The sequence below is a fragment of the Fulvivirga sedimenti genome (genome assembly GCF_020328055.1).
In genome coordinates, this window is record NZ_JAIXNE010000005.1 from 345,869 (window position 1) to 403,539 (window position 57,671).

At 44.4% G+C, this 57,671-nt stretch carries 41 protein-coding genes and 1 pseudogene (2 of these 42 running past the window's edge); 19 read left to right on the top strand and 23 right to left on the bottom strand.

Annotated features, from left to right (window positions below; translation table 11 throughout):
* Positions 1-121 carry the end of a mandelate racemase/muconate lactonizing enzyme family protein gene (locus tag LDX50_RS25295; RefSeq protein WP_225699065.1) on the top strand. It extends 965 nt beyond the left edge of the window, so the window shows 121 of its 1,086 coding nt (coding positions 966-1,086); its start codon lies beyond the left edge, outside the window; its stop codon occupies positions 119-121.
* A gap of 22 nt (positions 122-143) precedes the next feature.
* Here the strand turns inward: LDX50_RS25295 and LDX50_RS25300 are convergent, their stop codons facing one another.
* From LDX50_RS25300 to rplU, 8 genes and pseudogenes are all read right to left on the bottom strand, one after another.
* Positions 144-1,736: a hypothetical protein gene (locus tag LDX50_RS25300; protein ID WP_225699066.1), complete on the bottom strand. Its 1,593-nt coding sequence runs from the start codon at positions 1,734-1,736 to the stop codon at positions 144-146.
* Position 1,737: 1 nt separating this feature from the next.
* The gene (locus LDX50_RS25305) at positions 1,738-2,856 is read right to left on the bottom strand and encodes a DUF4249 domain-containing protein (protein WP_225699067.1); all 1,119 of its coding nucleotides are present in this window, start codon (positions 2,854-2,856) and stop codon (positions 1,738-1,740) included.
* Entirely contained in the window at positions 2,849-4,000 is a 1,152-nt protein-coding gene (locus tag LDX50_RS25310; RefSeq protein WP_225699068.1) for a DUF4249 domain-containing protein, read from the bottom strand. Before LDX50_RS25310 ends, LDX50_RS25305 begins: the two co-directional genes overlap by 8 nt.
* Positions 3,997-6,687 carry a TonB-dependent receptor gene (locus LDX50_RS25315; RefSeq protein WP_225699069.1) on the bottom strand — a complete coding sequence of 897 codons (2,691 nt, stop codon included), beginning with the start codon at positions 6,685-6,687 and terminating at the stop codon, positions 3,997-3,999. Before LDX50_RS25315 ends, LDX50_RS25310 begins: the two co-directional genes overlap by 4 nt.
* Positions 6,688-6,751: 64 nt before the next feature.
* Entirely contained in the window at positions 6,752-8,224 is a 1,473-nt protein-coding gene (locus LDX50_RS25320) for a SusD/RagB family nutrient-binding outer membrane lipoprotein (RefSeq protein WP_225699070.1), read from the bottom strand.
* 12 nt (positions 8,225-8,236) lie between these two features.
* Positions 8,237-11,404, bottom strand: coding sequence for a SusC/RagA family TonB-linked outer membrane protein (locus LDX50_RS25325; RefSeq protein WP_225699071.1), 3,168 nt, complete (start codon positions 11,402-11,404; stop codon positions 8,237-8,239).
* Between the two features lie 287 nt (positions 11,405-11,691).
* Positions 11,692-11,952 (bottom strand): 50S ribosomal protein L27, encoded by a 261-nt coding sequence (gene rpmA, locus LDX50_RS25330; RefSeq protein ID WP_225699072.1) that lies wholly within the window; start codon positions 11,950-11,952, stop codon positions 11,692-11,694.
* 280 nt (positions 11,953-12,232) lie between these two features.
* Positions 12,233-12,538: pseudogene (gene rplU / locus LDX50_RS25335) on the bottom strand (50S ribosomal protein L21); the annotation flags it as partial.
* Positions 12,539-13,028: 490 nt separating this feature from the next.
* Here rplU and LDX50_RS25340 point away from each other — a divergent pair.
* The 6 genes from LDX50_RS25340 (at position 13,029) to thrC (ending at position 22,235) form a co-directional block, all read left to right on the top strand.
* Positions 13,029-13,529 (top strand): hypothetical protein, encoded by a 501-nt coding sequence (locus LDX50_RS25340; RefSeq protein WP_225699073.1) that lies wholly within the window; start codon positions 13,029-13,031, stop codon positions 13,527-13,529.
* Between the two features lie 384 nt (positions 13,530-13,913).
* Positions 13,914-14,909 (top strand): ribonucleotide-diphosphate reductase subunit beta, encoded by a 996-nt coding sequence (locus LDX50_RS25345; RefSeq protein ID WP_225699074.1) that lies wholly within the window; start codon positions 13,914-13,916, stop codon positions 14,907-14,909.
* A 32-nt stretch (positions 14,910-14,941) separates the two neighbouring features.
* The gene (locus LDX50_RS25350) at positions 14,942-17,317 is read left to right on the top strand and encodes a ribonucleoside-diphosphate reductase subunit alpha (protein ID WP_225699075.1); all 2,376 of its coding nucleotides are present in this window, start codon (positions 14,942-14,944) and stop codon (positions 17,315-17,317) included.
* Positions 17,318-17,569: 252 nt separating this feature from the next.
* Positions 17,570-20,023: a bifunctional aspartate kinase/homoserine dehydrogenase I gene (gene thrA / locus LDX50_RS25355; protein WP_225699076.1), complete on the top strand. Its 2,454-nt coding sequence runs from the start codon at positions 17,570-17,572 to the stop codon at positions 20,021-20,023.
* On the top strand, positions 20,020-20,949 hold the full coding sequence (locus tag LDX50_RS25360) for a homoserine kinase (RefSeq protein WP_225699077.1): 930 nt from the start codon (positions 20,020-20,022) through the stop codon (positions 20,947-20,949). Before thrA ends, LDX50_RS25360 begins: the two co-directional genes overlap by 4 nt.
* A complete protein-coding gene (gene thrC, locus LDX50_RS25365; RefSeq protein ID WP_225699078.1) occupies positions 20,946-22,235 on the top strand; it encodes a threonine synthase in 1,290 nt (429 codons plus the stop codon). The genes LDX50_RS25360 and thrC overlap by 4 nt, the downstream gene beginning before the upstream one ends.
* 2 nt (positions 22,236-22,237) lie before the next feature.
* Here the strand turns inward: thrC and LDX50_RS25370 are convergent, their stop codons facing one another.
* The 11 genes from LDX50_RS25370 to LDX50_RS25420 form a co-directional block, all read right to left on the bottom strand.
* Positions 22,238-22,375: a hypothetical protein gene (locus LDX50_RS25370; RefSeq protein WP_225699079.1), complete on the bottom strand. Its 138-nt coding sequence runs from the start codon at positions 22,373-22,375 to the stop codon at positions 22,238-22,240.
* Positions 22,376-22,526: 151 nt separating this feature from the next.
* Positions 22,527-24,488 (bottom strand): DUF3857 domain-containing protein, encoded by a 1,962-nt coding sequence (locus LDX50_RS25375; protein WP_225699080.1) that lies wholly within the window; start codon positions 24,486-24,488, stop codon positions 22,527-22,529.
* 87 nt (positions 24,489-24,575) lie between these two features.
* Positions 24,576-26,471 (bottom strand): acetate--CoA ligase, encoded by a 1,896-nt coding sequence (gene acs / locus LDX50_RS25380; protein ID WP_225699081.1) that lies wholly within the window; start codon positions 26,469-26,471, stop codon positions 24,576-24,578.
* 53 nt (positions 26,472-26,524) lie between these two features.
* On the bottom strand, positions 26,525-28,300 hold the full coding sequence (locus LDX50_RS25385) for a sodium:solute symporter family protein (protein WP_225699082.1): 1,776 nt from the start codon (positions 28,298-28,300) through the stop codon (positions 26,525-26,527).
* Positions 28,300-28,560 (bottom strand): DUF4212 domain-containing protein, encoded by a 261-nt coding sequence (locus LDX50_RS25390; RefSeq protein ID WP_225699083.1) that lies wholly within the window; start codon positions 28,558-28,560, stop codon positions 28,300-28,302. Before LDX50_RS25390 ends, LDX50_RS25385 begins: the two co-directional genes overlap by 1 nt.
* Positions 28,560-31,193 (bottom strand): PQQ-dependent sugar dehydrogenase, encoded by a 2,634-nt coding sequence (locus LDX50_RS25395; protein ID WP_225699084.1) that lies wholly within the window; start codon positions 31,191-31,193, stop codon positions 28,560-28,562. The genes LDX50_RS25390 and LDX50_RS25395 overlap by 1 nt, the downstream gene beginning before the upstream one ends.
* Positions 31,194-31,250: 57 nt before the next feature.
* On the bottom strand, positions 31,251-38,000 hold the full coding sequence (locus LDX50_RS25400; RefSeq protein WP_225699085.1) for a M64 family metallopeptidase: 6,750 nt from the start codon (positions 37,998-38,000) through the stop codon (positions 31,251-31,253).
* The gene (locus LDX50_RS25405; RefSeq protein WP_225699086.1) at positions 37,997-38,530 is read right to left on the bottom strand and encodes a hypothetical protein; all 534 of its coding nucleotides are present in this window, start codon (positions 38,528-38,530) and stop codon (positions 37,997-37,999) included. The genes LDX50_RS25400 and LDX50_RS25405 overlap by 4 nt, the downstream gene beginning before the upstream one ends.
* A gap of 264 nt (positions 38,531-38,794) precedes the next feature.
* Positions 38,795-39,532 (bottom strand): ZIP family metal transporter, encoded by a 738-nt coding sequence (locus LDX50_RS25410; RefSeq protein ID WP_225699087.1) that lies wholly within the window; start codon positions 39,530-39,532, stop codon positions 38,795-38,797.
* 47 nt (positions 39,533-39,579) lie between these two features.
* The gene (locus LDX50_RS25415) at positions 39,580-40,311 is read right to left on the bottom strand and encodes an SAM-dependent methyltransferase (protein ID WP_225699088.1); all 732 of its coding nucleotides are present in this window, start codon (positions 40,309-40,311) and stop codon (positions 39,580-39,582) included.
* Between the two features lie 2 nt (positions 40,312-40,313).
* The gene (locus LDX50_RS25420) at positions 40,314-41,342 is read right to left on the bottom strand and encodes an FAD:protein FMN transferase (RefSeq protein ID WP_225699089.1); all 1,029 of its coding nucleotides are present in this window, start codon (positions 41,340-41,342) and stop codon (positions 40,314-40,316) included.
* An 84-nt stretch (positions 41,343-41,426) separates the two neighbouring features.
* Between LDX50_RS25420 and ruvB the strand changes: the two genes are divergently transcribed.
* Together ruvB and queG are read left to right on the top strand one after the other, a co-directional pair.
* Positions 41,427-42,458: a Holliday junction branch migration DNA helicase RuvB gene (gene ruvB, locus LDX50_RS25425; RefSeq protein ID WP_225699090.1), complete on the top strand. Its 1,032-nt coding sequence runs from the start codon at positions 41,427-41,429 to the stop codon at positions 42,456-42,458.
* A 2-nt stretch (positions 42,459-42,460) separates the two neighbouring features.
* On the top strand, positions 42,461-43,393 hold the full coding sequence (gene queG, locus LDX50_RS25430) for a tRNA epoxyqueuosine(34) reductase QueG (RefSeq protein WP_225699091.1): 933 nt from the start codon (positions 42,461-42,463) through the stop codon (positions 43,391-43,393).
* Positions 43,394-43,996: 603 nt separating this feature from the next.
* Here the strand turns inward: queG and LDX50_RS25435 are convergent.
* On the bottom strand, positions 43,997-44,185 hold the full coding sequence (locus LDX50_RS25435) for a hypothetical protein (RefSeq protein ID WP_225699092.1): 189 nt from the start codon (positions 44,183-44,185) through the stop codon (positions 43,997-43,999).
* Positions 44,186-44,319: 134 nt separating this feature from the next.
* On the opposite strand from LDX50_RS25435, the gene LDX50_RS25440 reads away from it, so the two are divergent.
* The 5 genes from LDX50_RS25440 (at position 44,320) to LDX50_RS25460 (ending at position 51,603) form a co-directional block, all read left to right on the top strand.
* Complete coding sequence (locus tag LDX50_RS25440; RefSeq protein ID WP_225699093.1) at positions 44,320-45,783, top strand: BatD family protein; 1,464 nt, start codon at positions 44,320-44,322, stop codon at positions 45,781-45,783.
* A gap of 6 nt (positions 45,784-45,789) precedes the next feature.
* Positions 45,790-46,863, top strand: a complete 1,074-nt coding sequence (gene aroC, locus LDX50_RS25445) for a chorismate synthase (RefSeq protein ID WP_225699094.1) — start codon at positions 45,790-45,792, stop codon at positions 46,861-46,863.
* A 5-nt stretch (positions 46,864-46,868) separates the two neighbouring features.
* Entirely contained in the window at positions 46,869-48,299 is a 1,431-nt protein-coding gene (locus LDX50_RS25450) for a dicarboxylate/amino acid:cation symporter (protein WP_225699095.1), read from the top strand.
* Between the two features lie 51 nt (positions 48,300-48,350).
* Positions 48,351-48,932 (top strand): NifU family protein, encoded by a 582-nt coding sequence (locus tag LDX50_RS25455; RefSeq protein WP_225699096.1) that lies wholly within the window; start codon positions 48,351-48,353, stop codon positions 48,930-48,932.
* A gap of 139 nt (positions 48,933-49,071) precedes the next feature.
* Positions 49,072-51,603, top strand: a complete 2,532-nt coding sequence (locus LDX50_RS25460) for a PAS domain-containing protein (RefSeq protein ID WP_225699097.1) — start codon at positions 49,072-49,074, stop codon at positions 51,601-51,603.
* A gap of 1 nt (position 51,604) precedes the next feature.
* On the opposite strand, the gene LDX50_RS25465 is transcribed toward LDX50_RS25460, so the two are convergent.
* Both LDX50_RS25465 and dusB read right to left on the bottom strand, forming a co-directional pair.
* A complete protein-coding gene (locus LDX50_RS25465; RefSeq protein ID WP_225699098.1) occupies positions 51,605-52,498 on the bottom strand; it encodes a DMT family transporter in 894 nt (297 codons plus the stop codon).
* Between the two features lie 3 nt (positions 52,499-52,501).
* Entirely contained in the window at positions 52,502-53,500 is a 999-nt protein-coding gene (gene dusB, locus LDX50_RS25470; protein ID WP_225699099.1) for a tRNA dihydrouridine synthase DusB, read from the bottom strand.
* A gap of 45 nt (positions 53,501-53,545) precedes the next feature.
* On the opposite strand from dusB, the gene LDX50_RS25475 reads away from it, so the two are divergent.
* From LDX50_RS25475 to LDX50_RS25495, 5 genes are all read left to right on the top strand, one after another.
* The gene (locus LDX50_RS25475) at positions 53,546-54,502 is read left to right on the top strand and encodes a CPBP family intramembrane glutamic endopeptidase (RefSeq protein ID WP_225699100.1); all 957 of its coding nucleotides are present in this window, start codon (positions 53,546-53,548) and stop codon (positions 54,500-54,502) included.
* Complete coding sequence (locus tag LDX50_RS25480) at positions 54,477-54,683, top strand: putative signal transducing protein (RefSeq protein ID WP_225699101.1); 207 nt, start codon at positions 54,477-54,479, stop codon at positions 54,681-54,683. The genes LDX50_RS25475 and LDX50_RS25480 overlap by 26 nt, the downstream gene beginning before the upstream one ends.
* Complete coding sequence (locus tag LDX50_RS25485; protein ID WP_225699102.1) at positions 54,664-55,494, top strand: phosphatidate cytidylyltransferase; 831 nt, start codon at positions 54,664-54,666, stop codon at positions 55,492-55,494. Before LDX50_RS25480 ends, LDX50_RS25485 begins: the two co-directional genes overlap by 20 nt.
* A 69-nt stretch (positions 55,495-55,563) precedes the next feature.
* Positions 55,564-56,838 (top strand): Glu/Leu/Phe/Val family dehydrogenase, encoded by a 1,275-nt coding sequence (locus LDX50_RS25490; RefSeq protein ID WP_225699103.1) that lies wholly within the window; start codon positions 55,564-55,566, stop codon positions 56,836-56,838.
* Positions 56,839-56,850: 12 nt separating this feature from the next.
* Positions 56,851-57,528, top strand: coding sequence for a phosphatidylserine decarboxylase family protein (locus LDX50_RS25495; RefSeq protein WP_225699104.1), 678 nt, complete (start codon positions 56,851-56,853; stop codon positions 57,526-57,528).
* Here the strand turns inward: LDX50_RS25495 and LDX50_RS25500 are convergent.
* On the bottom strand, positions 57,525-57,671 hold the final stretch of the coding sequence (locus tag LDX50_RS25500) for a GAF domain-containing protein (protein ID WP_225699105.1). Its footprint extends 327 nt past the window's final position; the window shows 147 of its 474 coding nt (coding positions 328-474); its start codon lies off the right edge, out of view; the stop codon is at positions 57,525-57,527. The two genes, LDX50_RS25495 and LDX50_RS25500, sit on opposite strands and share 4 nt — an antisense overlap.

Consider the following 57,671-nt stretch of genomic DNA (forward strand, 5'->3'; position numbering starts at 1 on the left):
AAGCCTTGATCTGGTCGTAGACGCTGTAAAGGGTGGTTTTATTATTGAAGATGGCTATATGCGAATCACTGATGCGCCTGGTCTCGGTGTAGATCTGCTGCCCGAAGAATCCAATAGCTAGAGGGAAATCAGAAATTTTCAGATCACTTCACTTTGCCAAGAATAAATGAATCAGAAATAAATTTTCTGCTTCCATCCGGCATGATTAATTCACCGAAAATCTGGTATTCCCCATTCAGATCAGAGTTATTCAGAAGGATTCTTGCAGGCTGATCAGGATAGAACCTGAAAGAAGGATCCCACAGTAATACTGATCGTAAATCTGGTGTATCAACCTGGTTTTTAACAGATTCATCACGGATGAGGTCACTGATCCCGGGGATTACCGGCAATTGATCGCGCTTTTCCGCGAGTGGATTATCAACCTCACTTCTGAGCTTTATACTGATCACACCAAAACGGCCGAGCGTTCCAAAGCGACGCAGTCGTTCCAGTGAATTAAAGGTCTCGATGACTTCTACATCCTGAATAGGTGTTTCCATCAAGGAATCAAGTTCAAAAGTTGGCACCCCATTTATCAGGACCAGAGGTGATTCGGTATATCGAAAACCAGAATTGGCCGGTGATAAGCGAGCTTCATAAATACTATTACGCCTGATCACCTGTGATTTCGGCACAATGCTCGCGAGCATTTCACGAAGTGTAGCTATCCCTTCGTATCGATCAGGGTAGGTGGAGGAATCGGGGGAACGGTCGAATTCTTCTTCCTGAATTGATACTACCCTATCATTCTGATTTCGGTAAACCTGATCCACAAACTTTCGAATTCGCTTATTTTCCAACACATCCTGAATTTCCGTGTTGAACGGAACGATATTTTCGAAAGATTGAAATACGGGTTGGTTTCGCTTATTGATGGTCATCCGGATTTCTCCCATTCGCGAACCATCCCGATCGAATTGATACGCATAAACCGGACCGCTCCCATAGTGTTCACGAAGTCCCTTTAACATTAGCCCTTCATCTGCGAGATAGTATTCCTCTACCATTGCCTGATCGAGAAAATAAAATGACAATCGGGAATTCGGATGATCAGTCGCCAGCTCAAAATCGAAATCAATACCTGAATCTTCTCTTCGCGGGGCGGCAACTACCACACCGCGAACGGGTGGGGTATCCATTTTTTTATGATACACCTTAAGCATACCGATTCCGGGCACACTCTGCGCCGGATCGATTGACTTCATTTCAAATTGTAGTGACGGGTTTTTCTGCTCAACCGGAACAGTCGGAGCCGTTATAGCTTGCACTTGTGGGAGACCGGCCGACAGGTCCGCATTTTCGGGCGCAACTGAGGATGAGAATATGGAAGGATTGTAAATATATATCGTTACCTCAGTCTGATTCTCTACTCCTGGAACAAATGCTATCAGCTTGAAAACCCCTGTTTCAATATCTTCGGGTAAGAATATTGCCCCGCTTTTATCATATTCCGTGATCAGGAAACGCTCGTCATCGATTATTTTGCCGTCATGTGAAATCAGATATGCATGTACCAGGTGTTTGCCCGGAACCGTACCGCCATTTTTACCTGCCGGAACAATCTGAAGCCGAATCAGATCGCCCGAAATATACAACATGGATTCACTGTAGACGTCGAGGTGATCTACATCCTGGGCATTGAGGTCTGCAGACAGAATAAATATGAGTATAAGGAGTACTTTGAAATGCTTCATCTTAATATTCTCGCCACCAGGATGGCTTTTGATTTGTTATTTCGGTATGTCCGCCGGCATAATCCAGGCAATTTGAGCATCCGCGCGGAGGAATAAAAGGAACTCCCGGAATTGGCTCACAAGGATCGGGGAAGGTTAAATTATACGGTAATTCAGATTTATTAATGAACCAGCGCTTCACAGATTCATGTGCTACCATGAAGTATCCGGAAACCTTCTCCGCAGGATTATTGACATTTCGAATGTTGGAGCTCAACGGAAAGGGAGGTGGATCAAATATTCCTCCGCCGCTTTGCTGCTGCAGTGCCAATTCATTCCAAAACTCGTAGGCCTCCGGTGACAGGGAATATTGAACGATCAGTGCGGTAAAATCGTACTCAACCCGATCATTATCATCAGTCTCAAGAAAAAACAGCGTTTCATCATAACCACCTGAACGATCGGTACGAACATTAATTTTCTGGAAATAGAACCTGTTGGTGATGTAACAGGTCTTGTTCGGATTGGCTGCGTTGAGCATTGAAGATTCAAATACCCACCCGGGAACCACTTTCCATCGGTAAAAATATGTTTTCTGGTCACTATGTTCAGGCAAACTAACAGCAAGGCGCACACCCCGCTGTTCAACGATCGATGTCTCTTCCCGAATTTGTATCTCCTTAATCCTCGTTTCATTGGTCACCTTAAGCTCTGAGATCGGAGGGGCAACATGCAGCTCCTCTTCTTCAGAAATATAGGTTTCACCCGATGACAGTTCAATTCTAAGCTGATATTTCAGGCCATCAATAGCCTTAAAATTATCAAAAGGAATTTCATAGCGTTCATTATCTGAGTTCCAGACATATGGAATAATTTCACCATTGGAATTTAGCAATTCTACTTTCGCGTCACTGATGATCTCGTCATATTCATTTGTGACTTCCCTGGTCCAGCTGAGAGAAACATAGAATCTTTCAGCAGGCCCGGGAAATATTTGCCTGTCGGTATACGAATTATTCGATATAAGCCCCTCGACAACCAAACGCCGCGGCTCCTTACCCGTTTCAAAATCGATAGGCTCTATACAGCTGTTAATCAGCAGGACAGTGAAAAAAATATATATAATTTTCAACCTAATCATTTCTCCACCAGGATGGTTTTTGATTTGTAATGAAAGAATGTCCGCCCTGGTATTCAAGACAGTTGACGCATTCAGGTGGCGGGAAAAAAGGAACGCCCGGGACGGGCTCACACGGGTCCGGGAAGGTCAAGTTGTAGGGTAATTCAGACTCATTAATAAACCATCTTTTTACAGACTCGTGAGCTACTATGAAGTAGCCGGATACTTTTTCTGCAGGGTTGTTAACATTTTGAATATTCGAACTCAACGGGAAGGGCGGCGGATCAAAGATCCCGCCACCGCTTTGCTGTTGAAGCGCAAGTTCTTCCCAGAAGGTATAGGCTCTTGGGGACAATGAATATTGAATGATCAGGGCTGTAAAATCATGTTCGATTTTTTCATTATCATCTGTTTCCAGGAAAAAAAGGGGTTCATCATAACCCCCCGTACGGTCGGTACGAACATTGATTTTTTTGAAATAGAACTTATTTGTAATGTAGCACGTCTTGTTCGGGTTCCCCTGACTTAACAGGGAAGATTCAAAAATCCAACCTGGCACAACCTTCCAGCGGTAATAATATGCCTTTCCATCCCCGTGTTCCGGCAGACTTACCGCCAACTCAACACCCCGCTGGTCAATTATCACTGATTCCGACCCAACCTGAATCTCCTTAACCCTTGTCTCAAAAGAAGTGCTTAGCTGTGAAATGGGGGGAGCAGGATATAACTGTTCTTCTTCGGATGTGTAGGTTTGGCCCGACGAAAGTTCTATCTGAATGTGGTACCGTATGCCGTCGCCAGTTTTGAAATCATCAAAAGGAATTTCATAGCGGTTATTTTCAGGGTTCCATACGTATCGAATGATCTCTCCGTTAGACGCGATCAACTGAACATTGGCATCACTGATAACCTCATCCAATTCATTCGATACATCCCTGGTCCATCTTAATGCTACATAGAATCTTTCTGCAGGGGCGGGAAAAGACTGTCTGTCAAGATAAGAATTATTTGAAATCAACCCCTCAACGACAAGGCGCGGAGGTTCATTACCTGTTTCAAAATCAATAGGTTCAATACAGCCTGACACGATCGCCAATGACACGAAAAGGGTAGCATACAAAAGCCTCCTGTGACAGAAATGAGCTATGAACCTGGATGCCCTCATATTCTGAAATTATAGGAAAGTGACGGGAAAATACTTCCCAGAATAGAGAGCTGAAATGCATTTCCTCGTTGTGAAAAATAAACAGAATAAGGGTTCTTCCTGCCGTAAACGTTATACAACGACAATACCCATTCCCCGTTAATAAGTTTATCCTTTTTAAGTTTGCTTTTGAGGGTAAAGGACAAATCCAGGCGATGATAATCAGGAACCCTGAACTGGTTTCTTTCGCTGTAATTAAGTACCGACAGAATATCTTCATACTGGAATTTTGAGACCGGGACAGTGATGGGTCTTCCGGTAGAATAGGCAAAATTCAGGCTTATGCTAAACCTTCTGCTGGTCTTATAATTCAATACAAGGGAGACATCATGTGGTTTGTCATAGTTGGAAGGATAGAGCTCACCTCCATTAATGGTCTCCTCATCAAACATCTCATTGAGGAATTTTCGTTTGCTGCGGGAATACGTATATCCAAGCCAACCGGTAAGCTTTCCCCGATTCTTTCGGAACAGAAATTCGACACCGTAGGCCTGACCTTCACCCTGAACCAGATCAGCATCTAGTGTTTCGTTCAGCAGAATGGTAGCCCCATCTTTATAATCTACGATCTGATCTGTTTTCTTATAATAGGCTTCTGCGGAAACTTCGTACATATTATCGCGCCAGTTTCTAAAGATCCCGAATGTATATTGATCGGCAATACTGGGCTCCAGGTTATACCCACTGGATTTCCAGAAGTCAACCGGAGAAATCGCGGTTGTATTCGAAATGAGATGAACATATTGCCTCGTCCTGTAATAACTTGTCTTTAGTGATGTATTTGAGTTAATAAGCCACCGGAGGGATAGTCTTGGCTCAAATCCGCTGAAAGACTTTGCGATCTGATTTTTAGAATAAACCAGCGTATCCTGTATGCTGGCTACTGATTTAGGCTGATCATCGGCATACTGATAATATTTGCCGCCCAGCGTAAGGTAATTTGAGAAACGCACCCCATAAACCAGCGATAAACGGGGTGTTATGCTGAATTCATCATTAATGTAAAACGCGCTTTCCAGGCCTTGTTCCCCGGATATTTCAACGGGTTCTTCATTTTCGTTGTTTAACAATGGCTCAAATGATCCAAGGTCAAATCCATAGTATAATGAGCTGATTCCAAAATCAAGTTTGTGAGAACTATTTACCGTCCAGCTGAAATCAACTTTGCCCTGGTAATTAGTAATTCCCGAATTATAATCGAATGCAAATGCAGACTCCCGGTTTTGAATATCACTCTGATAATTACTGAAAACAGCATGAGTTTGCATCAGCAGGTTCGGTGAAAAAATGTGGGACCATCCCAGGGTGGCGGCCTTGCTTTTCCAGTAATACGTGGTATCGGAGGCAAATTCAAAGCGATCCTGACTCATGTAGGTGGAAAGATTGAAGACATTCTTCTGATCATGTACGTGATTCACCTTCAGATTCAGGTCATAAAAACTGGCAGCACTTTGATAAAGGTTTGGGTCCTTCATTTGTTTTAACAGCCAGTCGGAATATGATGCCCGTCCGCCGACAATAAAGGATGTCCTTTCCTTTTTAATTGGGCCTTCAATCGTGAGCCTGGAGGAAACCAGTCCTATACCCCCATTTGCTTCAAAATTCTTTGCATTACCATTTCGCAGATTAACATTCAGTACAGAAGATACCCGCCCTCCGTAGTTGGCGGGTCCTCCTCCCTTGTACAGTACAACATCTCGGATGAGGTCGGGGTTAAATGCGCTAAAAAACCCAAACATGTGGGCACTGTTATAGATAATGGCATGATCCTGCAGCAGCAGGTTTTGTCCTGGATCACCGCCCCGAACATTGTATCCGGCTGTTCCCTCTCCTACAGAGCTTATCCCGGGGAGGGATATCAGGCTTCTGACGGGGTCCACTTCTCCCATAAAGGCGGGGAGACTTTTGATGGCTTCGATGCCAATTACTTCTTTACCAGCGACCTTTTCGCTCACACCTTCTTCCTGCCCGAGTGCAGAAATGGTAACTTCTTCCAGTCGGACCGTTTGATTAAACAGTTCAATATCCAATGACCCGGTATTCAATACCTGGACAGGTATATTCTGACGCTCATATCCGGCATACTGCACCTGCATTTCATATCTGCCGGGAAGTAATTGCAGTTCGTAATAGCCATTGTAATTTGTTACGGTACCCTGATCGGTTCCTTCAGCCTGAATGCTGGCTCCTACCAGGGGAGAGTTATCACCTCCATCACGAATGTAGCCAGACACACTTACCGGCTTTGTGGCATCTTCCGGCTTACCCTCACCAATTAGCATAAACTGATCCAGAAGTGGATCGTCATCAGCCCATTGTTCATATTTGTAGGATTCCAGTCCCGGTTGATTAAGAACAATCAGGTTATTTGCGTAAAACAGAATCCCGTATCCATTCGGCTCCAGCACCTGACGTATCTTTTCAAGCAGTGGTTCACCGGCTGCTGCGTTCACCTTGAACGCTTCAATACCCCAATCCTGCTTATAAAATACTTTAATGGAATTGGCAGAAGATTCCTCCTGCAAGACAGTGGTCAACGATGTCTCAGTGTAGTCTTTTGTAAATCGAAGCACAGGATCCTCAGAATTCTGTGGGTACACCTCACCGCATAGAGCCAGGAAAAATAAGAAAACTAAAAGCCTGTGCATATTACTAATTAAATAAAAAAAGCCGTCTACCCGGAGGCAGACGGCTCTATATTATATAAACGGTTTATTTATCCCACCAAACTTTGGTATCCAAACCGTCTGCACCCTGACGGGCAACTACAGCGTCGTAGTTGTCGGCATTCAGGTCACGTTCGAAAACAGGGTATGCCTGACGAACAGGGATCTCACCACTCTCATTCTGTGCTGCAGGAGCAGGCAGAAGAGCAGGAATACCGGTTCTTCTCCAGTCAGACCATGCTTCATATCCATTCAGGAAGTTAGCAATATACTTTTGAGAAAGAATCTGATCCATAGCGGTTCCGGCATCAAACTGAACCCAGCTGTTGGAGATATAGCTGGCATAGCCATCTTCAACTCCATACTGCTCCAGTGAGGCCATGATTCCATCATAGTACAATTGCTCCGAATCATCTGCAATCCAACCCAGCTCTGCAGCTTCTGCCATAGAGAACAGAACCTGAGCCGCAGTAAAGATATAAGTCGGTGCTGCTTGCTCTCTAAGGCTGCTGCCAAGGAATGAAACTACCGTGTTTGAGATCGAACCAGCTTCTGCTTCACTCACACCATATACCATACCTACGTATTCAGGGTTATTACCGCTGGCTTCAGTAGGGTCTGCGTATACTGGCAAACGAGGGTCCATGCTGTTATTCAGAACACCACCATTCGCTGTTGTTTGCATCAGGTCTACCAATGGCTCAGCCACACAGTAGTCACGACGCGTTTCAAAGCGATCTTCCCAGGGGTTATCATAATCCTGGTTGGCAAGGTGGGTGTAGAAGATGTTCTCTGAATTGTCCAAAGCAATCACACCGTCGTTCATAGCAGCGTTAAATTCCGCTGAACCTTTAGCAGGATCAACCTCAGAAAGTCGCAATGCCATAGTTAAACGAATGGTATTGGCAAACTTCTTCCACATATCCATGTCACCTCCAAAGAGGATGTCACCCGTTACCGGGTTTGCGCTTGAGATATTTCCCTGTGCAGTAGCCAAAGTTGTCAGGATGGAACTGTAAACAGATTCCTGTGTGTCAAATTTCGGCTGACGAACTCCATCATTGATCTGAAGAGATTCCGAGAAAGGGATATCCCCCCATCGATCTGTAATATGCATGTAGTAGAACGATTGAAGGATTTGCGCAACGGCGATCTGGTTCGCATTTGATCCGTACGCTGAAGCAGCATCCTTGGTATCCTCGTCTGTATTCAACTTGATGATCTGATTCAGATCCATCAGCGGTCCGCTGTACCATCCACCATAGCTCCATTCCACCGTCTGATATGTATCAGCTGATGTATACTGGGAATTGGCAAGATATTGTACATAATGCTGGCCCTGTGTTGCATTCACAACATCATCAACGCTATTGATAGCGCTGGTAAGCAGGGCACCTGCAATGGGAGTGGTAGTCGCGTTCGGGTTCACGTTGGTGTCTCCGAAATCAGCCGGATCACACGAGGTGATGCCAACGGCAACCAGTCCCACTAAACAAAATTTACTTATATTTTTGATCATAGTTGTCAAATTTTAGAATCCTAATCGAATATCGAAACCAACTGTTCGAGTGGCAGGTAAGTTACCACTGTCTACCCAAGATCCGTTATTTCGTGCATCACGTGTATCACCACTGATCTGCGAAGGATCGATTCCAGGAACATTTGAATGAATCAACCAGGTGTTGTTCGATACAAATGCGATGCTTGCTCTCTTGATAAATCCAGTACGATCAAGCAAAGAAGTAGGTATGTTGTAACCCAGACGAACTTCACGCAGTTTTACGTAAGATGCATCATACATCCAGCGCTCATGAAGTGCGAAAAGGCTTTTCCAGTATGCGTCAACATCCAGATAGATGTCGTTCGGAGTACCGTCTTCAAATACACCACCGAATGAAAGTCCACCACCTTCGCTAGGTGCATCACGCATAGGGTTACCCCTGTCGTTGTTACCAACGGTTTCAGCTCCCAGACCGGAATATGCATTAAACATATTGGTGATAGAGTGAATAGTTCCTCCACTTTGCCAGTCAAGGGTAAAGCTTAGTTCAAAATTCTTGAACGTCAAACGGTTGAACATACCACCTGTGAAATCAGGAAGAACATTACCCAATACCTGGTTGGCATCATACAATGGAGTTCCGTTAGCACCTACTATAAGGTTGCCACTTTCATCACGACGGAAAGCACGTCCAACGATGGTTCCCCACTCTTCACCCACTTTAGCACGGGCAGTTGGTGATCCCCATCCACCGGAAGTACTGGTTCCACGGAATCCGTTCGCAAGCGTGATCGCATCGATACCAGGATAGATATCTTCGATTACGTTCCGGCTTCGCGCGATGTTAAAGTTAATATCCCATGTGAATGCACCTGAACGTACCGGAGTACCTCCAATGGTAGCATCCCATCCCTTGGTATATGTCTTACCTGCGTTAATGGTATAGTTGGTAATACCTGTTGTAGCAGGTACTGCCACGGGCAGAATTTCATTCTCGTTATCGTAATAGTAATACGAGAAATCAGTTCTGATACGATTGTTCAGGAATGATAATTCGATACCTGCTTCGATCGCAGCTGTTGTAGACGCACGAAGGGTAGGATCAACCAGTGAGTTAGGAACACCCATTGTAGGGTTTCCATCATAAGGAGTTCCCAGTCCGTATGCAGGATCAAGCTGGTAAGGGCTTAATTCACCTCCAACTTCCGCATAACCGGCACGCAGTTTACCAAATGAAATGATATCCTGGCTGTTCAGCAATTCAGAGAAAATGAATGATGCCGAAACTGCAGGGTAGGTAAATGCAGGGCTGGAAGAAGGAAGTACTGAATCCCAGTCACGACGTACCGAAGCGTCCAGGAAGATGATTTCCTTAAATCCAAAGCTTGCTGATGCAAACATACTGTTTACACGTCGCTCATAAATAAAGTTCGATGTAGACGGACGGTCGACTGAAGCGCTGATGTTATACAGATCAGGAACAGAAAGACCACCAACTGTTGACATTGACTGACGACGTCCATCATTCTTACGGATGTTACCACCGGCAAGAACACTTACCGAGAAGTTTGTAAAGATCTTCTCATAGCGTGCGATGAATTCATAGTTGTCTTCAGTATTCTCATACATGTTCTGGCTGAAGTTATCCTGATCCAGTGTACCGGAAGCAATACGAGACTCGCCCCAGCCTGTTTCATAATAACGGTTCAGCATCGCTGAAAGCGTAAGACCTTCTATCACTTCATAAGAAAGGCCGAATTTACCATTGTAAACTTCTTTGGAAGCCTCTGAAGTATTGGCATACATCGTAGTATACGGGTTATCCCAGTATAATGGCGTTGAGTTACGTGCAGAGTTAATGTTCCAGCTCGTGTAACGGCCATCAGGCATACGATAATACTTGCGAAGCAGGTCAATATCCAACTGTCGCTGCCACCACTGGTTTACGTTAGATGCAATACTGTTGTATCCTTCGAAAAGGTTACCAAATGTATTGGTCTTGTTGTAGTTGGCCATGGTGACCAATTTCAGGTTCTTCGCCAGATCAACCGATGCATTCAGGTTGAGGAAGTTACGATCCTGTGAAGTGTTCGGAAGAACACCTGAACGGTTGATGTTGGTGAATGTCGCAGTAACATTGTAGCTGTCACCTGCTTTACCAACTGTCAAACTGTTCTGAACGCTAACACCTGTTTCAAAGAAATCCTTGATATTATCAGGGTTAGGGCTCCACGGACGGGTCTTACCGTATCCTTCGGTACCTGGAGTAAAGGCATCCCACTGGGCAACCTGACGGCCATCCAATTTAGGACCCCAGCTCTCATCCGCATAGAATTCAGGGATAAGGGCTCCGTCCAATGCAGCGAGTGCAGGATCATCACGATCCGGATCAAAAGTAAAGGTCTGGAAATCCTGCGAATATCCTCCACCGTACTCATTCTGGTAATCAGGAATAACAGCAACACTCTCGAACTGAGTAGTATTGTTGAAATCGATCTGAACTGCACCTTCTTTGGCAGTTTTTGATGTGATGATAACAACACCATCACGAGCACGAGATCCGTAAAGAGCAGCAGCGTTTGCGCCTTTCAGAACGTTGATTGAAGCAACGTTGTCCATGTTAATGGTTGAAGGATCTGCTACGGGCAAACCATCAACAACATAAAGAGGATCCGATGAGGAGAATCCACGAACACCGCGAATACGGATAGCTGCCTGTCCGAATTTTGCTCCGGAACCGGAAACAACCTGCACACCGGCAATTTTACCGGCCAGTGCTTCGTTCAGGTTTTGCTCACGCGCTACGCGCAAGTTTTCCGACTGAACTTCCTGAGTGGCATAACCGAGCGTTTTCTTATCACGCTCTACGTTCAACGCAGTAACAACAACTTCACTCAGTTGAGTAACATCAGACGCCATTGATACATCGATCGAGGTCTGATTGCCGATAGGCATTTCAAGGGTTTGTAACCCCACAAAAGAGAAAACCAATGTTCCTCCGTCTTGTGGAACTGTTAAACGGTAGTTACCATCGATATCGGTAACAGTACCATTTGAAGTTCCTTTCAAAATGACGTTAACACCAGGGAGTGTGGATCCATCTTCCGCAGAAGTGACCTTACCAGTAATGGTACGGTCCTGCGCCCACGCAAACCCGGCAAACATCAACATGAAACTAAGCAGTAAAAACTTCTTCATACTGATTTTTTTAGGTTAGTAAATAGTATACAGACTGCTAATTTATAATTATTCGTTGACAATTAACAATAGCATAACATGAAAACACCCGCAAAACGGGGGAGAATATTGCAAAAAACGTAACCTTTCTTACGTTAAATAGGGGATAACTGAAACATTTTCAGTGGAAATGCGTTTACGATTAAATTTTTTCATGGAATAATTGAAAAAAAAATATTTATAAAAAAAACAAAAAAAGGCACGTCATATAAATGACGTGCCTTGGATATAATCTTACGAGGAAATCTTTATGCCTCCTCGGGAGTTACAGAAACATATGAACGGTCGTTACGGCCCTTTTTAAATGATACCGTTCCGGTGGTAAGTGCGAACAGGGTATGATCCTTGCCAATACCTACATTTTCACCGGGATGATGCTTGGTGCCACGCTGACGAACAATGATATTTCCAGCGATTGCCTTCTGACCACCGTAAATTTTAACGCCAAGTCGTTTACTTTCCGACTCTCTTCCGTTTCTTGAACTACCGGCTCCTTTTTTATGTGCCATGTTATTTAACTTTTCGTCGTGTCAAAAATTATTTCATCAGGTCTTTCGCCTGCTTGATCCATTCTTCGTTCTTAACAAGATCTTCGCTGATTCCGTCAATCTTTTCTGCAATATCAGCAATCTGCTCACTTGTTAATTCTGCAATCTGTTTGAAAGTGGTGTAACCCAATTTTCCGAGTTGCTCAGAAAATACCGGTCCGATACCTGAGATCTTAGTCAGGTCATCGCCCTCTTTCTTAGCGGCTGCCTTTTTCTCCTTTTTGGGAGCACTGCCGCCTGCAGAGATTTCGCTGATCTGGATCTGCGTGAAATCCTGGCGATGGCCATTCTTCTTGCGGAATCCTTTCCTGCGCTTTTTCTTAAATACAATAACCTTGTCACCTTTAACGTGACCCAGGATTTTTGCAGATACCTTTACACCTGATAAAACAGGGGCACCTATTTCAACCTTACCATCATTGTCTAGCAATAATACGCGGTCGAATTCTACGGAAGCGCCTTCCTCGCCCTCCATCTTAGGAGCGTATACGAGTTGGTCTTGCGTTACTTTGAACTGCTTTCCGGCTATGTCTACAATTGCGTACATGTGTTTATCTACGTTATTTTAAAAACGGACTGCAAAGATAATTCAACCTTAATTCTAATCCAAGTGAGAATCTCCTTTTTTACAATGGTGATTCTCATGGAATTCTGAACCACTGTAATCGGATTACAATGACTTTCTTAAACGACATCCGTTGTAGTCATATCTTCAGCAAAGTTACGCCCGGGAACTTGATACATACTGGCATATCCGAGGCTATTTTTACCCCCTATATATATAAGGTGTAAAATCATCAGCACAGCGCACGGATAATACAGCTTACCGCACCATTCATGATCTGTCAACATTTGTCAAATCCAGCAAAATTTAGGGAACATCAATTTCTCCATTCAGTTTTCCCCACAGAATTTATGCTGATCAAAGGCAAAATAAGTCATTCATCGAGAATAAGCTTGAACCGCTTGACTACTTTGCTTGTTATGCTTGACATCAAGCAGTATTTAGTGTATACTGTATTCAAGTTACGCGAGAGATGAAAATCAATGTTCCTGAAAAGTATGCTGACCTTTATTTAAAGGCCCTTTCTGAAAAGAAACGTGCCCTGGAGGAGCGTATCGAAGAATTTCGACGGGAAATTGAAGAGATCGATACGCATATCAGCAATCTTACCAGCTTGCCAATATTCCAGGAGCCTCAGTTTCAAACGGTTGTCAAGTGGGATACAGCCACTTATCGCACACAATGGTCCTGGACACGGAAGATCTCCTTCTTTCAGGATACCCATCGATTTTTGTCAACATCAGGAGATGTGGTGGACTTTATCCTAGAAAAAGAACCGGAACAGGATAAATCAAAGGTGAGATCTTCTGTTTCTGCAGCCTTATCGAATGGTATCAGATCAGGCCAGTATAAGAAATTCACGGATCCTGTGACCAATACCGCATACTACGGACCGGCCGATTGGTTTGACAGCAATGATCAGCCCGATGTTTCCTTCCTGCCTGAGTCGCTCCGGCAACGCCTTACAGGCTAGCAGACCACTAAATATCAGAGGTTAAGATTCTGCCATTCAAATTGTGCTTATCTATCCACATGCTGTTGTTAACATCGCTTGGTTTTGTGGAAAACTTTTTCCAATCATTCAAAATCGCCGGAAATGGCTGTTTTTCTTCTAAGTAGAATCTATATTTTTGTGTATAATAAACTGTTTATCAGTTGCTTATCAGTGTTAACAACTATGTGTTTTCAAGGATTTTTGCCACTTTGATTTTAATGTTCCATTCTCAATATTTGTATGACCTATTGGCCAGTATAGGTTCTTGTTCACCGCAACATGCTTCCTCTTCTCTTCGGAAGCTTTCAGACTGAAACGGCCAAATTGAGTATCATATTAGTCAACATTAAAAACACGTTAACGATGAGTGAAATTGAATCTGCTGTAGAAGAACCGATTTTAACGGAAAACAATACTCGATTCGTCCTTTTTCCTATTAAGCACAACGACATTTGGGAATTTTACAAAAAAGCTGAAGCCAGTTTCTGGACAGCTGAGGAAATTGATCTGAGCCAGGATTTAAAAGACTGGGCCAACCTGAATGATGGTGAACGCCACTTTATTTCCCACGTGCTCGCATTCTTCGCAGCCAGTGATGGAATTGTGAACGAAAACCTGGCCGAGCATTTTGTAGCTGAAGTTCAGTATACAGAAGCGAAATTTTTCTATGGATTTCAAATTGCCATGGAAAATATCCATTCGGAAACCTATTCACTCCTTATAGATACCTACGTAAAGGATCCCGTTGAGAAGGATAAATTATTCAATGCCATTGAAACCATGGACTGCGTGAAGAAAAAGGCAGACTGGGCTCTTCGATGGATCGACGAAGGAAACTTCCAGGAACGCCTTATCGCATTCGCCGCGGTTGAAGGTATATTTTTCTCAGGAAGCTTCTGCTCCATCTTCTGGCTTAAAAAGCGCGGACTGATGCCAGGCCTGAGCTTTTCAAATGAGCTAATTTCCAGGGACGAGGGACTCCATTGTGATTTTGCGTGTCACCTGTATACACAGCACGTTAAAAACCACCTTCCCGAACAGACCGTGATCGACATTATCAAAGATGCGGTGGAAATTGAAAAAGAATTTGTGACCGATGCCTTGCCGGTCAACCTCATTGGAATGAATGCAGATCTGATGTGCCAGTACATCGAATTTGTGGCTGACCGACTCCTGAACGAGCTGGTTGGACAGAAAATCTATAATTCATCCAATCCATTTGACTTTATGGAAATGATCTCCCTCCAGGGTAAAACCAATTTTTTCGAAAAACGAGTTGGAGATTACCAGAAAGCCGGGGTTATGAAAGGCGATCAGGACGAAAACAAGCCGAAGTTTTCTCTTGATGAAGATTTTTAAAAATATTATTCACTCCTAACACCCATGACATTATGCTAGTAGTTAAAAGAGACGGACGCCGGGAGTCCGTAAAGTTTGACAAAATTACCGCCCGTATCGAAAAACTCTGTTACGGACTCGACACCAACTTCGTTGATCCTGTTGACATCGCCATGAAAGTCATCAATGGGATATACGATGGTGTTACAACTGTGGAACTGGATAACCTCGCTGCGGAAACCACCGCATCGCTTACCACAAAACATCCTGATTATGCCAAGCTGGCCGCACGGATCGCTATTTCAAACCTGCATAAGGTGACCAGCAAGTCATTTTCAAATACGATGAAGCGGTTATATACCTACATTGATCCAAAGACCGGAGAAAATGCACCGCTGATTTCAAAAGAGGCGTATGGAGTGATAAAGAAAAATGCTGCGGTACTGGATTCATCCATTATCTATGATCGTGATTTCGGCTACGATTATTTCGGATTCAAAACACTGGAGCGCAGCTACCTGATGAAAGTCGACGGTAAGATCGTAGAACGCCCCCAGCACATGCTGATGCGCGTTGCCGTTGGTATTCACATGGATGACCTTGAATCTGTCATTGAAACGTATAATCTGCTTTCAGAAAAGTGGTTTACTCATGCGACGCCTACATTATTTAATGCCGGCACGCCTAAGCCACAGCTGTCCTCGTGCTTCCTGCTTACCATGAAGGAGGATAGTATCGATGGCATTTATGATACATTGAAACAATGTGCCAAGATATCACAGTCTGCGGGAGGTATCGGTCTCAGCATTCATAATGTACGCGCAACCGGATCCTATATCAAAGGAACAGGTGGAGTTTCCAATGGTATAGTCCCCATGCTTCGTAACTTCGATATGACCGCACGCTACGTAGATCAGGGTGGAGGAAAAAGAAAAGGAAGCTTCGCCATCTACATGGAGCCATGGCATGCCGATATATTTGAATTCCTTGATCTGAAGAAAAACCACGGTAAAGAAGAACTTCGTGCGAGAGACCTGTTCTACGCGATGTGGATTTCGGATCTGTTTATGAAACGTGTGGAAGATAATGAGATGTGGTCGTTGTTCTGTCCGAATGAGGCTCCCGGCCTCGCAGACTGTTATGGCGAAGATTTCGAACGTCTTTACACCAAATATGAAAAGGAAGGCCGTTTCCGCAAGCAGGTAAAAGCACAGGACCTTTGGTTTGAGATCCTGGAAGCCCAGATCGAAACAGGAACACCTTATATGCTTTATAAGGATGCCGCCAATAAAAAATCGAACCAGAAAAACCTGGGAACGATTAAATCAAGTAACCTCTGTACTGAAATCATCGAGTATACAGCGCCTGATGAAGTAGCTGTTTGCAACCTGGCTTCTATTGCGCTTCCGAAATTCGTAACTGAAGAAGGAACATATGACCATCAGAAGCTGTATGAGATAACAAAGGTGATCACACGCAACCTCAACAAGGTAATCGATATCAACTATTACCCGGTTGAAGAAGCACGAAAGTCTAATATGCGTCATCGTCCGATTGGAATCGGTGTGCAGGGACTAGCGGATACCTTTATCAAACTGCGTATGCCTTTTGATTCTGAAGAAGCCAAAGGTCTTAACAAGGATATCCATGAGACGATCTATTACGCTGCCATGGAAGCTTCGATGGAAATCGCCAAGAAAGAAGGTGCGTATGAAACATTTAAAGGATCTCCTGTATCAAAAGGAATCTTCCAGTTTGATATGTGGGGTGTAACACCCGACAGTGGACGCTGGGATTGGGATGCACTGAAGCGTGAGGTTAAAAAGAATGGTGTTCGCAACTCATTGTTGCTGGCACCGATGCCAACAGCATCAACATCACAAATCCTGGGAAATAACGAATGTTTTGAACCTTATACTTCAAACATTTATACCCGTCGTACGCTTTCAGGGGAATTTATCGTGGTAAACAAGCACCTGTTGAAAGATCTGATCGAGCTTGGTCTTTGGAATGATGATATGAAGAATCAGCTCATCTCTGCAAACGGGTCGATACAGCAGATTCCTGAAATACCTCAGCATATCAAGGATCTCTACAAGACCGTTTGGGAAATTTCTCAGAAAACCATCATTGATATGGCGGCGGACAGGGGTGCATTTATTTGCCAGAGCCAGAGTATGAATGTTCATATTCAGGATCCAAACTTCGGTAAACTTACTTCAATGCATTTCTATGCCTGGAAGAAAGGTCTTAAAACCGGAATGTACTACCTCCGATCTAAAGCAGCAGCATCGGCAATTCAGTTTACGGTTGACAAGTCTGCCACAAAACAGCCGGAAGTTGAAGGCGCTGTTACTGAAGATGAAAAGAGAGCAGCCATGGTTTGTTCACTGGATAACCCGGATGAATGTGAAGCGTGTGGAAGCTGACAAACCAGACATTCCCTTAGAAAAAGTCCTGCCCTGCAGGACTTTTTTTGTTATTTACTTGTCTTAAATTAAATAAGCACTACTTTTGGTAAACCAAATGACTCCTGTCAACATTCATAGTGCCCTTCATACATTCGTACAAACCGGTACGATGATTACCATTACCCCGTTACGGGGTTAATTCTACCATATTATCCGCTCAGGGCAGGGCCCACTTCAACAATCATATCAACAATATAAATTGCCTTCATTATGCAGGTCTTAAAATTCGGGGGCACCTCAGTTGCCACACCAAAAAACATTGAACTCATCCGGAAAATTCTGGATGAGAAAACAGCAAATTCTCCCGTTGTTGTAGTCGTTTCTGCCTTTGGAGGAATTACCACATTGTTACTGGAATGCGGAAAACAGGCTGCCGGCGGTGATGAAAATTATTCCAAACCACTGGCGGAAATCACACAGCGTCATATTCAAATGGTAAAGTCTCTCATTGGTCTGAAGAACCAGGGCAAGACGCTAAGCAAGATCCGTATCCTGCTCAATGAACTGGAAGATATTTATCGTGGCATCTATTTGATCAGGGAGCTTTCTCCTAAAACAATCGACCGTATTCTTTCTTTCGGAGAAATTGCCTCTTCAACTATAATCAACGATGCATTCCAGGACAAAGGCTACAACTGCAGGCTTGCCAATTGCCAGGAGCTCATCAAAACCAACAGCCAGTATACCCGCGCTCAATTAAAGAAAGAAGAGACCTATAAACGAATCCGAAAACATTTCAGGGAATCAGAGGCTTCTGTCACTTTTGCTCCCGGATTTATCGGATCCGATGATGAAGGAAATACCACCACGCTCGGCCGGGGCGGATCAGATTTTACTGCTGCCATTTTTGCAGCAGCGCTGAAAGTAAAACAGCTCGAAATATGGACGGACGTAAGCGGTATGATGACCGCGGACCCGAGAATTGTCCGATCCGCCTATGTCATCCGGCAGATCACCTATGAGGAAGCCATGGAATTATCACATTTCGGCGCCAAGGTGATTTACCCTCCTACCATTCAACCCGTCATGGAGCACGACATTCCGGTTCTTATCAAGAATACTTTTCATAAGGACGATCCGGGCACTATCATCACAAGGGACGTACCTGCCGGTGAGGATCGGTTAATACGTGGACTATCAAGCATCTCCAATATTGCGCTTCTCAATTTTAGCGGAAGTGGAATGATTGGCGTACCTGAATATTCACACAGGTTCTTCAAAGCACTTTCCGCGGCTTCTGTAAATGTAATCCTCATCACCCAGGCCTCTTCCGAACATTCGATCTGCGTTGGAATATCCATGGATGATGCTAAAAATGCGAGGCAGGCGATTGAATCTGAGTTTCAGGTTGAATTACATGCGTCGCGGATAGATCCGTTGCTGATCGAGGAAAACTTGTCAATCGTCGCACTGGTGGGATCTTCGATGAAGGAGCAGGTAGGTGTAAGCGGAAAGATGTTCAGCACCCTGGGCCAGAACGGTGTTAATATCAAGGCTATCGCTCAGGGCTCATCTGAAAAGAATATCAGTGTTGTAATTGAATCAAACGAGGTAAAGAAGGCCTTGAACAGCCTTCACGAAAGTTTCTTCCTTTCCGATAAGAAGAAGCTGAACCTCTTCATCATTGGTGTGGGCAACGTTGGCAAAGCATTCCTGAGTCAGATCAAAAAGCAAAGAAGCTATCTCTCCAAATATCATCATGTCGACCTGTGTGTTGCTGCGCTTGCCAACAGCAAAAAGATGTACTTTGAGTCCTCCGGGATTTCATTATCAAACTGGGAAAGGGACCTTAAGGAAAAAGGATCCAAAATGAACCTTAAAAAATTCCTGGAGGAAATGGACACCATGAACCTGCGCAATAGTATTTTCATTGACAATACCGCCGACGAAATGATTGCCAATTGCTATGAGGATGTGCTGAAGATGAGTATTTCGGTGGTTACACCCAATAAAATCGCATGTACCCAATCTATTGAAAAGTTTATTTCCCTTAAAAAGACCGGATTACGCTATAAATCCAAGTTTCTCTACGAAACGAATGTTGGAGCGGGATTACCTGTAATCAGTACGCTCAGCGACCTGATAAAAAGCGGTGATGAAATTAACCGTATAGAAGCTGTACTTTCCGGCAGTCTGAATTTTATTTTCAATAATTATAATGGGGAAAGACCATTTGCCGAAATTGTGAAACAGGCCATGAGCGAGGGTTATACGGAGCCCGATCCCCGTATCGACCTGAGTGGCATTGATGTAAAGAGGAAAATCCTCATTCTTATTCGCGAGAGTGTTATAAACATGGAAATGGAAGACATCACAACCATTGGCTTTATTCCGGAAACCTGTATGAATGCCCCTACGGTGGATGCATTCCTGTCTTCCCTGCTGGATCATGAGGACCATTTCAGGGCACTCTATCAGAAAGCAGATAAGAGCGGCAAGAAGCTTAAATATGTTGCCTCATTTAACAAAGGTAAGGCTGAAACTGGGATCCGGATGATTGAAAGGGGTCACCCGTTCTACCAGCTGGAAGGAAAAGATAATATCGTAACATTTAATACCCGCAGATATCCGGAACAACCCCTGGTAATTAAGGGCGCCGGGGCCGGGGCCGACGTGACTGCTTCCGGTATTTTTGCCGATATTATGCGAATTGCCAACTCATGAGTGAGCATATCACCATATTTGCCCCTGCAACCATTGCCAATGTTGGGCCTGGTTTCGATGTATTCGGACTTGCATTGAATGATATTGGGGATACAATAGAAATGTCTCTGAAAGATGAAAAGGGAATTACTATAATAAATGGTACCGGTTGCGAAGGACTGCCAACTAATCCTGAAACAAATGTCGCCGGAGTTGCCCTGAAGGCAATGTTACAGGATCTTGGCACAGACCAGGGTATTACTATTCAAATTCATAAAAATATCACTCCGGGAAGTGGGTTGGGCTCAAGTGCCTCAAGTGCTGCCGGAGCGGTATTCGGATTGAACTGCCTTTTAGGTTCACCATATTCTAAAAATGAATTGGTTCAGTTTGCAATGGAAGGTGAGGGAGCGGTATCCTTTTCTCCGCATGCCGATAATGTAGCACCATCGCTATTAGGAGGATTTACCGTAGTTCGAAGCTACGACCCGCTGGATGTTATCAGTATTCCTGTAAACATGCAGTTATGGTTCACAGTTGTGCATCCTCAGATCGAAGTAAAGACATCTGATTCCAAACGGATGCTGAAACGTGAAATTAGTTTGAAACAGGGGATTCGTCAGTGGGGGAATGTAGCGGGTGTGATTGCGGCTCTCATGGGCGGAGATTATGATTTACTAGGCAGATCAATGCACGACCCGCTGATCGAACCTATCCGGTCGATGCTCATCCCTGGTTTTGACGAAGCGAAACAATCTGCCTTGAAGGCAGGAGCCCTGGCGTGCTCCATTTCCGGATCCGGACCATCGATATTCGCCATCACGGCATCTGAAAGGGATGCGCGCAGTGTTTCCGAATCCTTTTCGAAGATCTACAAACGTTATAATATCGATCATCACATTTACATTTCAGGATTAAATTCTGAAGGAACAAGCATAGTGGAATGAAATTTTACAGCACAAACAATAAGGACTACCGGGTCTCATTCAGGGATGCCGTCGTCGAAGGCCTTCCCTCAGACAATGGTTTATTTTTTCCTGAAAGTATCCCGGGGCTGAGTTCAGAATTCCTGAACAATCTTAAATCATACAGTCTGCCTGAGATTGGCCGGGAGGTAATGAGTCCGTATACAGAGGAGGATATTCCATCAGACATATTAATGTCGATTCTGGAGGAAACACTGAATTTTGAAATTCCGCTTGTTCCGGTAGATGCCAACATAATGGCGCTGGAATTATTCCACGGACCGACAATGGCCTTCAAGGATGTAGGAGCCCGTTTTCTTGCACGATGCCTGGGATATTTCGCTGTTGCAGCGGATCAAAAAGTAACAGTTCTTGTTGCCACGAGTGGCGACACGGGCAGTGCCGTAGGTCATGGCTTTCTGAATGTGCCGAATGTAGATGTAGTTATTCTTTACCCGAGCGGAAAAGTTAGTCCGCTCCAGGAGAAACAATTAACCACGTTGGGAAATAATATTACCGCGCTGGAAATTGCCGGCAATTTTGATGACTGTCAGGCCATGGTAAAAAAAGCCTTTCTGGATAACGGCCTTCGCCGTAAAATGCACCTTACTTCTGCAAATTCAATTAATGTTGCCCGATGGCTGCCGCAATCCGTTTACTATTTCTGGGCTGCTGCGCAGGTTCAGGAAGGGAAAAAGCTTATTATATCTGTTCCTTCGGGTAATTACGGCAACCTTACGGCCGGACTACTTGCAAAAAAAATGGGGTTACCGATTGAACATTTTATTGCGGCTTCCAATGCCAATAGAATAATCCCGGATTATCTGCAAACAGGAAATTTCAAACCGGCACCGTCTATTGCCACACTTTCCAATGCCATGGATGTCGGGAACCCGAGTAATTTCCCCCGTTTACTGGAAGTTTACAACAAAGAATTTAAAAATATCAAGTCCCAAATAAGTGGCGCTTCATTTTCCGATGAAGATATAAGTAATATTATCCGGGATGTTTATCAATCATCAGGCTACCTACTGGACCCACATGGGGCAATAGGATACCTGGCGCTTTTAAACTTCGAATTTGGATATAATGAAGTCGGTATTTTTCTTGAAACTGCTCATCCAGGAAAATTTGATGAAGTCATGAATCACATTCTTGACTTTCAAATTTCACTTCCGGAACGGCTGAATGAGCGGATAAACATGAAAAAACAGGCTATTCAGCTTCCCGTTGAATATGCTGCTTTTCATGATTGGCTGATAAAATAAATTTAAAAAGTCATCAATGCCCCGATCAAAATGATCAGTACACAAAGGATGAAATAGAATTTATAGTGTTTCTTTTTACTCTTTCCAAAAATGACATTATTCAGGTCATAGTCATAGAGTCTTTCATAGATCGTTTTCATATGGAGTCCTCCCTTAAAAAAATGGTAATACAAATAAACGAATATCGAATTTACACAAAAAATTAGGATTTTGCATAAAAAATGTGCGATTAAAGCCCTTATGTAATATTTTTCCGATTATAACAGGACGTGTGAAACTTCCGTTACGGCCTTAATTTGCCATTTTTTCGATAATGACCGGCTGATTAAATGAAGTAATAAGCTGCAGATAATGATCCCTCAACCTGGCGTAGACTGCAGGCTTGAACATCGCTGACTTGAAATACACGAACCCCCGAATTTCAACGAAATCATCATTCACTGTGTGACTCAAATCAATTTTTACCAGGTCGTCCTCAATAGCAACTGCCTTAGGAAGTTCAAGAACGCCGTACCCCTTGGGCAGGCTGATTTTAGAAATAATCTGTTGTTGCCTGCGGTAGATCATATCTACAGGATAACGGCGTTGAGCTGCCTTTAAGGGAGTTTCACTTTCAACAAGTCCTAGAAATGGTTGTACGATAATCTTGTTATCATAATTCTCAAGTTCAGTTTCACCTTCAAAGTTAACCCGGTACGGCTTGGTTGGGTCCGTAACATCTGCAAATTCAATGGCATCGATAGATTCCAGTGATCCTGATAATGACGAGCGGACGAGACGTTCTGAGTCATTAAAAATACTTTTTCTGGCTGCGTATGCGGTATATCCGGAAAGATGATTTGCAGACTTCACTTTGGCAATCATCTGATCGGGGTCTATTTCCAGGTCTATAGAGTGGAAGGCCCGTGATTCATCTGCCGTTTCCAGTGAAGCCCATCGCTCTTCTCCATCCTCTACGATGAGTCCGAGTTCATTCAGGCACCTCAATGGCAATTTATTATACGGCAGCCATGATTCGGTTGCATCCACCAAAACGCTCTGTCCCTCGAATTCCACAAAGCAAATCACATCATTAAAATAGTGACTGAACGGGTATGCAGGATGAACCTTGCCATGATTCCGCGTACTGAGAATTACCGGTGAAGCCTTGAATCCCGCTTCACTCAGGACAGCGCAAAGGATTAGATTCAATTCTGCCGAATTGCCCGTTCTTGTTTTAAAGACATCTTTGGCTTTGTCTCCCGCGTATTTGTCGGTACTCCCATCCCATTCAAAATCCCGCCGAATCTTTCGCACAATTCGCTCAAGCTTTTCTGTTTTGCCGGACACATCGTTGAGATCCGGGTTACTGCCAAGGTAGTCTCCGGCTTCCTTTTCAGCCTGTTTCAGGTATTTTCCAAAATTTTCAGCCTTCAGGAGATCCTCCTTGATCAACTTCCAGGAGGTCATAATTTCTTTGGACCCACCGGTAGGATAGTTTATTCTGGATAATTGAAAATCAAGTTTCATGATGTAATCATCCCGTGAGGTTATGAATGATTCGTCTTCAAAAGCCGGAATATCCCTCATGGTATATTGATGAACCATGAGATTATAGGTTATGCCAGCAAAAACATCCGTTCCGCTTGATTTATATGTCTGCTGTTTATCAAATTCAGTAGCTCCCTGTAAGAGGTAGGTATATTCATAGAAGGGAGTCAGGTGAATTTCGTATGTGCTTTCCTTTACCGGTATACTATACTGAAATTCCCAATCGGGCGGATTGAAAACAAAGGGTGTAATTTTTTCATAATGATATTCGATCACAGAACCCTCATGAACATCCGGAAAAACAAATTTCTTCATGCTCCAGTAATCATTGATTTCTTCTTCGTAAATGTCTGAAGGAGAAAGCGGGTACCTTGTAATTAATCCGGTTTCGGCATCTATGTTATACGTATAGGCTTCAATATCCTCGATGCGTTCGGTCTTCCCGTATCCGTCCTGATAATAGGGTATGGTTATTTCAGCATAACCAAAACCTGCCTTTTTATTGATCTTCATTCTTGTTTCTCGAACGAAACGAATATCCAATCCATCCCCCGAAATGAATGTGGTTTTTCCATGATCAAACAATACCACAGCGACAGCATCATCGGCATATTCATTTTGGAAATCTTCATAGTTTACATCTCCAAATGACTTCTTATCCTGGCCTGAAAGAGGAAGAATGGTGAAGGCAAAAAACAGAATCGTTACGAAAATATTGCGCATAAGTCCGGTAATAAAGTAAACATAATTGGTAGAAAAATAATAATTCCCCAAGTAATGTCAGGACTTTTTGCAAAAATTAAGTCAAACTCAGAAGGCTCCTTCAATGATTGCCTCAACCACCTCAGGATTGAGCAGGGTAGACGTATCTCCCAGGCTTGATGTTTCTCCGGTTGCAATTTTTCGGAGAATACGACGCATGATTTTTCCCGAGCGGGTTTTTGGAAGACCAGGAACAATCTGAATTTTATCAGGTTTAGCGATCGGACCAATTATTTTATTCACTGTTTCCCGAATTTCCGCCTTCAGGTTTTCCTCGGTTCTTCCCTCCATATCGCAGATCACGTATGCATAAATACCCTGACCTTTGATATCATGAGGATATCCCACAACCGCAGATTCTATTACCTTGGGATGTTCATTGATCGCGTTTTCAACCTCAGCGGTACCCATCCGATGGCCTGAAACGTTGATGACATCATCAACACGACCAAGGATTCTGTAGTATCCGTCTTCATCACGTTTTACACCATCACCGGTGAAATAATATCCTTTAAAGCTGGAAAAATAAGTCTGCCGGCACCGTTCGTGATCGCCATAAGTAGTTCTGAGCATTGACGGCCACGGATATTTTATACACAAATTCCCCTCCACACTGTTTCCAGTCAGTTCCTTACCATCATTATCAAGGATTACCGGCTGTATGCCTGGCATAGGAAGGGTCGCATAGGAAGGTTTGGTTGGCGTAACGCCTGCTATGGGTGAAATAAGTATTCCCCCGGTTTCAGTTTGCCACCAAGTATCAACAATTGGGCACCGGCCCTTGCCAACATGATCGTGATACCAGTGCCAGGCCTCTTCGTTAATGGGCTCACCTACAGAACCGATTACGCGTAGTGAGTTCAGTTTATAGGGTTCGAGCGGACCTGTTCCATATGCCTGAAGCGCCCTGATGGCAGTGGGTGCAGTATAGAATTGATTTACCTGATGCTTGTCGCAAATCGCCCAGAATCTTCCCGGATCAGGGAAGGTGGGGACTCCTTCAAACATTAGTGTTGTTGCCCCGCACAATAACGGACCGTAAACAATATAGCTGTGCCCTGTGATCCACCCGACATCAGCGGTACACCAGTAAACGTCGCCATGATTATATTGAAAGACATTCTGGAAAGAATAGGCGGTGTAAACCATATATCCGCCGCAGGTATGAACGACCCCCTTGGGTTTGCCGGTCGATCCGGAGGTATAGAGGATGAACAGCATGTCTTCTGCATCCATGAGTTCTGCCTTATTCACCTTGCTCATTCCCTCGATTACATCGTGCCACCAGATATCCCTGCCATCCTTCATATCAATTTCCTGTCCGGTCCTTTTCAGTACAATCACCTTCTCAATGGAGGACGTGGTTTCCAGGGCTTCATCGACTACCGATTTAACATCGATCTTCTTTGATCCGCGGAAATTCCCGTCTGAGGTGATCACCATTTTTGCCTGGCAATCATTGATTCGATCTGAAAGTGAATTAGCGCTGAATCCTGCAAATACCACGGAATGAACAGCACCAATCCGTGCGCATGCCAGCATGGCAATCGCTGCTTCGGGAACCATGGGAATATAAATTATCACACGGTCGCCCTTCTGAATTCCCTGGGCCTTCATGGCATTGGCAAACCGGCAGACTTCATCGTGCAGCTGTTGATAGGTAAGTGTTACATGCGGCTCATCAGGATCATTTGGTTCCCAGATTATCGCGGGTTTATCCCCCATGATGAATAAATGTCGCTCAAGGATATTTTCCGTAATGTTGAATTTTGCATTCTTAAACCATTCAACCCTGGGCTCTTCGAAATTCCATTCTACAACTTTATCCCAACGCTTGTGCCAGAAAAAGGAATCCGCCACCCGTGACCAGAAATGCTCCGGGTCCTGTACACTTCGCTGGTATTCGTAGATATATCCGCTGAGGGTCTGAATTTTATTACTCATAATAATCTGGTTTCAATGACTTCTAATTTATAAAATATCTGTTGAAGGACACACTACTTTTCATCAGATACCGGAGGCTTACCCGGATAGCGTATCGATTCTACAATATCCTGCACATATTCAGGGGGCACCGGTGTAAAGTGGGAAACAGTGATTGATACAATAAAATTAATGATCATACCTATGGTCCCAAATCCTTCAGGTGATATTCCAAACCACCAGTCTGCCGGACTTGACGGTCCGCCAATCCAGCCCAGCTTATACCGCATCATATAGTAAAGGGTTATTCCCAATCCGGCAATCATTCCGGCAACTGCACCTTCCTTATTCATTCTTTTTGAAAAAATCCCCATGATTATGGCCGGAAAGAAAGATGCCGCGGCGAGTCCGAAGGCAAGTGCAACCACGGCCGCCACAAATCCGGGGGGATTTATTCCGAAGTAACCCGCAACAACAACTGCCAGTACAGATGCTCCACGGGCAATCCACAATTCCGCTTTATCTGAAATATCAGGAGCGAACTGCTTCTTTACAAGGTCATGTGATACTGCCGTCGAGATAACCAGGAGCAATCCGGCGGCAGTGGAAAGCGCGGCAGCCAGACCTCCAGCAGCCACCAGCGCAATGACCCAATTTGGCAATCGCGCAATTTCCGGATTGGCGAGAACCATAATGTCCTTATCTATATAGAGTTCATTGCGATTCTGATTAAGCATGTTTGTAATGCGTCGCTCTCCCTGTGATCCCCGTTCAGCTGCAAATTCAGGTGCTTTCCCCGTAAACAAATCGCCGGGTGCATATTGAACATTGCCATCGCCATTCCGGTCTGACCATGCCAGCAGGCCTGCATTCTCCCAGGTGCGGAACCATTGGGGAAGCTCCCGGTAGGGCTTTTCGTTCACTGTTTGAATCAGGTTTGTTCGCGCGAAAACGGCTATCGCAGGAGCGGTAGTATACAATATGGCGATAAATAGAAGCGCGTAAAATGCCGAAATACGGGCATCACTCACCTTGTTAACAGTGAAAAAACGAACGATCACATGGGGTAGTCCGGCTGTTCCCACCATCAACGCCGCAGTGATGGCAAAAACATCGATCATTGATTTGGAGCCATCGGTAAATGCGGCAAAGCCCAGCTCGGTCAGGAGCCCGTCAAGCTTATCCAGTAAGTAAACATCTTCCCCGGTAATTTTTGAGCCGAACCCAACCTGGGGTATGGGATTCCCTGTGAGCTGGATTGAGATGAAGATGGCAGGCACCATGAACGCAAAGATCAAAACACAGTACTGTGCCACCTGAGTGTAGGTAATGCCTTTCATTCCCCCGAGAACAGCATAAAAGAATACTATGGCCATCCCGATGTACACGCCGGTATTAATATTTACCTCAAGAAATCTCGAAAACACAATGCCCACTCCCCGCATTTGTCCGGCAACGTATGTAAACGAAACGAACAGCGCGCAAATGACCGCCACGATTCTTGCGGTTCTGGAATAATACCTGTCGCCAATGAAATCCGGTACGGTATACTTCCCGAATTTCCGAAGATAGGGTGCCAGAAGAAGGGCCAGCAGCACATATCCGCCGGTCCAGCCCATCAGGTAAACTGAACCGTCATATCCGGCAAATGAGATTATACCGGCCATAGAAATGAAACTGGCCGCCGACATCCAGTCGGCCGCTGTCGCCATTCCATTCGCAAGAGGTGATACACCCGTTCCGGCCACATAAAATTCAGCCGTGGAGCCGGCACGTGACCAGATCGCAATTCCAATGTATATCGCAAAGGAAATCCCAACCAGTAAATACGTCCAGGTTTGTACGTCCATCACTTTTCGTCTACATTATACTCCTTGTCGAGCCGGTTCATCCAGCGGACATATACAAATATTAAAATGAGAAAAACATAGATCGACCCCTGCTGGGCAAACCAGAATCCTAGCTTGAATCCACCGATCTGAATATTATTCAGTTGATCGACCAGCAGTATTCCGAATCCATAGGAAACGACAAACCATATACTCAGGAGGATAGCCAGGTAGCGCAGGTTTCTTCTCCAGTAATCTTTCAGGTTTTTTGGCATATTCATTATTTAATCAAAATCCGCTTAATGATCGATTCTTCCGGAGTCATTAACCGCAGGTAATATATTCCTGACGGTAAGGAGGAAACATCGAGCTGAAGTGGATCTAATGAAACTGATTCAATATCAAAATATCTTCCGGAACCATCAAATATTTCCCACTCCCTGATTTCAGGGTTGTCAATAATGATCCGATCCGAAGCCGGCACCGGGTATACGGAAATCGAAGGCTGGAGAAAATCCTCATTACCTGTTATGGAAACAGGAAAAAGCTGATTGCCAGGGACTGCCTGTTTTGGCAGCAACTCATGTTCCCACAGAAACTGCATCACCGCAGCGCCACCATCCTCGAAATATTCGATCCGCACATCATACAGCTGATCTTTTGTAAATGAACGCGACACACTGTATTCTGTGGCAGCCTGCGGTATCCAGGCGTCAATGAGAAGTGCATTATTGATATACAACCGAACTCCATCATCTGCGACAACATATAGTGTATACTGTCCTGAAAAAGGAGGAAGAAGCTGTCCGTCCCATCGGATGGTAAAATTATCCGGGCTTATCAAATCATCCGGCGATCCGCCTCCCCAATTGAAGTAAACCTCACGGTCGGTTCGTTGCAGATCAGGACTACCAGCGAAGCTTCTCGACTGATTATAATAGTTTCCGGTCATACCGGTACCATTACCAAGTGGCACCTCTACATATTTTAAAGTAATTACTGAATCCTCCTTCGGAGTATTGAATGTTCTCAACGTACCTTCGAAGCCATCCTGCCAGCCTTCAAAAACGTAGAGTTTGCCTTCAAAATACTGCGATCTGGTGGGAGCAACGCCGCGGGTTATTCCTTCAACCCCCGTATAGCTGTAGGGGGTTTCAACATCCCGCCCGTCGGCATTCACCTGTAGTCCGGGAGGCGACGAAAGCAGGGTAATTTCACTTTTACGTGGGTAAACATCCGTAAAAGCAGTTCGCGTTAAGCCTTCAGAATCTGTTGCCTGAAGATAAATCCTGAACCATACGTTACTTGAAATCTCCCCTACCCGTGGAACTGTAAATGAGCCTTCGGAGATTCCGGATACCGGATCAAGGGCCGGATGTGTATGTTCATCGTGATGAAAGTCCACCCACCATGTAAGAGCTTCCGCTGCCAGGTTGCCATCCTCCGGATCAGTTGCACTTCCACTAAATTCGATTGTTTCTCCTCCACCATAGGTGAGATCAGGCAGCGGCTGCACGATCAGAGGTTCTGGCCGCTGGTTACTGGTCACTGTAAGGATTGCTGCTTCAGAAAGAATGGAGCCCTGATTATTTTCCACACGGCACCTGATAACTGCCCCGTTATCCGCCAATTGGATACCGGTTAGGGTGAGACTATTTTCATTAGAACCTGTGGGCACATCATTTTTCAGCCACGTGTACGTAAGTGGCTGATCACCGGAGGCATTTATAAAGAAATTCGCGTTTTCCCCAACGGATATGGTGAGGGACTCTGGCTGTTTACCGATGAATGGTTTCCCGTCATCGGTAAAGACAATCTGCCAAAGTGATCCATCTTCTGTTTGAGTATTATCTTCTACGGACCCGCCGCCCTGGCCTGCGCGTTCCAGAAAATACATACTTCCATCAGGGGCAAACTGGAATGCAAGTGGTCGGTTGATCCCGGTGGCAAAGGTTTCGATGAGTTCACCGCTCTCCGCATCGATTGCATTGATATATCCCTCACAGTAATCAGCATAAAAGAATGCACTATGATATTTTTCGGGAAACCGAAGCAGTTCCGGGTCGTAAAAGGCGGCACCGATCACCGCGCAACCCTGATCGTGATTATAAACATGCAACGGATTCTCATAATTGGCAGGTAAGTTTCCACCGAAGGCATTTCCTTCTGTCAGGGGCCAGCCATAATTTCTTCCGGCCTTCACATCATTTACTTCCTCCCAGGTTTCCTGGCCCACATCATTGGCAAAGATCTTTCCCTCACTGGATATTGCCATGGTAAAAGGGTTCCGGAAACCGAGTGCATAAATAGCCCTGTTCGCACCAGAGGTTGTGGTATAAAATGGATTATCTTCAGGAATTGTGCCGTCGTCATTCAGCCTGAGGACCTTACCCAGCAACGAATTGAAGGATTGGGCATTATCGGGATTTGATCCATCACCCACCGCCACATATAGTTTGCCATCTGAACCAAAGGCCATAGCGCCTCCATTGTGGATGGTTCCGGAAAGCTGGTTCAGCTCAAGAAGAATTTCCTCGCTGCCGGGCAAAGCAACATCACCATTGGCGGTGAAACGACTCAACCGGTTATGATTCTGACCGGGAACGGTATAATAGAGATAGAAGTAATTATTCTGTTCGTAATCCGGATGAAATGCAATCCCCGAAAGTCCGCGTTCATTCGTGAAGTCGACATTCACAGATATGAATGGGTCTGACAATAGCGCTGCTCCGTCATAAATAAGCACCTGTCCATTCTTCTGTGCGACATATAGCCGTCCGTCCGGCGCAAAAGCCATGGTTGTCGGATTTAGTCCGCCTGCCAGCTCTTCAACCGTAAAACCCGGAGGCACCTGCTGCCCATGGAGCGGAAGAAAATTGTATATGCATAAAATGAATGCAAAAAATCGGATCATAGCCGGAAGATAAGGATTCCGGTTTTGAATGCCGAACCGCTGATAAAAATCGGGAGCCTAGTTTTTCAAAATTCGGTAACTGAAAATTTGTCCTTCGGAGTTAGTAGTCTTGATAATGTATATTCCATTTGATAATCCTGAAAGGTCCATACGAATTCGGTCCCCTTCATTATTAAAGTAAGTTGGATAACTCCTGCCAGTTACATCATATATATTAATTTGTTCAATTGAATCATCACCTTTAACGATCCAGAGATTGTCAACGGTTGGATTTGGAAATGCAGCAACAATGAATTGGTTCAATTCATTATTTTCCGATAACTGATTCGCAATCTCAATTGAAGTTCCAGCATATGGCTTGGCCGACAATAAAACAATGGAGCTATATGTATTTGCTATCAATCTCACATAACTATTGTTGTCCTTCTCTACTGCATCCTCCAGATATCCGGGATAATCATATCCGAATTCCTCTTCTGCAAATCTAAAATTATAGATTTTTATTAAGGTACCATCCGGATTAAACTCTGCAATGTCACCGCCAGGAGCAAACAACACGAAGCCCAAATCAAATTTTGAAAAATCAGAACTGCCTACTGCAGGTTGATATTCCTCCACCCTGTTTTCGAAAATGACACTGCCATTACCATTGTACTTTTGAATAAAAGCATCAATATATTCATCCGGATCTAAGGAATAGACAATTGAATAAACAAAAATACCATCAAGTGATTTGCCAATTCCATCCGCAAGTCTTAATATCGGTCTTTGCCATTTTACATTACCCTGGTAATCATATTTAATGAGATAATTTTCACTTTCTGACGGGCCCAATCGTCCCATCGCATAGAAACTATCCCAATATGTTTCAATGTGCCATTCGGAATAAGGTATAGATGTCAATTCATTACTCCATATTTCATTTCCCTCAAAATCAAGATGATACAGAATATTATCAGAGGAATAACGGTCACCAATATCAGTTACCTCCATCATTACAAGTCCATATGGAGAATCTTTTATACTCCTGACAGTATTATCCCTTGCATCACCGTAGCTTCGTTCAAATTCCAAATTTCCATTTTCATCAATTCCCAGGAGCCAGATATCATTCAAGCCTCTATTAGCTGAGGTTTTTACACCAATCTGGCCCGATTCTGTAGTGACACCAAAGTAATACCCATTTTTATGCGGGGTACCTACGATATTCCTGATTTGGCCATCAAGTTCAAATGTGCGGTCCCATAGAACTTCCCCCTCATTGGATGTCTTTATAAGCAAAATACCTGGAAAAACATCAGTCTTGTTTCGACCCTCCCCATCTTCAGTATAGCCAGCTACCAGGTTCCCACCATCCGGACTTTTAAGTACAATCACTTTCATATCTATGCTATAAAAAGAAATGGGAAATCGCGCTAATGGTAAAATCCAGTCATTAGGATTCACTTCCGGATATTCAGGAGCCTCTATATACCTGGTTTCAAACGTTTTCCAATCTTCTAATAAACCAGAACCAATTATCAGCCAGTTATCGGGGAATTTAATGACATATCCACCACTCAGCGTTTGTTCAAAATCGGTTTTCTCCTCCCATGTTTTATAACCGTAAGGACTTACATCAATTATCCACAAGTCACCGTTTGCCGTGTTAGCTGTATCACGATCCTTAGAAATACCAGATTTGGAAAAACCTGATAAAAAGAATCGACCATCATGAGATAAACCTGCATCCGCCAGAACGTCATCTCCCATTCCGCCAAAATTGCGATGCCAGTTCTTCTTTCCCCAACCATTCACACTGATGGCAGTATAATCCAGGTCACCATAGGAATTCCGATGGGTTCCTGCCAGAATCAGGTCATTGTCACGTTCAACAATGATGAACCGGCCCATGGCATTATTCACATCAAGCTTGGCAGAATTACGCCGCCAGCCGTATTGATTATACCTGAAGAAATCCAGCGAATCCTGATTTAATCCGATGAAAACAATATCTCCGGAAGATATGAGTTTCATATCGGTAAGTTCCTGATTACCAGGCTCCCTCCAGGTTCGGTCCCAAAGCATATTACCATAAACGTCTGTACGGATAAGCCAGTAATCATCTTCATCCGATTGTTGAGACTTGGTTGTTGAACGGGGCGAATCAGAGGTTGCACCGATTATTAATCCGCCGTCTGAATTTTCATCAATATAGCCACCCGTTTCAGTACCAGTGCCACCGAAGGTGCGATCCCATAGCTTTTTGCCGACGCCATCGAGCGCAACAACCCAGATGTCGGACATTCCCATAAGATTCTCAGTTTTATCTGCAGACCTGTTGGAGAAAGAATACCCGCCGGCAATGACAGTACCGTTTTTTAATTCCTCAATGGAGACCAGTATATCATCCTGACTACCACCCAGGGTCCTCTCCCATTGGAGGTTATTATCCTTATCATATTTAAGAATCCAGTAGTCCAGTCCGCCCTTGTTGCTTTCCGTTTTTATCGCATTCCTGGGCGACGACGAAACACCGGCAAGAATATACCCACCATCCGTTGTTACGGTTGTCGCTGTGATGCTGTCATAACTGTTTTTCTGAATCTGCTCCTTAAATTTGAGAATCCATAAGTCACTTTCACCAAAAAACAAATTCTGTTTTACTCCTGTGGAGTTTATTACTGCATTAGATGTTCCACCGAAATAAATGGATTCACCGTCGGTTGTTAAGTGAAGATCTGCATCAGGCACTGTTCCTTTTACGCCTGATTTCCATAATAAATTAAAACTTCTGTCAAGACGTACTAAGCCGACGTCTTCACTATTCCTGTAATTAATCGTAGTGTTCAATGCGGCATAATAACCACCATCCGGCAGACGAATAATATCTTCCAAATAATCAAATCCCTCCACATAACGCTCATTCTTTATGGTACCATCCGGATACAGATCATAGGACATAAGCAATGGAACAGGAATATAATTATCTTCATTTTCGTCCTTTGCATCAATCTGGCTGAAGCACTGAATGAATCCCCGGTCATCTGGGATCATTTTAATTAAATCATCCCCATACCCATAGCAACTATCCCAGGTTCTATGTGCGTATTCAATGGCTTTATCCCATAATATTTCACCGGAGGTATTCAGTTTCAACGTCCAGGTTTCACCCACTGCACAATGATAGGTTTCAGTTTTTTCCCCACCCGGAAATGAATTGCTGGTTCCGCCGACATATATAAAACCATTTTCATCCTGCACCAGTTGCTTCAGTTTTTCCCTGGCAAATCCACCAATCGTACGTTCCCAAACAAGTTCACCGTTAGGGTCTATTTTTATCACCCAGTAATCGGAGGAATATCCTTTGTCGTCCCAGGATCGAGAATTTTCTGATTTATCTCCTGAAGCATCCGATTCACTTGATCCACCAATCAGATAATTGCCATCCTGTAATTCGATTACCGAGGTAAGGACATCAAACCGATTTCCTCCAAAGGTTTTATCCCAAAGTACATTTCCATCGGGATCAATCATGATCAGCCAATAGTCAAAAAATCCTCTTGAGTTTTCTGATTTATCGCCCGATATTTCAGATCGGCTGGATCCACCTAACAAAATATTTCCTTCTGAGGTAACGATCGCTGTTGAAAGGTGATCATTATGATTTCCTCCGTATATTTTTTGCCACAATTTCTGGCCACTGGCATCCGTTTTAATCAGCCAGTAATCCTGTAAACCTTTGGGATTGGTCTCTTTGCTTCCACTGATGAAGGATTTGGAATAACCGGCAAAATACACAGAGCCATCAGGGTGCAGCAACGTGGTTGAAAAATAATCCGCTGAGGTGCCACCAAATATCCATTCATCCTCAACATCAATAAATGCAGCGTCAGGCTGCAGGACAGATACACTTTCATCGGACATTTCTACCAGCCATATATCATTGCCCCCGATAGAAGGAAGCGATTTTGCAGAGCCAATGCCTGACCTGGACGTACCGCCTGCCAGAAGATGATCCGGCCCAACAGATACCAACGCCGACAGGTAATCCTGATCATTTCCGCCAATTGTACGATCCCAGGTTTTATCCAATTGTTCGCTCAGGGATATAATCCAGAAATCATTCTTACCCGCATTATCCTCCGATTTATCATTTCCATGATCAGAACCTGTGTAACCTCCCAGGTAAACCATCAGACCATTGTCATCCCCCCAGGTAGCCAGGTCCTGAACTACATCATCGCCAGTTGTACCAAATGTTGCCTCTTTGATGATATCACCTCCATGATCGAGATGTACTACCCAATAATCAAAGCCACCGATCAGTGGACTGCTTTTCCAATCGTTCGAAGGCGATTTTGAACTGGCGCCCACAAGATAGCCACCATCCGGGTGCGGTTTCACATATCCACCAATTTCCATTTGATCACCACCCATGGTACGCTCCCAGTTAATCACTCCCTCCGATGTTAGCGATATTACCCAAACATCACCAAGTGAATAACCTGGCCTGTCCAACCCCCTGCCTGAAGTTGATATGCCTGAAACAATCAGGTCACCGGATGGACCTTTACAAATTCCGCCCACTCTTTCGTCTTTCGAACCGCCATATGCATGATCAGCAAGTAACGATCCATCATTCGATATCCGTAGTACCCAATAATCCCACGCACCGTTTGATTTTGCTGTTTTATCACCGTAAACACCTGAATATGTACTTCCGGCTAATGTAATTACACCATCATTCCTGCAGGAAATATAATTTTCCAGATCGTCACCCTGACCGCCAAAAGTTCGTTCCCAGCGAAGGCCCCCGTCGATATCCAAACGCAAAACCCAGAAATCGCTGTTTCCCCTGCTTGGCTCGGATTTATCACCTGAAATACCTGAGTTGGAGTAGCCTGTAACCACATATCCGTCGCCAGGAATTTCTTCCAGGTCAGTAAGAATGTCTGTTTTATCACCGCCATATAAATATTCCCAAATGATCTCCTTATCTGCATTCAGTTTTGCCACCCAATAGTCAGAACTTCCATTATGCTCAACATTGGTAAAACTAGATCCTACCAAAAACCCGCCAGATTGCAATGGGATGATCGTTATAAGAGAATCTGATTTAGGAGTACCGAATTGCCAGTCTCTTACCATTTTTGGACCTGGCAGGCTATCGGTAACGAGTCGGAAATAGATTGAATCTGTCTGAAGAGAATTTCCGGTTTGTAAAGTAATATAGCTGCTGGTTACACAATCAGGGACCACAAATTCAAGCTCCACACTGCTTGAATTAATTACGGGATAGAGGCATGGATCATCTCTAATGAGATTACGTTCATTTTGAAGATTGAAGTTTGTGCCAAAGAGACGTATGGTATCACCTGAATAACCAGACGACGGTTCCATATCAAGAATTGTGGGATAAGTAGTAAACGTAACATCGGTAGAATCTGAACTTCCTGCTACCGCCACTACAACTTTACCTTCCAGGTATAAAGAAGGAATTTTTGCCGAAATCTGAGTCAGGCTGGAACTCAAAACCTGAATTTCATACCCGTCAATGGAGACTTTGTTTAATTCAGGGGTCGGAGAAAATAAATTACCCTCAATTATGAGTGTATCCCCCGCCGTACCTGAAACCCTATTGATTGCCGCTATTTCGGGTTTAAATATTGGTGTGAGAAGTTTTCCCTGCACAGTCCATGTATTAGATTCCTTTATCTGAATTTTCCGTACAAACGAAGTGGTATCAATTACTTCCAAAGTCACTGTAAAGAATTCATTGGAGGATGTATCCACCTCAATAGTCAGCTCTTCCGTAAATTTTCTAATTGGTATATCTTCAATCAACCAGTTATAGCGATAGGTTGGTTCTGTTTTTTCAATCAATTCCGCACTAAATGATAGTGTCCCGCGTGAATTGATCTGGAGTTCAGCCGCATCCGGAATCTTTGAAACAAATGGTGATACGTAATTGTAAAAATTGATGACAAACGATTCCTCACAAACATCACAAAAGGGGTAACTAAGACTTCTCATGGTACAATTCAAAGCAGGTCTGTACCACCCGGTAGGCCTGTAGGAAGCGCCTTCAAAAAGACCGATCACATTGCTGTAGGCACTTGTTTCCGGGGTAGGTATGGGTGTAGAATCCTTTATCCAGCTATTCCATTTAATAAATTCCCGACGGGTTTCACTGGTTGTATTTGCTCGCTCCCATCCAGAACTGCTGGTACCGCCATAATCATATTCATCACCCAGTCTGCCCAGCGAATGCCCCAATTCATGAATCGCAATCATGGGTGCAGATGGATGCATGGTGAATGCGGCAACAGAACCACTGGCCGCTCCACCATAGAAAGTGGAATTTACCATAACCAGGATGTTGTCATATCCAGGGTAATGGCTGTTCAGTACATTGTAAATGGCACTGTAATTCGTAGGTAAAACCGCCCGGTGTGTTCTTCCCCGATCAAATGAGCTTCCAAAATAATTATTCACCGTTTTTACCGGATGGAACGTGGCAGGTGGTTCATCGATGGCAGTCCCCGGGTGACTGGCTCCCGACTCGGGTGAAATAACTTTGATCAGAACAATATTCAGGAAATTTTTATAGTCATTAAAAACCGGGGTAGATAACAGGCGGTCTTTTACTCTGTTCGCATCTGTTTCCATTTTATCCAGTTCATCGACTGTATACCCGTCGCCAAGAATTACTATATCAATCCTCTCATCAGCAGGCCCCGATTGATGGATTGGGACAACATCAAATATTTGCGAAAAGGATGTGAAGGGAAAGAGAAAAAAAAGAATGATTATTAAATTTCTCATGACCGTGTGATTTGGGTCGCGAAAATAAGTGCCTGTTCCCCGGCGGAACCCTGGCGATATAATTTTATTAGCTGGATTTCGGGATCAAAATTGATCCGAACGTAAAAGTCAACCCGTTTCTCCTCGATGATGACTCCTTCAACTTCACCGGACTGTGTGAAGGTCTCTATCTCTTGCCGTGTCGGATCCCTTACAAGCAAACTTTTTACAACGCTTCCTGAGTAATTCAGAAATTGAATGCGGATATCCCCCTTTTCTAAATCCTGAATTTCATTTCTTTCTACAATCCTGCCACTGGAAAATTCCTTCATTATTATGAATACGGAATCCCCATTACTCCTTTCAATGAGTGTAAAACCCAGTAATAAAATCGACTGACTCGTTATGGGGGATTCATAAACAGTGTAGGATGATACTCCGGCAGCTGGTTGTGAGGGCGGCTTGGTTGCACAGGCCATGGTAATACCCAGAAAACATCCGATTAGTATGATGCTTTTAAAAATTCTACTATACCATCCAATGGTACCCATCGCTCAAATATTTCATTGATCTGCACCTTCAAAAAAATTTCGGAAAAACAGTTTAACCAAAGAAAGGACTCCCCACAGACACTATATAAATTTACAAATATCTGAGCCAAAGCCCAATACCTATAATCAGGTATTTTGGGGATCTCATAAAAAGAAACAGGGCCGCAAGCGGCCCTGTCATTCATGAACTATTGACACCTTATTGTCGATGCATGCAAGATAGAGAGAGAATATTTGCCAGACCATACCTATTTTTGGGTATTTTTAAAATATTTCAAGCAGAACAGCCAGCCCTGCGCCCAAAATAGCAACCCCCCACTTTTGATAATTCAGCTTATGCTGTTCATTGCTCTCAAAAACAATGGTTGTGGATATGTGCAGAAAATTGCCTGAGACAATGGCAAATAGAATGGAAAACGAAGCCGCAGAAACGAATTGACTGTTTACAGCCAGCTGACTAAGCAACATACCGGCAGGAGATGCCAGCGCAAAAATGAGTAAATAGGCAAATGCGCGTCCTTTGCTGTTATTCTGACAGAGAATTACTGACATCAGGGCAAAGGCTGCCGGAATCTTATGTAAAATGATCCCCCAGAGCAGTGGGCCTGTCTCATTTATCTGATGAATGTCGGAAGGGTGAGAGAGCAACGCTCCTTCCAGAAAAGCGTGTACAGATAATGCAATGAGCAGAACAAGTCCGGATAAACCGGAATGACTATGACCTTCATGCTCATGCAGATGCCCGTGTTCAACACCCTGCGTATAGGACTCAAGCCATTGCTGAAGGAAAAACCCAAGCAGGACGTATACACCGATCAGGCCAGGATTCACCGATTGAATGAATAATTCCGGAAGTATGTGAACTATGGTTATTCCAAATAAGTACGCCCCGCTGAAAATAAGCGCCAAATGATAGTATCGTGAGGAAAGACGTGTAGTGAAGAATGCAAGACTTCCCCCGATAACACTGAAGATCACAAGTATGAGAAAATTGAAAAGCATGATATTCTGCGGCCTAAGATACAACAATGTTGCATTAACCTGGGGAATTATTTTTTACAATAGAGAATCAATCGTTCAGATATTTCCGGATCAAAGGCCCCAAGACCATAATTGCCCCATTTTTCAATAACTCGCATACCAGACCGGGATATCAGCGATTCCAGCTCGTTTTCAGTAAATGCACGCACGCGTTCCTTGAAATGGCGCCTGCCTTCTGTGGTCTCAAAACGTATATCCTTTTCAATAAACCTTCCATCGTCCCGACGCTCCAAATCAAATTTAACCTCCCCGATGGTAAGGGTATTATGCTTCACAAGATGCTTCTTTACAAACCGGGCATTCATAAAGTCAAGAATGAAACACCCTCCCGGAACCAGTCCGTCGGCAATATTCTCCAGTGCCCGCAGGTGTTCATCATCGGTTTCAAAATATCCAAAACTCGTAAACAGGTTCATGATCAGGTTAAATTTTCCCGGAAGAGGCCGTCGCATATCATGGGTATCAAAATGAAGCCGGCTGTTCTCAAATTCCCTGGCAATAGCGATACTTTGTGGAGAAAGATCCAGTCCGGTGACATTAAAACCCTTTTTATTCAGATAAATGGCATGACGTCCTCTGCCGCATGCCAGGTCGAGGATATGATCTGAGGTAGTTACCTGAACATGGGACACCAGTGCATCAATAAAACTCCTCGCATCGGCATCATCCCGCTGGAAATAAAGCATGTAATAATAAGGCGAGTCAAACCATTCACTAAACCATTCTGAATGCGCTGTCATGGTTACTGTCCGCTCATTTTAACATTTAACCCCACGGTACCATATGTCGATAATTCTCCGGAAGGTGTCGAAAAAATCAGAAATGCCCCGATTTCCGGATGCTCATTCAGGTATTTGATAGCTTTTTCATGGCCCATAACCATAAATGCAGTTGCCAATGCATCTGCCTCCATACAGGTTTGGGCTGTTACCGACGCGCTCAGCAATGGGTGAACTACAGGATAACCTGAAGAAGGATCAATGGTATGCGAAAATTTTCTCCCATCCACGACACGATAGTTAAAATAATTTCCGGAAGTGGCTATCGCCCGGTTTTCCAATTCAATTACCGCAAATTGCCGGACCGATCCTTCAGTTGAATTCGGATCAATGATTCCAATGCGCCAGGGCATATCATTTTCTATATTACTTCCCACAACCCTTACCTCTCCGCCAATCTCTACAAAGCAGTTGTTAATACCCTGATCGATAAGGAAGTCCACGACGACATCTACCCCGTAGCCTTTCGCAGATGCTGAAAAATCGAGTTGTACCCTGCGATCGGATTTCGCTACCTGATTCTTGTCATATGATATCCGTTCAAACCCAATGAATGTCTTTATTGAATCGATGGCTGAACTGTCCGGGAATTGCTGTTCCCCCGGCCCGAATCCCCAAATATTTACAAGCGGCATCACGGTGGGGTCATAGGCGCCATTCGTTTCATTATAAATGCGATCGCTAAGTTCCAGAACCGGGAAGAAATATTCTGATTTAAAATTCCAAACGGAGTCCAGGTTAAATTGGGATATCTCTGAATCAGGGATGTAGGTATTGAGCGACTGGTTAAAGGCAATCAGAATCGAATCCACTTCTGTTTTAAAATTCCTTTCCTTTTCATCATAATATTTTACGCTATACCGGATGGGCCCCATGGTAGTTCCCGTAAAGGTCACAAGCACAGGTTCTCCTGAATTTCGCCACAGATACACGATCACCACAGCACCAACCAGAATCAGTGTATAAAGAATGTTTTTAAACCGCAGGTCCATTTCCGTTAAATTTCGGCGCCAAATTAATTAATTTGATCCGCTAATGACTAATTTAGAGATCAATTATTCCCAAGTGGCTGTATCATGAGAGAAGATTACCTGCGTGCAGATGAAGACGGGTTAAAACCTGAAGAAAAGGAAATTGAGCGTGCCTTGCGCCCCCTCTCATTTGCCGATTTTACCGGCCAGCACAAAGTGGTGGAAAACGTTAAGGTGTTTGTGCAAGCTGCGCGCAATCGCGGTGAAGCACTCGACCATGTGCTGTTGCACGGACCTCCCGGATTAGGTAAAACAACACTTTCTCATATCATAGCTCATGAACTTGAGACCAGTATCAAGATCTCATCCGGGCCGGTTCTGGATAAACCCGGAGACCTGGCAGGCCTTTTAACGAACCTTGAAGAGCGGGATGTCCTGTTTATCGATGAAATACACAGACTGAATCCTGTAGTGGAGGAGTATTTATACGCCGCGATGGAAGACTACAGAATCGACATCATGCTGGACTCAGGGCCGAATGCACGAAGTGTACAAATTGCATTGGCACCCTTTACGCTCATTGGCGCAACCACCCGAGCAGGGTTGCTTACCTCGCCGCTCAGGGCCCGTTTTGGGATTAATGCCCGGCTTGAATATTATGACACAGGGCTGCTTACTTCGATCGTTAAACGTTCCTGCAGCATTTTGGGTACACCGGTAGACGAGGAAGCTGCTGTAGAGATAGCACGAAGAAGCCGTGGAACTCCCCGGATTGCGAATAACCTGCTTCGAAGAACCCGCGATTTTGCTGAAATAAAGGGTGACGGAACCATAACACTGGAAATCGCAAAAATTGCGCTTAATGCACTGGATGTCGACAGCCATGGCCTGGATGACATGGATAACCGCATTCTTTCCACCATCATTCAAAAATTCAAGGGGGGGCCGGTTGGCATAAGTACAATTGCCACTGCTTGCGGGGAGGAAGCTGAGACGATCGAAGAGGTTTATGAGCCATTCCTGATCCAGGAAGGATATATTAAACGTACATCCCGTGGGCGGGAAGCTACGGAGCGAGCCTATAAACATCTCAAAATAGTCCCTCCACAGCAATCGGGAAGCTTGTTTGAATCCTGAAAATGAGCAGCACAGCACCGGATCACCACCATCGCATAATCAAGGAAATTTCTAAAGAACTTGGTTTTATGCACTGCGGTGTATCCAAGGCTGAATTTCTGGAAGATGAGGCCCCCCGGCTGGAAAAGTGGCTTTCAGAAAAACATCATGGCACCATGTCATGGATGGAAAATCATTTTGACAAACGGCTTGACCCGCGTCTGCTTGTAAGCGGTGCAAAAACGGTGATAAGTTTATTGTACAACTATACTCCATCAGAGCCTCTGCCCGACAATTCTTTTAAGATTTCGAAATATGCCTATGGTGAAGATTACCACTTTGTCATAAAGGATAAGCTAAAGGACTTTCTTGGCTTGCTCCGGGAAAAAATCGGTGATATTGATGGAAGGATATTTGTAGACAGTGCCCCGGTCCTTGAACGGGCATGGGCCCGTCGAAGCGGAACCGGTTGGATCGGCAAGCACTCTTTGCTTCTGAACCGTCACCACGGCAGTTATTTTTTCCTGGCAGAATTGATCATTGACCTGGAGGTTACACCGGATACGCCGACAGGCGATTATTGTGGAACCTGCACAGCATGCATCGATGCATGTCCGACAGATGCCATCACAGAGCCTTATGTAGTCGACAGCAACCGCTGCATTTCCTACCTGACGATTGAACTTCGGGATGCAATTTCCCCGGAATTCCGTGACACCATGAATGACTGGATGTTCGGATGTGACATATGCCAGGATGTTTGTCCGTGGAACCGTTTTGCAACGCCCCATAATGAACCCGCATTCCGCCCAAGCCCGGAATTACTTGATATGACCCGGAACGACTGGATTGAACTTTCTGAAGAAACCTTTCGAAGGTTATTCAGGAAATCGGCCGTTAAACGAACAAAATTCAATGGGCTGAAGCGTACGATTACCTTCCTTTCTGAAAAATAAAAACAGGATTTACAGACCTCACATTTACGGCCGCTGGTATCCTATGCGACCACCCGCTTCGCAGGGGTCGTTCTTATCTGAAATGTTGGTGCTCACCTATGTGACCACCCGTTACACGGGGGTCAGGCTGTCTGACATTCTTCATTTGACATAAATAACTGCATTGGCCCTAAGCAGTAAAGGATATCCTGTTACAAAACAGATGACCCATGCGTAAGCGTGGGTCAAATATGTGAGATCAGGATCAATTAAAAAAACGACCCCTGCGAAGCGGGTGGTCGTATATGTGAGATCAGGATCAATTAAAAAAACGACCCCTGCGAAGCGGGTGGTCGTATATGTGAGATCAGGATCAATTAAAAAAACAACCCCTGCGAAGCGGGTGGTCGAATATGTGAGATCAGGAATAATTAATAGAACAGCGACCACTGCGAAGCGGGCGGTCGAATATGTGAGATCAGGATCAATTAAAAAAACGACCCCTGCGAAGCGGGCGGTCGAATATGTGAGAGGGGCGGTCGAATTATTAAAAATTCAATTCAATAAAACAAAAAAGGCCATCCTTTATGGATAGCCTCCTATATTCATTTTAATAGTTAAACATTAGACATTAGATGCGAAACATCGCTGCAATACATTGTGGTGCTCACCGTTAAACTGATCGTAACACCACCTACGTAACTCTCGGATTTCATCCCGTATCAGGAGGCGAAGTCCCTTTCGCAGCTCCTTTTCAAACAATACGGTGTCAAAACTCACTTTCGTAAGGATCGTCTTTACGTATTCTAGCATCTGTTATTTGGTTTAAAAGTTAATAACAAGGAAACCATCTTTATAAATGTTACCTTTCTAAAAATGAAGGTGTGTTTAAAAGAATACTCTAAATTTGTACGTTTAAGAAGTAAAAAAGATTCAAACAATTTTGTATGTCCCTGATTCACAGATATAAAAAATTTCTTACCGTTTTCTGGATATTGATACTACCCGGCTTTGCTGCCCTGGCTCAGGACGTTTCCATAGAGCTCGGACCTGATGAAATTGGTGAAAATCAGGCCTGGACCATAACCATTACCATCAGCAACGATAAGATAGAAAAATATTCGGATTTTCCAAACATTGAGGGCTTTATAAAAAGGGGTACTTCCTCTGCTTCCAGAACACAAATTATTAATGGGCAGGTTTCATCAACCCAAAGTGTAACCATGACCTATATACCTGACGGACAGGGTACTTACACCGTCCCTCCTTTCGAAATGACGGTGAATGACAAAACAATCCGGTCTGAAGGGCGCACAGTTAAGGTTGGTGCTGCGGTCGATCGCCAGCCCTCCCGTGACCCTTTCCGGGATATGTTCGATAAAGACCCGTTTGACAGCTTTTTTGGCGAGGACAATGCCACAGAATACGTTGACGTAAAAGAGGATGCATTTCTGGCCCTTACGACCAACAAGGAAGAGGTTTATGTCGGCGAAGGATTCACCACAACGCTTTCTTTCTATGTCGCAGATAATAACAGGGCTCCACTGGAGTTTCATGAACTCGGAAAGCAATTGTCGGATATCATGAAGCAACTCCGGCCGGAGAATTGCTGGGAAGAAAATTTCAATATCGAAAATATTTACGGAGAGCATGTCATGATCCAGGGTAAGGGCTATACCCAGTACAAGATTTACCAGGGAGTATTCTTTCCCTTAAATACTGAAAATGTCGTCTTCCCCTCCGTTGGATTGGACATGATTAAATACAAAGTGGCGCGCAATCCATCATTCTTCGGTCAAAATCGTCAGGAAGATTTTAAAAAGTTCTTTACACGGCCCAAGACCGTCAGGGTTAGGGACCTTCCACCACACCCGCTGAAAGACGCCGTGGCTGTAGGTGATTATAAGCTCAATGAAAGTGTAAGCTCAAAAGATTTACAGACCGGCCAAAGCTTCACCTACGAATTCAATATTTACGGCGAAGGAAATATCTCGTCGATTAACGCGCCGATGGTTAAAGAAAATGACGAATTTGAATTTTACGATCCCGATGTGAGTCAGAATATCAACCGACGCAACGGGAGGGTTACCGGTTCCAAGTCCTATAGTTTTTACGGAATTCCGAATGAGCCGGGCGACTACCCCCTCGGGAAGTACTTCAAATGGATCTACTTCAATATCAAAAAAGATGCATATGATACCCTCACATCACGGGCAGTCGTGTACGTAACGGGAGAAAGTCGTAAAAATGAGAATATCCTCTCCAGTGATGTCGGTACGTTTTATGATCGGATTGAATTCGAGCGTAATGATCTTTCAGGCACAGAGGGGGTCGAATGGCTCAAGGTTTTTGCCAACATTCTAATTTTGGTTATGTTAGCACTTTCTGCCTTTATTATTTTCAAAAAATAACATCCTTTGAGCAACTCATTCGGACAATTATTCCGCATTTCCACCTTCGGTGAATCACACGGCCGCGGTATCGGTGTTGTGATCGATGGATGTCCTGCCGGAGTAACAATCGACGAAAATTTCATTCAGAAGGAACTCACACGGCGTAAACCCGGACAGTCAAAAATAACAACTCAGCGCAGGGAAGATGACGAGTTTGAAATACTGTCAGGTACGTTTGAAGGCAAGTCAACCGGAACACCCATCGCATTATTCATTCCCAATACGAATGCCAGGAGTAAGGATTATTCCCATATCGCAGATAAATATCGCCCGTCACACGCAGATTTTACGTATGACGCGAAATATGGCATCCGTGACTATCGCGGAGGTGGAAGAAGTTCAGCGCGTGAAACAGCAGCCCGCGTTGCTGCCGGTGCGATCGCCAAGACCATGCTCTCGACACTGGGTGTAGAAATATATGCTTATGTTTCCTCAGTTGGGGATATTCATGCACCGGCGTATACGGAACTGGACCTTTCACGGATCGAGGAAAATATCATCCGCTGCCCGCATCCTGATACTGCCGAACGAATGATTGAGCGTATTGAAGAGGTAAGGAAAAGCCGTGATACGATTGGAGGGGTTGTGACGGGAGTCATCAAAAACTGTCCACCCGGCTGGGGGGAACCCGTTTTTAATAAATTACATGCTGCACTGGGACATGCCATGCTGGGCATCAATGCCGTAAAAGGATTTGAATACGGCAGCGGATTTGCAGGAACGGAAATGCGTGGTTCAGAGCACAACGACTCTTTCCATATGGATGGTGACCGCGTTCGTACAGACACCAATTATTCCGGTGGTGTACAGGGTGGGATCAGCAATGGAGAAGATATATATTTCCGGGTGGCATTCAAGCCTGTGGCAACGATCATGAAGGATCAGGAGAGCGTTAATTCCTCCGGCGAGGCTGCCACCATTTCCGGAAAGGGCCGTCATGATCCTTGTGTCGTTCCCAGGGCAGTTCCGATTGTCGAAGCAATGGCAGCACTGGTGTTAGCAGACCACTATTTACTAAATAAAAGTTCTAAACTCTGATTTCCATGAGCGCTAAGAAAATGCCTTTGCATATCAAGATTATTATCGGACTTGTACTTGGGATCATCTGGGCATTTGTTTCGTCGACAATGGGCTGGAATGAATTCACCATTAACTGGATTGATCCTTTTGGTGCCATATTTATCCGGCTTCTCAAGTTTATTGCAGTACCCCTGGTATTATTCTCCATTATCAGCGGGGTATCCGGGTTGAGCGATCTGAGCCGCCTGGGAAAAATGGGGCTGAAGACACTTGTACTGTACCTGGTGACTACAGTAACAGCCGTTAGTCTCGGGTTATTGCTGGTGAACACAATCACACCGGGATCCTACACAGATGAGACCCAGCGCGTAAAGAACAGGATGGAATATGAAGTATGGGTTCAGGAAACGGCCGGAATTGAAAAGCCAAAAGACGGTAAAAGTTATCTGACTGATCCGGCTTACAGGGATTTAGCTGAAGCAGCGGCAAACCCGGAGATGATTCGTCAGATACAGGCCGACAGGGAAAACATGGTGAGCAAGCAAATGCAAACTGCAGAGGCAAGTGAAGAGGCCGGTCCGCTCCAATTCCTCGTGGATATGGTACCTGAAAACCTGGTCCTTTCTATTTCCGACAACAGCCTGATGCTGCAGGTAATCTTCTTCGCGATTTTCTTTGGAATCACACTGATCATGATCCCATCCGAACACTCTGCCCCTGTAATCGCCTTCATTAACGGCACTAACGAGGTCTTCCTGAAAATGGTTGACCTGGTGATGAAAGCCGCGCCGTTCTTCGTTTTTGCACTTCTCGCAGGTGTGATCGCAAAAATGGCCGACACCCCTGCACAGGTATTTGAAATCTTTAAGGGCCTTGGATTCTATTCGCTAACGGTGATGATCGGACTGTTATTCATGATCTTCATTTTCTACCCATTGGTCATAACCGTATTCATTAAAAAGCTTTCCTACAGGGAGTTTTTCAAAAACATCAGCCCCGCGCAATTCCTTGCGTTCTCTACAAGTTCAAGTGCTGCCACACTGCCGGTAACAATGGAATGCGTTGAGGAAAATATGGGTGTCTCCAAGAATGTGACAAGTTTTGTTCTTCCCATAGGAGCTACCGTGAACATGGATGGCACAAGCCTTTACCAGGCCGTTGCAGTAATTTTCCTGGCACAGCTACATCTGGTAGATCTTACACTTGGTCAGCAGCTTACCATCGTTCTTACCGCAACCCTTGCCAGCATTGGTTCGGCCGCAGTTCCCAGCGCAGGACTGGTAATGCTGATCATTGTGCTTCAGTCGGTGGGTCTTAACCCGGCCTGGATTGCGATCATTTTCCCGGTCGACCGGATACTGGATATGTTCCGCACCGTAGTTAATGTAACCGGAGATGCTACGGTATCTACGCTTATTGCGAGTTCTGAAGGAGAACTGACAAAATATAATTAAGGGGAACCAAAGATCTCTATATTTGTTGTTCCATTGTTAACGTGATACATTATGAGTCAGACAACAGCAAAAAGACCGGTAAATATATACATGGAGGCAAATCCAAACCCGCACTCCATGAAATTTGTGGCGAACTTCATGCTGGTTCCTGAAGGTACCAGTTATGACTTTCCGGATGCTGAATCAGCTGATAAGGCGATGCTGGCACAACAACTGTTCAAGCTCCCCTATATCCGTCGTGTATTCTTCATGAATAACTTCATAACCGTTACGAAGGAAGAAAATATTGATTGGGTCGAAATCAGGGAGGAAATTAAAAACATCATTATCAAGTACCTGGAATCTGGCAACGACCTGATCGAAAAACCTGAAGTTCAGGAAATTTATGATGAGAGCGATTCTGAAACCGTTAAAAAGATCAAAACCATCCTTGATGAATATATCAAGCCTGCCGTTGAACAGGATGGCGGTGCGATCACGTTTCATTCTTTTCAGGACGGAAACGTTCGTGTACTCCTTCAGGGCTCCTGCAGTGGATGTCCCTCTTCAACAGTTACCCTCAAGGCAGGAATTGAAAACCTCCTGAAACGCATGGTACCTGAGGTTGAAATGGTGGAAGCTATCGACGGGTAAAAAATAGTAATTTTTGCCTCAAAACACACATCCGTGTGATTTCCTTCTCTTTAAATGTAATAGGATTTTGTACTATTGACAGGGCTGAATAAATTGGGTTCAGTTTGTATGTATTTTTTGGATTTAACCCAATTTTTTAATGTCCACATACAGGGAAATCGACGATCAAGAACTTATTCCTTTTCATCAGGAGGTTTACAAATCAGCTGATAAGCTAACCCAGTATTTCATTCTTGGCTATTTCGGCGCCGGTATCAGTCTGGCATTCTTCAACCAAACCTGGATACTGGCCCTGGTCATGGGTGGTACACTGGTAGGCACATATTACTTAATCCGGCATTTTCTGCAGAAAACAAGCTTTTTCAGGGTAAGCATCAGTCTTATATTCTGGTTGTTTCCACTGCAGTTTATTTTTCAGATGCATGGTGACCTTTCGATGGCCTTCTTCTATTTCGTAAGCCTTACAGTTCTTCTATTTTATGAAGATAAATGGGTGCTTGTCCCGGTAATATTATCCGCCATCTTTTCCTATTTCATCCTGTATACAGGAACGGTCGACGGCACATTCCTGGGTCTTCCCATGGAAGAATTACCTGTAGATGTAGTTCACATGTTTCTTCATATCGGAATCATGGCGCTTTATGCGGTTCTGGCTGTTCTATGGGCGAATATTCAGCGCAATCAGACCCGCGAATCCGGAATCACATTCATTAAAATGGATGAACAGCTGAAGATGATGGATGTAAATATAAAGTTCGCAGATCATATCAGCCAGGGCAACCTCGAGGCACCATATCCAACACAGAATGCGGATCGCCTCGGTGAGTCACTGCTTAACATGCGCGGCTCTCTGCGCGAGGCATCAATCCGTGAAAAGAAAGAAAAATTTGTAAACGTGGGAATGGCCACAATTGGAGAAATACTGCGAAATCATGTGGATGATCTCGATCTGCTTTCCGACAAGGTTATTGAAAACCTGGTTTCCTATCTGAAAGCAAACCAGGGAGGAATATTCATTCTGGAGGAAGATGCCAATGATAAATATTTGCAGCTTCAGGCATGCCGTGCATACGAGCGAAAAAAATTCCTGGAGCGCCGTGTTGAAATTGGTGAAGGTCTGCTGGGTCAGGCTGTGCTGGAAAAAGAAACTATCATGCTCACCGAAATACCCGAAGGTTACTTGAAAATTACTTCAGGCCTGGGAATTGCGAGTCCGGATAACCTGATCATCGTTCCTTTGAAATCCAATGAAGACATTATCGGGGTTATCGAACTGGCTTCCTTCAAGGAGTTTGACGATACAGATGTCGAGTTTCTTGAGAAGGTAAGTGAAAGCATCGCGTCAACGGTAATTTCTGCAAAGACCAATCAGCAGACGAAGGAGCTTCTTGAAAATTCCCGTCAGATGACAGAAGAAATGCAGGCACAGGAAGAAGAGATGCGCCAGAATATGGAAGAAATGCAGGCAACTCAGGAAGAAATGGCCAGAACTCAGAAAGAGCTGGCAGAGAAAGAAGCGAATCTGAATGCCCTGATAAACAATACCGACGACAGTATCATCACTATCGATCGGGACTACAAGATCGTGATCATGAATAACGTTGTAAAAGCACGTTATAAAGGAACGCAGTTTGAGCATATGAAAGAAGGTCATAACGCCCTTGAGATGCTGGGTGATGTACGCGACGAATGGAAAGGATACTACGATCAGGCTATGGAAGGGGAACGGCTTAACTTCATTCTGAAGAGTTCTGTTCATGGTGAAAATACCTGGCGCGAATATTTCCTGAACCCAATTTATGACGAGCATAAATCGATCATTGGAATTTCTGTATTCTCGAGGGACATCACCGACAAGAAGCGTGTTGAAGAACAACTGGCTCATGAAAAGGCCCTGTTCCAGGCGCTGATGGATAATATTCCCGATGCCCTTTATTATAAAGATCGTGAAAGTAAATTCCTGAAAGTAAGTAAATCGATTGTTAAGAACTTCGGACTTTCCTCGGAGGAAGAAGTTTTGGGTAAGTCTGACTTCGATTTCTTCTCGGAAGAACATGCGCGGCCCGCATATGAAGGCGAACAAAACATCATCAATACCGGTGAATCCATCATGGGACAAATTGAAAAAGAGGTTCACAAGGATGGCAAAATAACCTGGGCAGAAACGATCAAAATGCCGCTGTTGGATGAGAAGGGCGAAATCATCGGTACGTTTGGTCTGTCAAAAGACATCACACGCTCCAAGATTGCGGAGATCAAAGTACTGGAGCGGAATAATCTGTTGAACAGCGTAATAGAGAATACGCCAGATTCCGTATTCACCATTGATAAGGAGTATAATCTTATTCTATCCAATTCCAAGGTCGACGAACTTTTCAAAAAAGCTGGATTGAATATCAAGGTTGGAGACAGGGTTCCTGCCACTGGTAATTGGAAAGAATACTACGATCGTGCGTTAAACGGTGAGACATTCTCCATAGAAGATCGTGAACTTAGCGCTGCAAAAACCAGTGATGAGCTTTATCTGCACATATTGGGTCCGGTGAAAGGCTCTGATGGTGAAATAATCGGCGCCTCTATCATCTCACGTGATATGTCGGGTGAATTAACTACACGATCACAGCTTGAGGCATTGACCAGTGAAGTGAATACACTGAAAAAGAAAAAGTAGATCAGTTTACAGGTTTCCGGGGCTTTCTGTTTGCGAGATAGACTCCTGCAATGATCAGGGCCATGCCAATGAAATGGCCGGGTTGAAGACTCTCACCATCCAGCACGCCCCAACCGACGGCGACGATCGGGATCAGGTAGGTCACAGAACTGGTAAATACGGGTGAAGTTATCTTCACAAGTTCATTAAAAAGGATGAGTGCAACTGCAGTGCCGACTAAACCAAGAACGACTACCGACATTACGGGAACCAGATTCGAATAGGTGACGTGAGAAACAAAATCGGTCATCCCGAACAAATAGACAGCAGCTAATGGACCCACCATCAGCAATGAGACGCTGGTGATGGTTCGGGCAGTAAGATCCTGAATTTTAAATTTGATCAGGTTCAGGTTTGCGCCATAAAATATAGTGGCAAGAATAACCAGCAGTGCGTGGAGGTTGATTCCGCTCAATCCATCAGAGGATCCCACGAGAATGAGATAGGCCGTACCACCCAACCCAATGATAAGTCCGATAAATGTGCGCAGGGATAATCGCTGCGAAAAGAACAGCACTCCCAGCAACATTGTAAAAAGAGGCGTAAGAGCATTCAGGATCCCAGCGATGGAGCTGGGTAGTTTTGTCTGCGCCGCGGCAAAAAGGAATGCAGGCAGGAGACTTCCAAAAAATCCAACTGCCAGCAGAAGAATCAGGTGACGGCGTCGTAATTTATGAATTTTAGCCAGGGCAATCGGAAGCAGAAAGAGGGACGCCGATACAATTCGCAATGCACCCACTTCACCTGCAGTAAGGCCCGACAGTCCGGTTTTAATCAGGATAAAAGAGCTCCCCCAGATGAGTGCCAGCACCAATAAAAGGATCCATGCTCTTAACGGGGTTGAAACCGGTTTCATGCGCTATTGAGGCAGCAGAATATGTGTATCGGAAAATTCCTGACTGATTTCCTCCAGCAATTGCAATAATTCCTCAAATGATTCAGAAGTGACCAATCGGGTTCTGTATGGTTTGAAATTCTGAATTCCCCGGAAATAGTTGGTATAATGTCGCCGCATTTCGAATATTCCCTGCTTCTCTCCCTTCCACTCCACAGAAAAAACAAGATGCTCTCGCGCTGCTTCAACACGGTCTGATAGCGACGGCGGGGTAAGTTTTTCTCCGGTTTCGAAAAAATGCTTTATCTCATTGAAAATCCATGGATATCCAATGGCTGCCCTGCCGATCATAATGCCGTCAACTTCATATTTTCTACGATATTCAAGAGCCTTCTCGGGAGAATCAATATCACCGTTTCCAAAGATCGGGATGTGGATGTCCGGATGATTTTTTACCTCTGCGATTTTCGTCCAGTCGGCAACTCCCTTATACATCTGTTTCCGCGTTCTCCCGTGAATGGTTAAGGCCTGGATACCAACATCCTGAAGACGTTTAGCAACCTCCACGATGCGGATGGTGCTGTCATCCCAACCCAGTCTTGTTTTGACGGTCACCGGCAGGGAAACCTGCTTAACAATTTCCTCAGTCATCTTTTGCATCTTGGGAAGATCCAGGAGGATACCCGCACCTGCTCCTTTGCATGCTACTTTTTTCACCGGGCAACCGTAGTTGATATCTACCAGTTCCGGCCCTGCTGCTTCAGCAATAGCAGCGGCTTCCCGCATACTTTCAATCTTATCACCAAAAATTTGAATCCCGATTGGACGTTCATAGTCATAAATATCCAGTTTCTGGACACTCTTGTCTGCATTTCGGATCAATCCTTCCGAAGAGATAAATTCGGTATACATTAAATCTGCACCGTGTTTCTTGCACAATGCACGAAACGGCGGATCACTTACGTCCTCCATCGGTGCCAGCAGGAGCGGGAAATCACCCAATTCAATGTTACCTATCTTCATGTTTTTGATGCAGTTCTAAAAGAAAACGTAAATTTAAGCGAAATTATGAACATAACAGAAAATCAACTCTCTGAAGGTGATAATCAGCCCTTCCTGACAGGCGCCCTGGGCCTTTTGGCAGCACTTTTCGGGTTTTACATTCTTGGGCCACTGATCGGCTCCGTTGCAGCGATACCATTTTTTGAAAATGGCCTGAGTGACATGATGGAGCTTGGTGAGAATCCTACCGGAGATGTGAGCTTCAAAATTCCATTGTTCATTATCCAGGGTGTTGCGGCTTTGATCGGACTGATAATAATCCCCTGGCTCTTTCTTTATATCCGCAAAGATCAGCCATCGAAAAGCCTCTTCCCGAAATCTCCCGGAATCCAGGGCTATTTTCTTACGGCCCTGGTGGTCTTCACATTCATGGGTGTAAATTCATTTTTTATAGAATGGAACGCATCCGTTCACTTTCCTGAATTCATGAAGCCCCTGGAAGATTGGGCCCGGAAAAATGAAGACATGCTTGCTGAAGCCACAACATTCCTCACCACTTTCGAATCAACCGGACAATTTATACTGGCATTCTTTGTAATAGCCGTCATTCCGGGAATTGGGGAAGAACTCGTTTTCAGAGGAATTGTTCAGCGCAAACTGATCCAGGGTGGATTAAACCCACACATAGCCATCTGGTTGGCCGCCATTATCTTTTCAGCCATTCACATTCAATTCTTCGGATTCGTGCCGCGAATGTTACTAGGTGTACTCTTTGGATATCTCTATTTCTGGTCAGGCGACCTGCGGGTGCCGATGTTAGCCCATTTCGTGAATAATGGCCTTACGCTGGGTTTTGTTTATGCACATCAGATGGGATGGGTTGACTTCGATATCGAAAATAGCGAATCACCAACATTGGTATCGGTGATAATATTCTGTATTATTACCACTATAGTATTAGTTGTCCTTAACAGGTATTTTAATCTCAGAAAGGCAGATGAGCCAGTGGAAGGTAGTTTTTAAGTCAGGTGAATCCTATCAGGCGGAAATCGTGAAAGACGTTCTCGAGGATCATGGATTACATCCTGTAATTGTTAATAAGAAGGATTCCTCCTATCATTTTGGTTATTTTGAGGTGCATGTGGAAACTCATGAAGTCCTTGATTCCATGCAGTTAATCAAGAATGAGATCAATTTTGAGTAAATACAGCAATCTTACCCAGCGGATTATTGCGGCATTAATCGGGGCAATAATCATTGTTGGCAGCCTCATTTCAGGAATGTGGTATTTTTTTATCGTTTTTCTTGCAATCGGAGTAGTTACGCAGCTTGAATTTTACAAGCTCGTGGGGCTGGATGGAATGCTGCCGCTCAAGACCTACGGAACAATCTGTGGTATATTCCTTTTCACCCTTTCCTTTCTGATCGAAAGCGGCCAGATAGAAGCCAGGTATTATGCATTGATCTTTCCCGTTGTCGCATGTGTATACCTGATCTACCTGTACCGAAAACAAGTTTCCAAGCCTTTTCGCGGAATCGCATTTACCTTTTTGGGAATAATCTATGTGATGGTACCATTCTCGCTACTTAATGTAGTCATCTTTGAGCCAGGAGCATATACATTTATTTTGGTGCTTGGATCCATGTTGATCCTGTGGTCAAATGATACCGGCGCATATTTTACGGGTGTACAATTCGGACGGAGAAAACTATTTGAGCGTGTTTCTCCAAAGAAATCATGGGAAGGATTTGTAGGCGGACTTTTATTCTCCATTGGCATGTCACTGCTCATCGATCATTATACCGACGTATTGCAGTCCTGGCAATGGATTTCAATAGCTTTTATTATTTCAATCGGGGGAACTTATGGAGACCTGGTTGAATCACTTTTTAAGAGAAGTATAGAAATAAAGGATTCCGGACGATTAATTCCGGGTCATGGTGGGTTTTTAGACAGATTTGACGGTTTACTGCTTTCCGTACCTTTTATTGTCGCTTTCCTGAAAATCTTTTAGCCTACTTCGAAGTGAATGATTAATATTCCATAAATTTGCAAACGTTTTAAATACTTAAAAACTCCGTTTATGGCCTATATTGAACCGGCTCCGATTAAGGATGAACAGAATCCGTTTGAAGCCATGATGTCAAGGTTTCACATTGCCTCGCAAATTCTTGGAATTGATGATGAGGTTTACAATGTTTTGAAAAACCCCGCCAAACAGGTTATAGTGTCACTCCCAATAACAATGGATGACGGGTCAATTAAGGTTTTTGAAGGTTTCCGTGTAATTCACTCTAATATTTTGGGCCCGTCAAAAGGTGGAATCCGGTTCGACCCGGGCGTGCACCTGGATGAAGTGAAGGCGCTTGCTGCCTGGATGACCTGGAAATGTGCCGTGGTTGATATTCCATATGGCGGAGCTAAGGGAGGTATTCGTTGCAACCCAAGGGAAATGTCCTCGGGGGAAATAGAACGACTCACAAGAGCCTATACACTTTCAATGCTTGAAATTTTTGGGCCTGACCGGGACATCCCTGCACCGGATATGGGCACAGGACCACGAGAAATGGCATGGCTGATGGATGAATACTCAAGAACACAGGGTATGACCATCAACTCCGTTGTGACAGGAAAACCGCTCGTACTTGGGGGATCCCTGGGACGAACTGAAGCTACCGGCCGTGGCGTAATGGTAAGTGCCCTCGCTGCAATGGAGAAATTGAAAATTAATCCGTACAAAGCTACATGTGCGGTTCAGGGTTTTGGAAATGTTGGCTCCTATGCCGCATTGCTGCTCGAGGAACGGGGAGTTAAGATTGTGGCGATAAGCGATCTTTCGGGTGCTTATTACAACGAAAATGGCATTGATATCGAAGCTGCCCGAAAATATAACGAACAAAATAAGGGATCCCTTGAAGGATTTAAAGATGCTGAAGTTATCGGCGGCGAAGATTTACTCGCACTGGATGTGGATGTTCTGGTTCCCGCTGCAACCGAAGATGTGATCACTTCCCACAACGTGAACAATATAAAGGCAAAACTCATTGTTGAAGGTGCCAACGGTCCTACTTCTGCCAAGGCAGATACAGTGATCGCCGACAAAGGCATCATGGTTGCGCCGGATATCCTGGCTAACGCCGGTGGAGTGACGGTATCCTACTTTGAATGGGTACAGAACCGCCTGGGCTATAAGTGGACTGGAGAACGCGTGAACCGAAGATCAGATCGTATTATGAAAGATGCTTTTGATAATGTTTACCGGACTTCTCAGGAATACGATGTATCGATGAGAATCGCGGCGTACATTGTAGCGATCGACAAAGTGGCTAAAACATATAAATTCCGGGGCGGATATTAATATTATTCTGGTTTGACAATTCATAAAGAAGGCAGGGTTTTACTGGCAGTCCTCATTATCATTCTGGTGGGGATCAATGGTGCTGTATATTACTTTACAAACCCGGAAAGTGGCTGGTTTACTATTTCCGTAATCGCCAGCCTTATCGTGTTTGTATTAATCCTTCAGTTTTTCCGAAGCCCTGCCAGACCTGTTTCCGACAATGACATTCAGGTTATAGCACCGGCAGACGGAAAAGTCGTCGTAATTGAAAAAACAATTGAGGAAGAATACCTGAAAGACGAGCGTATTCAGCTTTCAATTTTCATGTCACCTGTGAATGTCCATGTTAACCGTATGCCTGTGAGCGGTATGGTTGAATTCTTCAGGTATCACGCCGGAAAATACCTGGTAGCCTGGCACCCCAAATCCAGTACGGAGAATGAACGCACTACCATGGTGGTTAAAACGGCAGGCGGACAAAAACTGCTGGTACGCCAAATTGCCGGCGCGGTTGCCCGACGAATTAAATGGTATGTGAAAGAAGGAAGTCGTTTACGACAGGGAGAAGAATTTGGCTTCATTAAATTTGGTAGCCGGGTGGACGTATTTCTCCCATTAAATGCCAAAATCAATGTAGAGGTAGGTCAAAAGACCAAGGGGGGAGTCACCGTTCTGGCAGAATTGCCAGGAAAATCAAACGAATCCTAGATCAGGGCAAGTATTACCTGAAGATAATGCGCATCTGTATTATCGAATGAGCCAATCCGGTCGCTGTCTACATCTAGGATAAGGTCAACTTTATCACCTGACAGGTGAGGAACCACAATCTCCGATTTCGAAAGCGAACTGCA

What these genes read in the sequence shown, in the direction of transcription:
- LDX50_RS25465 (WP_225699098.1), bottom strand. Translation starts at nt 52,498, where the DNA reads ATGAAACCGGTTTCAACCCCGTTAAGAGCATGGATCCTTTTATTGGTG.
- LDX50_RS25475 (WP_225699100.1), top strand. Translation starts at nt 53,546, where the DNA reads ATGAACATAACAGAAAATCAACTCTCTGAAGGTGATAATCAGCCCTTC.
- LDX50_RS25390 (WP_225699083.1), bottom strand. Translation starts at nt 28,560, where the DNA reads ATGAATATGCCAAAAAACCTGAAAGATTACTGGAGAAGAAACCTGCGC.
- LDX50_RS25300 (WP_225699066.1), bottom strand. Translation starts at nt 1,736, where the DNA reads ATGAAGCATTTCAAAGTACTCCTTATACTCATATTTATTCTGTCTGCA.
- LDX50_RS25340 (WP_225699073.1), top strand. Translation starts at nt 13,029, where the DNA reads ATGAAAATCAATGTTCCTGAAAAGTATGCTGACCTTTATTTAAAGGCC.
- rpmA (WP_225699072.1), bottom strand. Translation starts at nt 11,952, where the DNA reads ATGGCACATAAAAAAGGAGCCGGTAGTTCAAGAAACGGAAGAGAGTCG.
- LDX50_RS25415 (WP_225699088.1), bottom strand. Translation starts at nt 40,311, where the DNA reads ATGACAGCGCATTCAGAATGGTTTAGTGAATGGTTTGACTCGCCTTAT.
- LDX50_RS25435 (WP_225699092.1), bottom strand. Translation starts at nt 44,185, where the DNA reads ATGCTAGAATACGTAAAGACGATCCTTACGAAAGTGAGTTTTGACACC.
- LDX50_RS25310 (WP_225699068.1), bottom strand. Translation starts at nt 4,000, where the DNA reads ATGAGGGCATCCAGGTTCATAGCTCATTTCTGTCACAGGAGGCTTTTG.
- LDX50_RS25450 (WP_225699095.1), top strand. Translation starts at nt 46,869, where the DNA reads ATGAGCGCTAAGAAAATGCCTTTGCATATCAAGATTATTATCGGACTT.
- LDX50_RS25490 (WP_225699103.1), top strand. Translation starts at nt 55,564, where the DNA reads ATGGCCTATATTGAACCGGCTCCGATTAAGGATGAACAGAATCCGTTT.
- LDX50_RS25395 (WP_225699084.1), bottom strand. Translation starts at nt 31,193, where the DNA reads ATGATCCGATTTTTTGCATTCATTTTATGCATATACAATTTTCTTCCG.
- acs (WP_225699081.1), bottom strand. Translation starts at nt 26,471, where the DNA reads ATGAGTAATAAAATTCAGACCCTCAGCGGATATATCTACGAATACCAG.
- thrC (WP_225699078.1), top strand. Translation starts at nt 20,946, where the DNA reads ATGAAATTTTACAGCACAAACAATAAGGACTACCGGGTCTCATTCAGG.
- LDX50_RS25385 (WP_225699082.1), bottom strand. Translation starts at nt 28,300, where the DNA reads ATGGACGTACAAACCTGGACGTATTTACTGGTTGGGATTTCCTTTGCG.
- queG (WP_225699091.1), top strand. Translation starts at nt 42,461, where the DNA reads ATGAGCAGCACAGCACCGGATCACCACCATCGCATAATCAAGGAAATT.
- LDX50_RS25375 (WP_225699080.1), bottom strand. Translation starts at nt 24,488, where the DNA reads ATGCGCAATATTTTCGTAACGATTCTGTTTTTTGCCTTCACCATTCTT.
- LDX50_RS25325 (WP_225699071.1), bottom strand. Translation starts at nt 11,404, where the DNA reads ATGAAGAAGTTTTTACTGCTTAGTTTCATGTTGATGTTTGCCGGGTTT.
- dusB (WP_225699099.1), bottom strand. Translation starts at nt 53,500, where the DNA reads ATGAAGATAGGTAACATTGAATTGGGTGATTTCCCGCTCCTGCTGGCA.
- LDX50_RS25360 (WP_225699077.1), top strand. Translation starts at nt 20,020, where the DNA reads ATGAGTGAGCATATCACCATATTTGCCCCTGCAACCATTGCCAATGTT.
- LDX50_RS25485 (WP_225699102.1), top strand. Translation starts at nt 54,664, where the DNA reads ATGAGATCAATTTTGAGTAAATACAGCAATCTTACCCAGCGGATTATT.
- LDX50_RS25455 (WP_225699096.1), top strand. Translation starts at nt 48,351, where the DNA reads ATGAGTCAGACAACAGCAAAAAGACCGGTAAATATATACATGGAGGCA.
- LDX50_RS25480 (WP_225699101.1), top strand. Translation starts at nt 54,477, where the DNA reads ATGAGCCAGTGGAAGGTAGTTTTTAAGTCAGGTGAATCCTATCAGGCG.
- LDX50_RS25315 (WP_225699069.1), bottom strand. Translation starts at nt 6,687, where the DNA reads ATGCACAGGCTTTTAGTTTTCTTATTTTTCCTGGCTCTATGCGGTGAG.
- LDX50_RS25345 (WP_225699074.1), top strand. Translation starts at nt 13,914, where the DNA reads ATGAGTGAAATTGAATCTGCTGTAGAAGAACCGATTTTAACGGAAAAC.
- LDX50_RS25460 (WP_225699097.1), top strand. Translation starts at nt 49,072, where the DNA reads ATGTCCACATACAGGGAAATCGACGATCAAGAACTTATTCCTTTTCAT.
- ruvB (WP_225699090.1), top strand. Translation starts at nt 41,427, where the DNA reads ATGAGAGAAGATTACCTGCGTGCAGATGAAGACGGGTTAAAACCTGAA.
- LDX50_RS25305 (WP_225699067.1), bottom strand. Translation starts at nt 2,856, where the DNA reads ATGATTAGGTTGAAAATTATATATATTTTTTTCACTGTCCTGCTGATT.
- LDX50_RS25370 (WP_225699079.1), bottom strand. Translation starts at nt 22,375, where the DNA reads ATGAAAACGATCTATGAAAGACTCTATGACTATGACCTGAATAATGTC.
- LDX50_RS25320 (WP_225699070.1), bottom strand. Translation starts at nt 8,224, where the DNA reads ATGATCAAAAATATAAGTAAATTTTGTTTAGTGGGACTGGTTGCCGTT.
- LDX50_RS25405 (WP_225699086.1), bottom strand. Translation starts at nt 38,530, where the DNA reads ATGGGTACCATTGGATGGTATAGTAGAATTTTTAAAAGCATCATACTA.
- LDX50_RS25440 (WP_225699093.1), top strand. Translation starts at nt 44,320, where the DNA reads ATGTCCCTGATTCACAGATATAAAAAATTTCTTACCGTTTTCTGGATA.
- thrA (WP_225699076.1), top strand. Translation starts at nt 17,570, where the DNA reads ATGCAGGTCTTAAAATTCGGGGGCACCTCAGTTGCCACACCAAAAAAC.
- LDX50_RS25350 (WP_225699075.1), top strand. Translation starts at nt 14,942, where the DNA reads ATGCTAGTAGTTAAAAGAGACGGACGCCGGGAGTCCGTAAAGTTTGAC.
- LDX50_RS25420 (WP_225699089.1), bottom strand. Translation starts at nt 41,342, where the DNA reads ATGGACCTGCGGTTTAAAAACATTCTTTATACACTGATTCTGGTTGGT.
- LDX50_RS25410 (WP_225699087.1), bottom strand. Translation starts at nt 39,532, where the DNA reads ATGCTTTTCAATTTTCTCATACTTGTGATCTTCAGTGTTATCGGGGGA.
- LDX50_RS25400 (WP_225699085.1), bottom strand. Translation starts at nt 38,000, where the DNA reads ATGAGAAATTTAATAATCATTCTTTTTTTTCTCTTTCCCTTCACATCC.